This window comes from Stenotrophomonas sp. AG209 (assembly GCF_003550055.1).
In the GTDB taxonomy this organism is placed as follows: Bacteria; Pseudomonadota; Gammaproteobacteria; order Xanthomonadales; family Xanthomonadaceae; genus Stenotrophomonas.
Genome location: NZ_QXDB01000001.1, coordinates 1768823 through 1826493, shown reverse-complemented (window position 1 = coordinate 1826493; position 57671 = coordinate 1768823). Strand labels below are relative to the sequence as shown.

The 57671-nt window shown below is 67.4% G+C and carries 40 protein-coding genes and 1 riboswitch (1 of these 41 cut by a window edge); of the genes, 21 read left to right on the top strand and 19 right to left on the bottom strand.

Going from position 1 to position 57671, the window contains the following annotated elements; all coding sequences use genetic code 11:
* The 3 genes in view from DFO63_RS08480 to DFO63_RS08470 are tightly spaced (at most 28 nt apart) and all read left to right on the top strand, a layout consistent with a single transcriptional unit that may run on beyond the window.
* Positions 1-863, top strand: the 3' portion of a protein-coding gene (locus DFO63_RS08480; RefSeq protein WP_101766049.1) for a sensor histidine kinase. The gene continues 529 nt to the left of window position 1, outside the view; 863 of the gene's 1392 nt are visible here — the last part of the coding sequence; its start codon lies off the left edge, out of view; its stop codon occupies positions 861-863.
* The gene (locus DFO63_RS08475; protein ID WP_049442903.1) at positions 860-1915 is read left to right on the top strand and encodes an ABC transporter substrate-binding protein; all 1056 of its coding nucleotides are present in this window, start codon (positions 860-862) and stop codon (positions 1913-1915) included. The genes DFO63_RS08480 and DFO63_RS08475 overlap by 4 nt, the downstream gene beginning before the upstream one ends.
* A gap of 28 nt (positions 1916-1943) precedes the next feature.
* On the top strand, positions 1944-2594 hold the full coding sequence (locus DFO63_RS08470) for a response regulator transcription factor (RefSeq protein WP_049442935.1): 651 nt from the start codon (positions 1944-1946) through the stop codon (positions 2592-2594).
* A gap of 559 nt (positions 2595-3153) precedes the next feature.
* Here the strand turns inward: DFO63_RS08470 and DFO63_RS08465 are convergent.
* Complete coding sequence (locus tag DFO63_RS08465) at positions 3154-5796, bottom strand: PAS-domain containing protein (protein WP_119006763.1); 2643 nt, start codon at positions 5794-5796, stop codon at positions 3154-3156.
* 66 nt (positions 5797-5862) lie between these two features.
* Positions 5863-7032 (bottom strand): porin, encoded by a 1170-nt coding sequence (locus tag DFO63_RS08460; RefSeq protein ID WP_049442905.1) that lies wholly within the window; start codon positions 7030-7032, stop codon positions 5863-5865.
* Between the two features lie 332 nt (positions 7033-7364).
* On the opposite strand from DFO63_RS08460, the gene DFO63_RS08455 reads away from it, so the two are divergent.
* Positions 7365-8708, top strand: coding sequence for a dicarboxylate/amino acid:cation symporter (locus DFO63_RS08455; protein WP_014038427.1), 1344 nt, complete (start codon positions 7365-7367; stop codon positions 8706-8708).
* Positions 8709-8938: 230 nt separating this feature from the next.
* Positions 8939-11230 carry an NADP-dependent malic enzyme gene (locus DFO63_RS08450; protein WP_087923578.1) on the top strand — a complete coding sequence of 764 codons (2292 nt, stop codon included), beginning with the start codon at positions 8939-8941 and terminating at the stop codon, positions 11228-11230.
* Positions 11231-11655: 425 nt separating this feature from the next.
* Here the strand turns inward: DFO63_RS08450 and DFO63_RS08445 are convergent, their stop codons facing one another.
* Positions 11656-12399: a basic secretory protein-like protein gene (locus tag DFO63_RS08445; protein WP_049442907.1), complete on the bottom strand. Its 744-nt coding sequence runs from the start codon at positions 12397-12399 to the stop codon at positions 11656-11658.
* Positions 12396-15740, bottom strand: a complete 3345-nt coding sequence (locus DFO63_RS08440) for a GH92 family glycosyl hydrolase (protein WP_119006762.1) — start codon at positions 15738-15740, stop codon at positions 12396-12398. Before DFO63_RS08440 ends, DFO63_RS08445 begins: the two co-directional genes overlap by 4 nt.
* A gap of 420 nt (positions 15741-16160) precedes the next feature.
* On the opposite strand from DFO63_RS08440, the gene DFO63_RS08435 reads away from it, so the two are divergent.
* The 4 genes from DFO63_RS08435 (at position 16161) to DFO63_RS08420 (ending at position 19388) form a co-directional block, all read left to right on the top strand.
* The gene (locus tag DFO63_RS08435) at positions 16161-16358 is read left to right on the top strand and encodes a zinc-finger domain-containing protein (RefSeq protein WP_005410967.1); all 198 of its coding nucleotides are present in this window, start codon (positions 16161-16163) and stop codon (positions 16356-16358) included.
* A 15-nt stretch (positions 16359-16373) separates the two neighbouring features.
* Positions 16374-17489, top strand: a complete 1116-nt coding sequence (locus tag DFO63_RS08430) for a glycosyltransferase (protein WP_049442909.1) — start codon at positions 16374-16376, stop codon at positions 17487-17489.
* A complete protein-coding gene (locus DFO63_RS08425) occupies positions 17470-18801 on the top strand; it encodes an O-antigen ligase family protein (RefSeq protein WP_049442910.1) in 1332 nt (443 codons plus the stop codon). The genes DFO63_RS08430 and DFO63_RS08425 overlap by 20 nt, the downstream gene beginning before the upstream one ends.
* Positions 18802-18938: 137 nt before the next feature.
* Entirely contained in the window at positions 18939-19388 is a 450-nt protein-coding gene (locus tag DFO63_RS08420; protein ID WP_049442911.1) for a transposase, read from the top strand.
* A gap of 42 nt (positions 19389-19430) precedes the next feature.
* On the opposite strand, the gene DFO63_RS08415 is transcribed toward DFO63_RS08420, so the two are convergent.
* The gene (locus tag DFO63_RS08415) at positions 19431-20348 is read right to left on the bottom strand and encodes an LpxL/LpxP family Kdo(2)-lipid IV(A) lauroyl/palmitoleoyl acyltransferase (RefSeq protein WP_119006761.1); all 918 of its coding nucleotides are present in this window, start codon (positions 20346-20348) and stop codon (positions 19431-19433) included.
* Between the two features lie 60 nt (positions 20349-20408).
* Between DFO63_RS08415 and waaA the strand changes: the two genes are divergently transcribed.
* Entirely contained in the window at positions 20409-21707 is a 1299-nt protein-coding gene (waaA, locus tag DFO63_RS08410; RefSeq protein ID WP_049442913.1) for a lipid IV(A) 3-deoxy-D-manno-octulosonic acid transferase, read from the top strand.
* A gap of 223 nt (positions 21708-21930) precedes the next feature.
* Positions 21931-23175 (top strand): hypothetical protein, encoded by a 1245-nt coding sequence (locus tag DFO63_RS08405; RefSeq protein ID WP_049442914.1) that lies wholly within the window; start codon positions 21931-21933, stop codon positions 23173-23175.
* A gap of 100 nt (positions 23176-23275) precedes the next feature.
* Here DFO63_RS08405 and DFO63_RS08400 read toward each other — a convergent pair whose 3' ends face one another.
* The 3 genes from DFO63_RS08400 to DFO63_RS08390 all read right to left on the bottom strand — a co-directional run bounded on the left by DFO63_RS08400 (position 23276) and on the right by DFO63_RS08390 (position 26115).
* A complete protein-coding gene (locus DFO63_RS08400; RefSeq protein WP_049442915.1) occupies positions 23276-24634 on the bottom strand; it encodes a TolC family outer membrane protein in 1359 nt (452 codons plus the stop codon).
* A gap of 16 nt (positions 24635-24650) precedes the next feature.
* A complete protein-coding gene (locus tag DFO63_RS08395; RefSeq protein ID WP_014648346.1) occupies positions 24651-25298 on the bottom strand; it encodes a protein-L-isoaspartate O-methyltransferase in 648 nt (215 codons plus the stop codon).
* A 136-nt stretch (positions 25299-25434) separates the two neighbouring features.
* On the bottom strand, positions 25435-26115 hold the full coding sequence (locus DFO63_RS08390) for a TetR/AcrR family transcriptional regulator (RefSeq protein ID WP_014038415.1): 681 nt from the start codon (positions 26113-26115) through the stop codon (positions 25435-25437).
* A gap of 119 nt (positions 26116-26234) precedes the next feature.
* Between DFO63_RS08390 and DFO63_RS08385 the strand changes: the two genes are divergently transcribed.
* Positions 26235-27365 (top strand): efflux RND transporter periplasmic adaptor subunit, encoded by a 1131-nt coding sequence (locus tag DFO63_RS08385; RefSeq protein ID WP_119006760.1) that lies wholly within the window; start codon positions 26235-26237, stop codon positions 27363-27365.
* A 4-nt stretch (positions 27366-27369) separates the two neighbouring features.
* Positions 27370-30531, top strand: a complete 3162-nt coding sequence (locus DFO63_RS08380; RefSeq protein WP_101766042.1) for an efflux RND transporter permease subunit — start codon at positions 27370-27372, stop codon at positions 30529-30531.
* Between the two features lie 204 nt (positions 30532-30735).
* On the opposite strand, the gene DFO63_RS08375 is transcribed toward DFO63_RS08380, so the two are convergent.
* On the bottom strand, positions 30736-31641 hold the full coding sequence (locus DFO63_RS08375) for a LysR family transcriptional regulator (protein WP_049442919.1): 906 nt from the start codon (positions 31639-31641) through the stop codon (positions 30736-30738).
* A 117-nt stretch (positions 31642-31758) separates the two neighbouring features.
* On the opposite strand from DFO63_RS08375, the gene DFO63_RS08370 reads away from it, so the two are divergent.
* Positions 31759-32532, top strand: a complete 774-nt coding sequence (locus DFO63_RS08370; protein ID WP_119006759.1) for an SDR family oxidoreductase — start codon at positions 31759-31761, stop codon at positions 32530-32532.
* A 128-nt stretch (positions 32533-32660) separates the two neighbouring features.
* On the top strand, positions 32661-33773 hold the full coding sequence (locus DFO63_RS08365) for a hypothetical protein (RefSeq protein WP_147416419.1): 1113 nt from the start codon (positions 32661-32663) through the stop codon (positions 33771-33773).
* Between the two features lie 48 nt (positions 33774-33821).
* On the opposite strand, the gene leuB is transcribed toward DFO63_RS08365, so the two are convergent.
* The 9 genes from leuB to ilvC form a co-directional block, all read right to left on the bottom strand.
* Positions 33822-34883, bottom strand: a complete 1062-nt coding sequence (gene leuB / locus DFO63_RS08360) for a 3-isopropylmalate dehydrogenase (protein ID WP_119006757.1) — start codon at positions 34881-34883, stop codon at positions 33822-33824.
* On the bottom strand, positions 34873-35451 hold the full coding sequence (gene leuD / locus DFO63_RS08355; protein WP_049442922.1) for a 3-isopropylmalate dehydratase small subunit: 579 nt from the start codon (positions 35449-35451) through the stop codon (positions 34873-34875). The genes leuB and leuD overlap by 11 nt, the downstream gene beginning before the upstream one ends.
* A complete protein-coding gene (leuC, locus tag DFO63_RS08350; protein ID WP_049442923.1) occupies positions 35451-36869 on the bottom strand; it encodes a 3-isopropylmalate dehydratase large subunit in 1419 nt (472 codons plus the stop codon). The genes leuD and leuC overlap by 1 nt, the downstream gene beginning before the upstream one ends.
* Positions 36870-36929: 60 nt before the next feature.
* Positions 36930-37709 (bottom strand): class I SAM-dependent methyltransferase, encoded by a 780-nt coding sequence (locus DFO63_RS08345; protein WP_049442924.1) that lies wholly within the window; start codon positions 37707-37709, stop codon positions 36930-36932.
* A gap of 10 nt (positions 37710-37719) precedes the next feature.
* Positions 37720-39306: a 2-isopropylmalate synthase gene (locus DFO63_RS08340; protein WP_049442925.1), complete on the bottom strand. Its 1587-nt coding sequence runs from the start codon at positions 39304-39306 to the stop codon at positions 37720-37722.
* On the bottom strand, positions 39303-40394 hold the full coding sequence (locus DFO63_RS08335; protein ID WP_049442926.1) for a threonine dehydratase: 1092 nt from the start codon (positions 40392-40394) through the stop codon (positions 39303-39305). Before DFO63_RS08335 ends, DFO63_RS08340 begins: the two co-directional genes overlap by 4 nt.
* 96 nt (positions 40395-40490) lie before the next feature.
* Positions 40491-40742 (bottom strand): ACT domain-containing protein, encoded by a 252-nt coding sequence (locus tag DFO63_RS08330; RefSeq protein WP_014038403.1) that lies wholly within the window; start codon positions 40740-40742, stop codon positions 40491-40493.
* Positions 40726-42462: an acetolactate synthase 2 catalytic subunit gene (gene ilvG, locus DFO63_RS08325; protein WP_049442927.1), complete on the bottom strand. Its 1737-nt coding sequence runs from the start codon at positions 42460-42462 to the stop codon at positions 40726-40728. The genes DFO63_RS08330 and ilvG overlap by 17 nt, the downstream gene beginning before the upstream one ends.
* 38 nt (positions 42463-42500) lie before the next feature.
* Positions 42501-43475, bottom strand: coding sequence for a ketol-acid reductoisomerase (ilvC, locus tag DFO63_RS08320; protein WP_049442928.1), 975 nt, complete (start codon positions 43473-43475; stop codon positions 42501-42503).
* Positions 43476-44087: 612 nt separating this feature from the next.
* On the opposite strand from ilvC, the gene ggt reads away from it, so the two are divergent.
* Entirely contained in the window at positions 44088-45881 is a 1794-nt protein-coding gene (gene ggt, locus DFO63_RS08315; protein WP_259337411.1) for a gamma-glutamyltransferase, read from the top strand.
* A gap of 580 nt (positions 45882-46461) precedes the next feature.
* On the opposite strand, the gene DFO63_RS08310 is transcribed toward ggt, so the two are convergent.
* Positions 46462-48039 carry a BCCT family transporter gene (locus DFO63_RS08310; RefSeq protein ID WP_014038399.1) on the bottom strand — a complete coding sequence of 526 codons (1578 nt, stop codon included), beginning with the start codon at positions 48037-48039 and terminating at the stop codon, positions 46462-46464.
* A gap of 246 nt (positions 48040-48285) precedes the next feature.
* Positions 48286-48387, top strand: a riboswitch (TPP riboswitch).
* An 82-nt stretch (positions 48388-48469) separates the two neighbouring features.
* Between DFO63_RS08310 and thiC the strand changes: the two genes are divergently transcribed.
* The 5 genes from thiC (at position 48470) to DFO63_RS08285 (ending at position 57575) form a co-directional block, all read left to right on the top strand.
* Positions 48470-50314 carry a phosphomethylpyrimidine synthase ThiC gene (thiC, locus tag DFO63_RS08305; RefSeq protein ID WP_101766040.1) on the top strand — a complete coding sequence of 615 codons (1845 nt, stop codon included), beginning with the start codon at positions 48470-48472 and terminating at the stop codon, positions 50312-50314.
* A gap of 94 nt (positions 50315-50408) precedes the next feature.
* Positions 50409-51080 carry an ion channel gene (locus tag DFO63_RS08300; protein ID WP_119006756.1) on the top strand — a complete coding sequence of 224 codons (672 nt, stop codon included), beginning with the start codon at positions 50409-50411 and terminating at the stop codon, positions 51078-51080.
* 259 nt (positions 51081-51339) lie between these two features.
* A complete protein-coding gene (locus DFO63_RS08295; protein ID WP_119006755.1) occupies positions 51340-53664 on the top strand; it encodes a winged helix-turn-helix domain-containing protein in 2325 nt (774 codons plus the stop codon).
* 115 nt (positions 53665-53779) lie between these two features.
* On the top strand, positions 53780-54679 hold the full coding sequence (locus DFO63_RS08290) for a helix-turn-helix transcriptional regulator (protein WP_049446610.1): 900 nt from the start codon (positions 53780-53782) through the stop codon (positions 54677-54679).
* A 49-nt stretch (positions 54680-54728) separates the two neighbouring features.
* Positions 54729-57575 (top strand): TonB-dependent receptor, encoded by a 2847-nt coding sequence (locus DFO63_RS08285; protein ID WP_049446608.1) that lies wholly within the window; start codon positions 54729-54731, stop codon positions 57573-57575.
* The last annotated feature ends 96 nt before the right edge of the window (positions 57576-57671 follow it).

The window sequence follows — 57671 nt, the reverse complement described above, 5'->3', positions numbered from 1 at the left end:
GCGTGTTGTCCGGCCTGCTGTTGGCGCTGGTGGCCTTCGGCGTGCATCGCGCATTCCGTCCGCTGGTGCGGGTGGAACGCGAGCTGTCGCGACGGGAGCCTTCCGACCTGAAGCCGCTGGATGCCCGCGTGCCGCGTGAGATGGACCAGATGGTGGCCGCGTTGAACCGCTTCATGGAGCGCCTGTCCAGCAGCAACGAGACACTGCGCGCGTTCATGGCCGAGGCCGCACACCAGATGCGTACGCCACTGGCGGCATTGCGTGCACAGGCGCAGTTGGCGCTGGACGACGACGATCCTGAGGACATGCGGCGCAGCCTGCAGGCGATCGAGCGCAACGCCACCCACATGAGCCGGCTGCTCAACCAGCTGCTCAGCGATGCCAGCGTGATCCATCGTTCGCACCTGCAGCGCTTTGCTGCAGTGGACCTGGCCGAGACCGTGCACCAGGCCCTGCATGAAGCGCTGCCGCAGGCCGCCCCTGCGCCGCGTGTGCAACTGGCGATGACCGCCGAACCCGTACAGGTGCACGGCGATGCACTGCTGCTGCGCGAGGCGATCAAGAACCTGGTCGACAACGCATTGAAGTATGGCGGCGAGGGCCCGTTGCAGATCGCGCTGACCGTGGAAGGCGGGCAGGCCGTGCTGACCATCGCCGACCATGGCGCAGGCATCGCGGCCGCCGATGCCGAACGCGTGTTCGAACGCTTCGCGCGTGGCGAAGGCGCGCCGTCCGGCGGTGCCGGGCTAGGCCTGGCCATCGTCAAGCGCGTGGTCGACAGCCATGGCGGCCGCATCGACCTCAGCAACCGCCCGCAGGGCGGGCTGATCGCCACCATCCGCCTGCCCCGGAGCAGTTCATGATCCGCCTGTTCGCCACGGCCGTTGCCCTGCTGCTGGCCCTGCCGGTGCTGGCCGCACCGGGCGATGTGCGCCGTTTCCCTGCGCAGGGAGCCGCCACCGCGCAGCTGCGCATCCACGGCACCACCGACATCGAAGTGTTCGCGGTGGTCATCGCCGACTACCAGCGCCTGCACCCGGGCACCGAGGTGGTGTACGAGGACATCATCACCCAGGACCTGTACGCGCGGTACCTGCATGATCGTGCCGGGCAGGCATCGCCGGACCTGCTGATCTCCAGCGGCATGGACCTGCAGACCAAGCTGGTCAACGATGGCCACGCGCTGCCACATCGCTCGGCGCAGACCGCTGCGCTGCCGGCCTGGGCACAGTGGCGCAACGAGGCGTTCGGCATCAGCTACGAGCCGGTGGTGATGGTCTACAACACCCGTGCACTGCCGTCGGCGAAGGTGCCGCACACGCGCCGCCAGCTGCTGGACCGGCTGCGCGCCGAGGGCGCACCGCTGCGCGGGAAGGTCGGCACCTATGACATCGAGCGCAGCAGTGTCGGCTACCTGCTGGCGACCCAGGATGCGCAGCGTGGCAGCATCGCCGGCGCGTTGCTGGGTGCGCTCGGCGACAACGACGTGGTCCGCGAGGAGCGCACCGGCGTACTGCTGGACAAGGTGGCCAGCGGCCAGCTGTCGCTGGTCTACAACGTGCTCGGCTCCTATGCGCAGGCACGCGTCGATGCCGGCGCGCCGCTGGCCATCGTCGAGCCCGAGGACTACACGCTGGTGGTGCTGCGCACCGCGGTGATTCCGCGTACCGGCCCACACCCGGAAGAAGCCCGGCGCTTCCTCGATTACCTGCTGTCACCGCGTGGCCAGCAGGTGCTGTCGCGCGAGGCGCGGCTGATGCCGATCGTGACCGGCAACGCACGTGGCGACGATGCGCCCGGCCGCAGCCGTCGTCCGATCCAGCTCGGCCCGGGCCTGCTGGTGTACCTGGATGCGCTCAAGCGCCGCCAGTTCCTTGATGCCTGGCGCAGCAGCGTGGAGCCGGCAGGGCGCTGACGCGGCGGCCTGCCCGTACAATGGCGGCATGAGCGAATACACCATCCTGATCGCCGATGACCACCCGCTGCTGCGTTCGGCGGTGGTGCAGTCATTGCGACAGAGCCTGCCGCTGGCGCAGGTACGCGAGGTCGCCAGCGCTGAGGCATTGGCTGAGGCGCTCGACGCGCAGCCGGATGTGGACCTGGTGCTGCTCGACCTGACCATGCCCGGTGCACATGGTTTTTCCGCGCTGCTGCACGTGCGTGGCTCGCATCCGGACATTCCGGTGGTGATCCTCTCGTCCAATGACCATCCGCGGGTGATCCGCCGCGCGCAGCAGTTCGGCGCGGCCGGTTTCATCCCGAAGTCTGCCCCGGCGGAGACCATCGGCGAGGCCGTGCAGACGGTGCTGGATGGTGGCCTGTGGTTCCCGGCGATGGCCGCCGAACGCTCGGAGGCCGACGCACTGCTGGCCAGCCGCCTAGCCCAGCTGACCCCGCAGCAGTTCCGCGTGCTGCTGTGCCTGGCCGATGGCCTGCTCAACAAGCAGATCGCCTACACGCTGGGGCTGGCCGAGAACACGGTGAAGGTGCACGTCACCGCGATCCTGAAGAAGCTCGAGTGCCATAGCCGAACGCAGGCGGCAGTGCTGGTGAAGGCGCTGGAGCCCGAGGGCGACGCCGGCATCGGGTTGTAGTTTCCAGCCAACGGCGAAGCCCCTCGTGGGTGGACACGTAGAGTAGTTCATGAGTGAGGCCGGGCAGGTGGACTGCGCAGGGGCCGCTGCAAGTACGTCCATGTAAGCTCGGTCGCCGCATCCATGCGGCTCACGCCCCTGCGCAGCCCACCTGCCCGGCCACGGACAGGTTCCGTGCGCATCCATCCACGGAAGAGAAAGGAAGATCAAAAGCAAAGGCAGCCTGGCAGGCTGCCTTTTGTAGAGCCGAGCCCACGCTCGGCTGCTTTGCGGCCGGTCCGCGAAGCCGAGCATGGGCTCGGCTTTACACGAGCAAGCGCAGCGCGCGATCCGCTTTTGATCTTCTTTTTCTTCTCCGTGGGTGGCAGGCCACCGAAATCTGTCAGAGGCCGGTCGGGTTGGGTTCGCGGGGGTGTCAGCCGCATGGATGCGGCTGCCAAGCCTCCAGGGATGGATTCACGGCGTCCCCCGCGCACCCAACCCGACCGGCCCACCCACGGCTTTTGCTTTTCACGAGCAACCAGACACCACCCACGAGGGGCTGTGCCGTTGGCTGGAATCACCCGCGATGCCGGACCAGCAACTGACTCATCAGCGCCCGCAGCGCCGGCGGCTTCACTGGCTTGGCCATCATTCCCCAGCCACGCTCGGCGGCCATCTCACGCAATCCCGCATCGCGTTCGGCGGTGACCAGCACCACTGGCGGGCGTGCCTGCCACAGCTCCGCCAACGTCTCGTACAGCACCGGGCCGTGGTGATCGCCCATGCGCACATCCAGCAGCACCAGCTCCGGCACGGTCGTGGTACTGGCCAGCTGCAGCGCGGCCTGCGGGCCATCGGCCAGCATCACCTCGCAGCCCCAGCGCTCCAGCAACGCGCGGCTGGCTGCGCAGACGTGGGGATCGTCGTCGATCACCCACACCCGGCGCCCGCGCAGCGGATTGTCCGCGGCCGGTTCCTGCACCAGTACCGGCGCGGGTGCAGAAGCGGGAATCGCGCTGGCTTCACCGAATGGCACGCCTACGGCGAACACGCTGCCGTGGCCCAGCTGCGAGCGCAGCCGGATCGGATGTCCCAGCAGGCGGCCGATGCGGTCGACAATGGCCAGGCCAAGGCCGGCGCCGCGCTGCTGCCCGTCGTGCAGGCGGCGGAACTCCTCGAAGATCTCGCTCTGCAACGCGTCGGGAATGCCGGGACCCTGATCGTGCACTTCGATCCACAGCATGCCTTCGCGGCGACGGCAGCCGAGCAGCACGCGGCCGCGTTCGCTGTAGCGCAGTGCATTGGACAGGAAATTCTGCAGGATGCGCCGCAGCAGTGCTTCGTCGCTGACCACCACCGCATCGGTATCGATCCAGTCGACCACCAAGCCGCGTGAGTGCGCGGCGATACCGAACTCGCGCGCCAGCGTCTGCAGCAAAGGTCCGAGCCGGAACGCCTGCACACGGGTCGGCAGGCTGCCCGATTCCAGCCGCGCAATGTCGAGCAGGCTGTTGAGAATCGCGTCCTGCGCGGCCAATGCAGCGTCGATGTGATCGCTGGTCTGCTGCTGCGCAGGGTCGCTCAGCTTGCCGCGCAGCACCGAGACGAACATGCGCGCCGCATTGAGCGGTTGCAGCAGGTCGTGCACCGCCGAGGCCACGAAGCGGGTCTTGTAGCGGTTGGCCTGTTCGGCTTCGCGGCGTGCTTCGTCCAGATCGTGGGTGCGTTCGGCAATACGGTGTTCCAGTGCATCGGCCAGCGAGCGCAGTTCGCGCGCAGCGTTCTTGTAGCTGGTGATGTCGGCGTAGCTGGTGACGAAGCCGCCATCGGGCAGGGGATTGCCGCGGATCTCCAGCACCGTGCCGTCGTCCTTCTCGCTTTCGCGCATGTGCGGGCGGCCGCTGCGCAGGTGGTTCAGGCGGCGCTCGATGGCCTCGTCCACCGGGCCGGGACCGAGCAGGCCACGGCGTGCATTGAAGCGGAACAGGTCTTCGATCGGCCGGCCCACGCGTACCAGGTCCAACGGGAAGCGGAACAGTTCCAGATAGCGCGAATTCCACGCGACCAGGCGCAGTTCGCGGTCGATCACCACCACGCCCTGGGGCAGGTGTTCGAGGCTGCGGCTGAGGCCGCTGTCGGCATCGGTGGCGGCCTGCAGCAGGCCATCCTGCGCGGTGCGCAGTTCCTGTGCATGCTGCTTGAGCAGGGTTTCCAGCTCGCGGCGGCTGCGCAGGCGATGCTTGGCCAGGCGCCGGCGCTGCTGCACGAACAGCACCAGGAAGCCCAGCGCCAGCCATGCGGCGCCACCGGTGAGTGCCGCGGCGCGGCCGGCAGCGGTGGCGGCACTGGCGTCGTGCAGCAGGTGCAGGTTCCAGCCTTCGGCGGGCAGCGGCAGGCTTTGCCACAGCATTGGCTGCGGAAGCGCTGGATCCAGCAGGCGCACCATGCGGCCGCCGTCGGCCAGCACGTCTTCGGTGCGTGCGCGCAGCGGCTGCAATGTGCGGTCGGCGTACTGGCGGGCGTCCAGCATCTCGCGGCGTTCATCGGCGCCCAGCGGGCGCAGCAGCCGGTAACGCCAGCTGTCACGGTTGGCCAGGAACACCACGTCGTGGTCGTCGCTGGCCAGCACCACGTCGGGGCTGCTCAACCATTCCTGTTCCAGCGCGGACAGCTCGACCTTGATCACCACCACGCCCAGCCGCTTGCCGTCTTCTTCGATGGCCTGCGAAAGGTAATAGCCGGGCACGCCGGTGGTCATGCCGATGCCGTAGAAGCGGCCACGGCCCTTCGCCAGCGCCTGGCGATAGTAGGGGCGGTAGCTGTAGTTCTCGCCGACATTGGTGGTCGGCTGGTCCCAGTTGCTGGCCGCCACCGCCACGCCGTCATGGCCGACCAGGGTCAGCGTCGAAGCACGGGTGACTTCATTGGCGCGTTGCAGCTTGAGGTTCAGCCGCTGCCGTTCGGTGGGCGAGGGCGGCACGCGCAGTGCGTGCAGAAGATCCGGGTCCAGCGCCAGCACCTGCGGCAAGGTGCCGAAGCGGTCGATGCGCTGCTGCAGGCCCTGGCCGTACAACTGCAGCTGGCGCTGCACCTGGCTGCTTTCCTCGCCGAGCGCGCGCCGCCAGGCGTAGTGGCCAGCGGCGACCGCGCACAGCACGGTGCCACCGACCATCACCAGGATCGTCAGCAACAGCATCCGATGGCGGCTGAGCCAGTACATGGCGGCAGTCTACGCAGGGCCGGCGGGCGTGGCGTGCACGCCCGCCGGGGTCTGACGTGGAAGGGGTCAGAAGTGCATCTGCGCGCGCAGTTCGAAGATCTCCGGCGTGCTGTGCACACCACGACGGCTGGCGTCGACCTTCACGTAGTTGGCCTGGAACTTGAAGTGGCTGGTCAGGTACCAGTTCGCACCCAGGGTGAGGTCATGCTGGCGGCCACCGAGGATGTCGCCGTCATCGAGATCCAGGCGGCTGTAGCGTGCCACCAGTTCGACCGCGCCGTAGTTGTGCGCCGGTTTGATGTTGGCCACCGCGCCGGCGTTGTACGGGCGCGATTCGCCGGTCAGCACCCAGCTGGCCATCGCGTACTGGCCACTGCCGGTGTAGTCGGGCTTGCCGTCATGACGGGTGACCGTGGCGCGCAGCGCTTCGGCCTGCACCGAGAACGGGCCGCGGATCCAGATGCCTTCCAGGCCGGTGCGGCGGATCTGGTCGGCGGTGACCAGCGCACCGGAATCGACGTAGCGGATGTCGGTCAGGCCGGCTTCCGGGCGCGCGCGCAGGCGGGCGCTGGCCTCGTGGTGCACGTCGCGGCCATCGCTGTAGCCACGCGGGTTTTCCTGCGAGTAGGCCAGGCCCAGGTGGATCACATCACCCGGTGCCTTCACCGGCGTCCACACCGCACGCACGGCCTGGGTGGTGCCGGGGTTGTCGCCCTGCAGGTCCTTGCCGCCATAGGCGCCGGCCTGCAGCAGGTACTGCGGGCGCTCCAGCACCCACTCCACACCGGTGCGGCGGCCTTCGTAGAAGGCCTGCACCGGCAGCGAGGTTTCCAGGAAGCTGCCGGCACGCGAAGAGGTGTTCGCATCCAGGCCGACCGGGGTCTTCATGTAGCCGAAGCGGAAGCGGCCGACGTCACGGCCGAAGAAGGCCTTGCTCTCGAAGCGCACGAACACGTCCAGCCAGGTATCGGCCTGGAAGTCGTAGTAGACCATCGCATCGTAGACGCCCTTCTTTTTCAGCGTCGCGCCGAATTCCTTGCGGCGCACGGCATCGTCGTCCTCAAGGCCACTGGCCGAGGAGAAGTCGTTGTAGTCGTAGGCGATGTTGGCGGTGGCCGCCAGCTCGGTGCCATCACCGAAGGTGTACTTGGTCGGCCAGTTGTCGAAATCGGCGGCCGAGGCGAAGGCGGGAAGGGCGGCCAGCGACAGGGCCAGCAAGGTGGGATTCGGGCGCATGTTGGGTGCGGCTCTCTCAGATTGCGTGTGGACAGGACATCAACGGCCGCGAGGGCCGGAACTTTCGCAAAGACTCGCCCAGCCGTTCAGCCCGGGCCACCAGCCTCCCCGGTATCGGGCGGTGCGGCGCCAGTGTAGGCACCTGTGCCACCTGAACCGGGGGGCTAGTACCAATAGGTTATCTGCGCCGGCGTGCCTGGCGCGTACAAAGGCGTCCATTGGTCGCACCCCCTGTGCGTGCTGCACAGGGCCTGCGATCAGTTTCCACGGTAACGGTTCCCGTGCAGTCCCGGGGCCGTACGTGCCTGAAAACGCCCCTTCCGGAGTCCGCCATGCACATCCCGACCGCAGCACCGGTGCCTGCAAAGCCGTTGCCGATCTATCGCCAGCTGTACTTCCAGGTGATCGTGGCGATCGTCCTGGGCGCCATCCTCGGCCACTACGAGCCGCTGATCGGCGAGAAGATGAAGCCGCTCGGCGATGCCTTCATCAACCTGGTGAAGATGATCATCGCGCCGGTGATCTTCCTGACCATCGTCACCGGCATCGCCAGCATGACCCACCTGCGCACGGTGGGCCGGGTGTTCGCCAAGGCGATGGCGTACTTCCTGTTCTTCTCCACGCTGGCGCTGATCGTCGGCATGATCGTGGCGCACGTGGTGCAGCCCGGCGCCGGCATGAACATCAACCCGGCCGAGCTGGACCAGACCGCGGTGCACAGCTACGTCGAGAAGTCGCACGACCTGACCCTGGTCGGCTTCCTGATGGACATCATCCCGAAGACGCTGCTCAGCGCCTTCGTCGATGGCAACATCCTGCAGGTGCTGTTCGTGGCCGTGCTGTTCGGCATCGCGCTGGCGATGGTGGGCGAGAAGGGCAAGCCGGTGCTGAACTTCCTGGAGGCGCTGGTCGCCCCGGTGTTCAAGCTGGTGCACATCCTGATGAAGGCCGCCCCGATCGGTGCCTTCGGTGCGATCGCCTTCACCATCGGCAAGTACGGCGTCGGTTCGCTGATCAACCTGGCCTGGCTGGTGGGCTCGTTCTACCTCACCGCGTTCCTGTTCGTCGCGGTGATCCTGGGCCTGGTCTGCCGCCTGTGCGGTTTCTCGGTGTTCAAGCTGGCGCGCTACCTGAAGGCCGAACTGCTGCTGGTGCTCGGCACCTCCTCGTCGGAGTCGGCGCTGCCGTCGCTGATGGAGAAGATGGAACGCGCCGGCTGCAGCAAGTCGGTGGTGGGCCTGGTGGTCCCGACCGGCTACTCGTTCAACCTGGACGGCACCAACATCTACATGACCCTGGCGGCGCTGTTCATCGCCCAGGCCACCAACACCGAACTGACCCTGGGCCACCAGATCGCCCTGCTGCTGGTCGCCATGCTCAGCTCCAAGGGCGCGGCCGGCGTCACCGGTGCCGGCTTCATCACCCTGGCCGCCACCCTGGCCGTGGTGCCGGAAGTGCCGGTGGCCGGCATGGCGCTGATCCTGGGCGTGGACCGCTTCATGAGCGAGTGCCGCTCGCTGACCAACTTCATCGGCAATGCCGTGGCCACCGTGGTGGTCTCGCGCTGGGAAGGCGCGCTGGACCGCAACCGCCTGAAGCTGGCGCTGGATGGCCGCGAAAGCGAACTGCCGCCGCCGGTCGATGCGCTGCCCGAGGCACTGCCGGCCAAGGGCTGATCCAGGTGTGTGGTACCGCGGGGCCGGTCACGACAGTGGTACGGCCCCGCGGCGTTTCAGGGCGTCCCATGGCTGTCATGGGCAGCGCCGAAGCTGGTGTCGCGGTACCGTCGCATACGGCACGGAATTGTGCGGTCGCAGCATGCCTGCGACAGGATAGCGACAGGTCCAGACGCTCCAACGGGGGTATCATCCCCTGTCCCTTCTGCCCATTCATGTAACCCACATCGATGTCCAACGAAGATTTCAAACAGGCCGCCCTCGATTACCACCGGATGTCCCCGCCGGGAAAGATCAAGGTTTCCGCTACCAAGCCCATGCTGACCCAGCGCGACCTGTCGCTGGCGTATTCGCCGGGCGTGGCGTACGCCTGTGAAGCGATCAAGGCCGACCCGCAGCAGGCCAGCGAGCTGACCGCCCGCGGCAACCTGGTGGCGGTGATCTCCAACGGCACCGCGGTGCTGGGCCTGGGCAACATCGGCGCGCTGGCCGGCAAGCCGGTGATGGAAGGCAAGGGCGTGCTGTTCCAGAAGTTCGCCGGCATCGATGTGTTCGACATCGAAGTCGATGAGACCGACCCGGACAAGCTGGTCGACATCATCGCCTCGCTGGAGCCGACCTTCGGCGGCATCAACCTTGAAGACATCAAGGCGCCGGAATGCTTCGTGGTCGAGCGCAAGCTGCGCGAGCGCATGAAGATCCCGGTGTTCCATGACGACCAGCACGGCACGGCGATCATCGTCGGCGCGGCGGTGCTCAACGCCATGGCGATCACCGGCAAGAAGATCGAGGAAGTGAAGCTGGCGACCACGGGCATGGGCGCGGCCGGCATTTCCTGCGTGAACATGCTGGTGCAGCTGGGCCTGAAGCCGGAGAACATCCTGGCCTTCGACCGCGAGGGCGTGATCCACACCGGTCGTACCGACCTGGACCCGGAAAAGCAGCGCTATGCGCGCGACACCGACAAGCGCACCCTGGCCGAGATCGTCGACGGCGCGGACATCTTCCTGGGCCTGTCGGCGCCGGGCATCCTGACTGCCGACATGGTCAAGACCATGGCGCCGGATCCGGTGATCTTCGCGCTGGCCAACCCGACCCCGGAAATCATGCCGGAACTGGCGCGCGCCGCGCGTCCGGACGCGATCATCGGCACCGGCCGTTCGGACTACCCGAACCAGGTCAACAACGTGCTGTGCTTCCCGTACCTGTTCCGTGGTGCGCTGGACGTGGGCGCCACCGCGATCAACGAGGAAATGAAGATCGCCTGCGTGCGTGCCATCGCTGCACTGGCCCGCCGCGCCGCCACCGACATGGGCTCGGCCTACGGCGGCGACACCCCGAGCTTCGGCCGTGAATACCTGATCCCGCGTCCGTTCGACCGCCGCCTGCTGGTGGAGCTGTCGGCCGCCGTGGCCCAGGCCGCGATGGACTCGGGCGTGGCCTCGCGCCCGATCGAGGACATGGGCGCCTACCGCGACAAGCTGGCCCAGTTCGTCTACCGCACCAGCCTGATGATGAAGCCGGTCTACGACCGCGCGCGCAGCGACAAGCAGCGCGTGGTGTACGCCGAAGGCGAAGAGGAAGTGGTGCTGCAGGCGGTGCAGAACGTGGTCGATGACGGCCTGGCGCACCCGATCCTGATCGGCCGCCCGGAAGTGATCGAATCGCGCATCGAGCGCCTCGGCCTGCGCCTGAAGATCGGCGAGAACGTTGAAGTCACCAACATCAACGACGACCCGCGCTTCAACGAGTACTGGCAGTACTACCACGGCCTGACCGGCCGTCGTGGCGTGACCGTGGCCGCGGCGAAGAACCTGATGCGTTCGCGCCCGACCCTGATCGCGGCGGTGATGGTGGCGCGTGGCGAAGCCGATGCGATGCTGACCGGCATCGTCGGCCGCTTCCACAAGAAGCTGGGCTACGTGCGCAGCGTGCTGCCGCTGGAGCCGAAGGTCACCTCGACCTCGGCGATGACCGGCGTGATCAACCAGCAGGGCGTGTTCTTCTTCGTCGATACCCACGTGCAGGAAGACCCGACCGCCGAGCAGCTGTGCGAAGCAACCCTGCAGGCGGCCTACCGCATGAAGCTGTTCGGCATCGAGCCCAAGGTCGCGCTGCTGTCGCACTCCAACTTCGGCAGCCATGATTCGAAGGACGCGCTGAAGATGCGCCAGGTGCGCGAGCTGCTGCTCAAGCGCAACCCGCGTCTGAACGTGGATGGCGAAATGCAGGGCGACACCGCGTGGGATGAAGCGCTGCGCCAGAAGCTGCTGCCGGGCTCGACCCTGCAGGGCCGCGCCAACCTGTTCGTGCTGCCGAACCTGGAAGCGGCCAACATCGCCTACAACCTGGTGCGCGTGTTCACCGACGGCGTGGCGATCGGCCCGATCCTGATGGGCGTGAACAAGCCGGTGCACATCCTGACCACCAGCGCGACCTCGCGCCGGATCCTGAACATGACCGCGATCGCCGCGGTCGATGCGCAGATCCGCAAGCAGCTGGAAGCGGAAAAGAAGGCGTAAGCCTTCTTTCCGATTCCAGCTGCAGAAGCGCGCCCTCCGGGGCGCGTTTCTGTTTCCGCGCAGCGGAAACGGGTAGTGCCGGCCGCTGGCCGGCAACCCCGATGACGTCCAGGCGCACGACGGCAGCCGGCCAGCGGCCGGCTCTACCACCGGGCTGTGCCACACGCGCTACGCAGCCCGGTCATTTCTCTGCAACGCCATTGCGGCCCAATACGCCCACGCGGCCCGGCCGTGGGAAGGGACCGGACCGGCCTTCCCACCCTGGGCCCGACCACCTCCCCATCGGCGAAAGTGTCATGCGCAATCGAGTGACCCGGCGGTATTTCCAGCAGCTGTTCGCGCTCTACGCAGGTTTCGTGCAGTCGCGCTGAGGCCGCGATGCGGTAGCGCCGGGCAATGCCCGGCGAACGTGTGGTGCGTGGGTGTCAGTGCCGCTTGCCGCGGCGTGCCGGGGCCGGCGGTGGTGCGTCGGAACGCGGCTTGGCGTACTGCGCCCACAACGCCGGCAGTGCCTTGCCGGTGTGCTTCTGCCACAGCGCCGGTGCATAGCGGCCGTCGCGCAGGGCCTTGTCCAGCGCCAGCACCAGGCCCGGGTGTTCGGTGTCGGCCCACTTCAGGAACGCGCCGGTGACACGGTAGCCGCTGTCGAAGTTCTGCCCCTTCTCGACCTTGCCCGGCAGTGCCCAACCGGCCGCGGCATTGTCCATGCCGTAGCGGTCGCGTGCGTAGTCGGCGATGCCTTCCACCAGCCAACCCGGTACCCGCGCGTCGCCATAGCCCGGATAGCCCTGCACGATGTGCATGGCCTCATGGGTGACCAGGTCGATGTCATTCGGGTGCTGCGCCAGCCAACCCGGGTTGATGGTGATCGTCGCCGCCTGGTCCTTGTCGCCGACGAATGCGATCCCGGTGTAGGCCGGATCGATCACGATGCGCACCATCGACGGCGCGGCCGGGTGGAAGTCCGCACGTTCGCGCAGGTAGGCGAAGTAGAACGTATCGATCACCCGCTTGCGCTGCGGCGCGGCCAGGGCGCCACGGGCGTCCTGGTAGTTCAGCGTCACGCCGTCGCGGGTCAGCTGCGCATCAAAGGCCTGGGTCTGGCCGAAGCTGGAGAAGGAAAGGGCAACGAGGGCCAGAGGCAACAGACGGTAGCGCATAGGGCTCATTGTACGGCGCTGGGCGCCAACAGTTCGATCTCCGCCAGCGGCAGCCGGCCCGGTGCGGCCAGGCGCAGCCGGTACTCGCTGTAACGACCGGGTTTGGCGATGCGGAACGGACGGGTCTGGCGGGCGGATTCGAAGGCTTCGCCGCTGCGCTGGTCGAGCACGGCCCAGCGGCCGCTGCCGTTGCGCGCTTCCAGCGCCCACTCACCGCCCTGGATGCGGCCGTCACCGCTGGTCAGCGTGTACATCGTCGGCGTGCCGTCACTCAGGCCGGTCAGCGCGATGGTTGCACCGTCGCCCAGGCCGACGCTGGTGGCCGCGTCGTCATCGACCAGCGCCGGCAGGGCGCGGCCATCGGCCAGCGTTGCCTTCGCGCCGCTGCCGAGCAGGTCGTGCAGCAGTTGCGGGCGCTGGCCACGCGCGGTCAGCGAGCGCGGCACGTCATCCACGCCGCTGCCCCAGCGCGACGGCTGCGGCCCCATCACGAAGTCCAGCGTCGCACCCTTGGCAATCAGCGCGTGCGGCACCCAGGTCTTCGTCCAGGGCTGGCCGTTGATCTTCAGCGACTGCACGTAGACGTTCTGACGCGAGTTGTTGGCCGCGTTCACGGTCAGCACCGCGCCGCCCTGCAGTTCCACCCGTGCGTGCCGGAAGGCGGGCGAACCGATCACGTACTCCGGCGCGCCCATGCGCAGCGGATACAGGCCCAGCGAGGCCAGCACGTACCACGCCGAGGTCTCGCCGTTGTCCTCGTCGCCTGGATAACCCTGACCGATCTCGCTGCCGACGTACAGCCGCGCCAGGATCTCGCGCACATGCTGCTGGGTCTTCCACGGCTGCCCGGCGTACAGGTACATCCACGGGATGTGATGCGCCGGCTGGTTGCTGTGCGCGTACATGCCCATGCGCACGTCGCGCGCTTCGGTCATCTCGTGGATGGTGCCGCCGTAGGAGCCGGCCAGTGCCGGGTCCGCGGTTTCCGGCGTGGCGAAGAACGCATCCAGCTTCGCCGCCAGCTTGTCGCGGCCACCGTACAGTGCGGCCAGGCCTTCGCCATCGTGGGCGGCGGTGAAGGCGAAGGTCCAGCCATTGGATTCGGTGTAGTCGTGGCCCCACACGCGCGGGTCGTAGTCCTTGGCGTCCACGCGCCAATGGCCATCGGCAGTGCGGCCCTGGAAGAAGCCGGCGGCCGGATCGAACATCGTCGCGTAGCTGGCGGCGCGGTAGCGGAAGTAGTCGGCCTCGGTGCTGTAGCGCTCGCGTGCAGCCGGCGTTGCGGCGCGCCTGGCCAGCGCATCGGCCATGTTGGCGATGCCGAAGTCATTGAGTGCGCCTTCCATCGTCCACGACATGCCTTCGTGCACGTCCGCGCTGGCGTAGCCACGGAAGGTCGAACGGTCCATGCCCTTGCGGCCGACATGGCGGTCGGGCGGGACCACGGTCGCGTTCTTCAGCGCGGCGGCATAGGCCTCGGCCGGATCGAAGCCGCCGATGCCCTTCAGCCACGCATCGGCGAAGGCCACGTCCGAGCTGGTGCCGACCATCAGGTCGGCGTAACCCGGCGACGACCAGCGCGCGATCCAGCCACCGGCGCGGTACTGTTCGATGAAGCCCTGCACCATCTGCCCGGCATCGTCGGGCGTGAACAGTGCATAGGCCGGCCAGGTGGTGCGGAAGGTGTCCCAGAAGCCGTTGTTGACGAACACCCTGCCATCGCGCACGCCGGTGAAGCTGCGGCTCGCACTGCCTTCGGTGTTGTCATCGCTGGCGCTGGCCTGGTTGGCGTAGCGCCAGTCCGGTGCGGCCGCGCTGCCCGCGTTCTCGTGGCCGGAATTGGGGTACAGGTACAGCCGGTACAGGCTGGAGTACAGCGTGGTCTTCTGGTCGTCGCTGGCATCGCCGATGTCGAAGCGGGCCAGGCGCGCGTCCCATGCATCCTGCGCGCGGCCGGCCACGCTCTCCAGCGTATCGGTGGCGGCGATCTCCAGTGCCAGGTTGTGCCGCGCCTGCTCCAGCGAGATCAGCGAGGTGGCGATGCGCATCGTCACCCGCCGGTCGCTGCCGGCGTCGAACTTGATGTAGCCGGTCGGGCGCCCGGTGTCGAGACGGCCGCTGCTGCGCCAGGGCTTGTCGAAGCTGGCCACCACGTACATGCGGCTGGCGCCGTTGGACAGGCCGCTGCGCGTATCGGTGTAGCCGGACAGCGTCTGCGTGGCGGCGTCCAGGGTCAGGCCGCCACGCGCATCGACGTTGTCGAACAACAGGTTGGCGTCACCGTCCTCGGGGAAGTCGAAGCGGAACAACGCGGCATGATCGGTCGGCGCGATGGCGGCGGCGATGCCAGTGTCGAAGCGCACGTCGTAGCGGTAGGGGCGCGCGCTTTCATGGCTGCGGTCGAACGACAACGCGCGCTTGCGGCGGTCGGCGTCCGGCGCGCCACGGCTGGACGAGGGCATCACCTGGAAGGTCTGGCGGTCGCCCATCCACGGGCTGGGCTGGTGGCTCAGCGCAAGCGCCTGCAGCTGCGGACGGTTCTGCGCATCGTTCTGCTCGTTCCAGCGGTACAGCCAGTTCAGTGCGCCGGCATCGGTCACCGGGGTCCAGAAGTTGAACCCGTGCGGCACCGCCGTGGCCGGGAAATTGTTGCCGCGCGAGAAGGTGCCGTTGGCCTGGGTGCCGCGGGTGGTCAGCACCCAGTCGGAGACGCGCTGTGGCTGCTGCCTCGGCTGTGCGTCCAGGCGCACATCGTCGATCCAACCAGAGACCGGCGCGCCCTCGGCACTGGCCACCTCCAGTTCGATCGCCACCACGCGGCGACCCTTCAGCGTGGGTACGTCGCCCAGCCGCACCGCCTTGCGTGCCCACTGCTGCGGGTACAGCGTCTTCGACTCGCCCTGCGCGCGTGCGCCGATCGCCACGCCATGCTGGTCCCGCGCCGCACCGGCCGAAACGCGGCTGCCATCGTCCAGCAGCAGGTCCAGCGAGACATAGGTCGAGGCGACGGTGTCCTTGCCGACGATCTCCGGCAGCACGAGCCAGGACAGGGTGGTATCGGCCTCGATGGGCAGGTCGGCCTTGAACAGTTCGCGCCGCGCGCTGCCGCCCTCGCTGCTGTAGTGCAGTGCATGCAGGCCGCTGTAGCCGGCGTTGCGCTTGGCGGTGTAGGGGGCGGCCGGTCCATTGCCGATCGTGACCTGAAGTGCACCCGCGGCCTGCGTCGGGGCAGGTTCGCCCGGTTCGAACGAGGTCTGCAGCCCCTGTGCCAGCACCGGCATCGCAGTGGTCGCACAGGCCAGGGCCAGGGCGAGTGGAAGCAGGGCGCGGCGCGGATCGGACAGGGTCATGCAAGGGTCTCCCGGAAGGGCTGGCGGCGGGCAGAACCCGCATCGGCGGACACCACGGACAGCATCGCTCCGCCCGCCAGGCTGGCAGTGGAAGAGGCGATGCCGGTCCGGTGGGGGCGGGCCATGCGATCGGGTCGGATTGGAGGGGTCGGGGTGCGACCTGGCCCGATCCTGCAACAGCCGCCGCGCGCTGACAAGTGCCATTTAGTTCGATCCAAATGCGGGAAATATCGCTGGAGGCGATTCCGGCGAGCGAACCTGCCGGAACCACCGCGAAATCCCGCTTGGCGCCGCCGCCCGGCGTGCGGCGGGGCGGTGTGCGGCATCGACGGGTGCATGCGAAGACCCGTTGCGGCGCAATGTCGGTGCGGCCCAGATGCTAGAATCACAGGCCTCGCAACCCGTTCACCGACATCCGCCATGAGCCATACCGCCACCGCGCCCGCCAACGCCGAGAAGCGCTACACCGTGCACCGCAGCGATCTGCCGCTGAGCTGCCCGACCCCGGAAATGGCGCTGTGGAACTCGCATCCGCGCGTGTACCTGCCGATCGAAGACGAGCCCAACGGCGAAGCGCAGTGCCCGTACTGCGGTTCCGTGTTCGTGCTGGCCGACTAAACGGCGGCCCCTTCGATGCGCCGATTGACCGTGGTGCAGTTGCTGCCGGCGCTGCACTCCGGCGGTGTCGAGCGCTCGACCCTTGAAATTGCTGCGGCCCTGGTTGCCGCCGGCCATCGCGCGCTGGTCGTATCCGCGGGCGGCCGCCTGGTGCAGCCGCTGCTGGACAGCGGTGCCGAGCACCTCACCCTGGACATTGGCCGCAAGTCGCTGCTGACCCTGCGCCACCTGCCGACCCTGCGCCGGCTGTTTGCCGAGGTTGGCGCGGACATCGTGCATGCCCGTTCGCGGCTGCCGGCCTGGCTGGGCCTGTACGCGATCCGCGCCATGCCCGCCGCACAGCGCCCGCATTGGGTGACCACCGTGCACGGGTTGAATTCGCCCAGCCGCTACAGCGCGGTGATGACCAGCGGCGAACGCGTGATCTGCGTGTCCAATACCGTGCGCGCCTACGTGCAACGCCACTACCCGACGGTGCCGGAAGAGAAACTGCAGGTCATTCCCCGTGGTGTCGATGTCGGCCAGTTCCCACGCGTAGCGCGTGCCGACCGTCGCCCGCGGCTGGCCCTGGCGGCCGATTACCCCTGGCTGGCCCAGGTTGAAGGCCCGCTGCTGCTGCTGCCCGGGCGCGGCACCCGGCTGAAGGGCCACGCCCACGCGCTGCAGCTGCTGGCCGACGTGCGTGCCGCCGGCGTGCCTGCGCAGCTGTGGATGCTGGGCACCGACGAACCCGGGCGCGAGGCCTATGTGGCTGAGCTGCGCCGCCAGGCTGCGGCATTGGGCGTGGCCGAGGCCGTACAGATCAGCACGCCGACCGCACGCATCGCCCAGGCTTACGCCGCCAGCGATCTGGTGCTGCAGCTGTCGGACAAGCCGGAAGCCTTTGGCCGCACCGTGGTCGAGGCGCTGTCGGTCGGCCGCCCGGTGCTGGGCTGGGACCACGGTGGCGTCGGCGAACTGCTGCAGCAGCTGCAGCCCAGCGGCGCGGTACCGCTCGGTGATGCGCGCGCGCTGGGTGAACGTGCGCTGGCCCTGCTGGCGCAGCCGCCGTCCTTGCCGACCCGCATCCCGCTTACCCTGCAGGCCATGCAGCGCGATACCCTCCGCCTCTATGCCGATCTCGCCGGCTGACCCCGCTGCCATCGTGCGCGACGACCGTGCCGGGCGCTGGGCGCCGTGGTGGGTGCTGGCGTACGTGACGATGTGGCCGTTGCCGGGCATCGCCGAAACCGTGCTGGGCCTTGGCGCGCTCTATGCCGCCGCGCGCATGGTCATGCGCCGGCTGCAGCGCCGCCCGCACCTGTTGAGCACGGCAGCCTGGGCGCTGACCTCGATCCTGTTCCTTGGCTACTGGCTGCCGCAGGCGTTCTCGGCCATCGATGCCATCGATCCGTCGGCCTCGTGGACCAAGGCCGCTGCCGGACTGCGCTACCTGCCCTTCATGTGGCTGGTGGCGATCGCGGTGGCCACACCGGAACGGCGGCGGCTGACCTTCGGTGGCCTGGCACTGATCACCGGCGCGTGGACGCTGGACGCACTGGTGCAGGCGCTGGCCGGCACCAGCCCATGGTTCTGGTCGTTGGAACAACTGAAGCTGGCCGTGAGTGGCCACGCGCTGTGCCCGGCCGACGAAGCCGCGCTGGCCGACCGCCTCAGCGGCGCGCTCGGGCCGTGCAACCTGAAATTCGGCCAGGTGCTGGCCAGCCTGTCACCGTTCCTGCTGCTGCCGATGGCGCGGCGGTTCGGCAGCGCGGGGTGGCTGCTGGCCGCTGCCGCACTGGGATGCGTGTTGCTGTTGGCCGGTTCGCGCGCCTCGTGGATCACCTTTGCACTGGTGCTGGCCTACAGCGGCGTGCGCCAGTTCGGCTGGAAGCGGCTGCTCCTGCTTGCCCTGGTGGCAGCGCTGGGCACGGCCGCACTGACAGTGGGCGTGCCGCAGCTGCGCGAGCGTGTTGCGCGCACGGCCCAGGCATGGAACGAAGACGGGCAGGGCGTTGACGAAGCGCTTTCGGGACGCGCGCGGATCTGGACCGCGGCCGTGTGCATGATCGAGGAGCATCCGGTCAACGGTGTCGGTGCGCGCGGCTTCCGCGATGCGTATCCGGCCTGCGTGGCCGACGAAGGCCCCGCCGTGTGGGGCAACCAACCGGCATTGCACGCCCACCAGATCGTGCTGGAAATCCTTGCCGAGACCGGCGTGCTGGGCCTGCTGCTGTGGTTGGCGGCAGTGGCGCAGGCCTGGCGGGCCTGGCGCTATGCTCCGCCGGCCGCGCGTGACCGCGCCCGACCGGCGATGCTGGCGCTGGCGGTCACGGTGTTCCCGCTCAATACACACCTGGCGTTCTATTCCGCGTTCTGGGGTGGCCTGACCGTGCTGCTGGCGGCCCTGTTCGCCGGCAGCCTGCTGGCCCGCGACGCAGATGATTCCCCGCCGCTGAAGTGACCGCGCACCCGCGCATGGCAGGGATCAACCATGGCGCCGATCAGTAGATCCACGCCATGCGTGGATGGGGCTTTCCCGACCCGAACACGGCGACATCTCCACTATCGGTGTCCTCACCGGTCGCGCACGCTGGAGGCATGGCCAGCCCCAGACTCCGCTACGGTCGATTTTCCCGATCCGGGAACGTGTATTCACTGACCACGGCAACCCTTGGACGCGAACCGCTCTTCGCCGACGCCGCCAACGTGGCGATCCTGGTTGACTGCCTGCGCTTCGTTGAGCGCCGCGGTATCAGCCACAGCCTCGCCTGGGTGGTGATGCCCGATCATCTGCACTGGCTGATGGAGCTGCGCAGCGAAACCCTGGCCGAGTGCATGGCCCTGCTGAAGTCGCGCAGCAGTCGGCTGCTGAACCGGCGATTGGAGCGGCGAGGGGCGCTGTGGCAGCACGGGTACCACGATCACGCCGTACGCAGTGATGAATCCCTTCATGAGAAGGCGATGTACATCCTGGCCAATCCGGTCCGTGCGGGCCTGGCCAGCGCGTTGGGTGAGTACCCGCACGCATGGTGCCGTTGGCCGTTGTAGGTGCCGGTGCCCGAATGTAGAGCATCCACGCATGGCGTGGATCTACTTGTAGAAATCGCTCCGGCCGCCGGGCTGGCGCTTGAAACGGCGGTGGATCCACAGGTACTGGTCGGGGGCCTCGCGCACCATCTCCTCGATGGCCTGGTTGACCCGTGTGGTATCGGCTTCCACATCCTCGCTGGGGAAATTCTCCAGCGGCGCACCAATCTTCAGGATGTACTTCCCGCCTTCGCGGCGGTGGAAGTACGGAATCACCGCACAACCGGTCATCCGCGCCAGCTGGTGGGTCGCGGTGATGGTCGACGCGGTGTGGCCGAAGAACGGCACGAACACGGTGTCCTTGCCACGCATGTCCTGGTCCGGCGCGTACCAGAGGAAACCACCCTTCTTCAGATGGCGCACGGTCGCGCGGATGTCCTCGTTGGCGAACATCGCCTTGGCATAGCGCAGGCGGCCGAACTTCACCGCCCACTCGTACACCGGGTTCTTGTGCTTGCGGTACATGCCGGACAGGTCGACGTAGTCGCACAGCAGGCGTCCGCACATTTCCAGGGTCATGAAGTGGCCGGAGACCAGCAGCACGCCGCGGCCTTCGGCCTGCATCTGCCGCAGGTGTTCCAGGCCTTCGATCCGTACCTGCGGGCGGATGCTGTCAATGCTGCCCCACCAGGCACGGATGCACTCGAACACGCCGACGCCCAGCGCATCGAAACTGTCGCGCACCAGGCGCTGGCGCCAGGCTTCGTCCTTCTCGGGGAAGCACAGCTGCAGGTTGACCTCGGCGGCGCGGCGGCGGCTGCCGAGCAGGCACCAGGTGATCCAGCCGACGCCCCGGCCCAGCGCGCGCTGCAGCATCCACGGCAGGCGGGCGATGGCGAAGGCGCCGAACATGGCGGCGAACATCGGCCAGTTGCGCGGATCGCGCAGCGATGGGCGGACGGCGGTGGAGGCATCTGACATGGGTCCATTCTACCAAGGCGGCCGCGTGTCTTTCCCCGGGGGCTCCCGTATCCTTGCCGCATGCGTAAAGACCCTGTCGAATGGATCCTGCGCGGCCTGTATTCGGTCGTGCTCTACATCCTGCTGCCGATCACCGTGTACCACCTGGTCTGGCGCGGCTTCCGGGTCCGTGAATACTTCCGGCGCTGGGATGAACGCTACGCCTCCTATCCGCAGCCGACCGGCCAGCCGCGGGTCTGGCTGCATGCGGTCTCGGTAGGCGAGGTCAATGCCGCCGCACCGCTGGTCAATGCCCTGCGCCAGCAGCGCCCGGACATCCGCTGGGTGATCACCACCATCACCCCGACCGGCTCCGAGCGCGTACGCGCGCTGTGGGGCGACGCCCTGGACCACGTCTACCTGCCGTACGACGTGCCGGGCAGCGTCAACCGCTTCCTCGGCCATTTCCAGCCCAGCCTGGCGCTGATCCTGGAAACCGAGCTGTGGCCGAACATGCTGTTCGGCTGCCGTGACCGCGGTATTCCGGTCTACATCCTCAATGCCCGGTTGTCGGCGCGTTCGCTGCGCGGCTACCGGTTGCTGGCCGCACTGATCCGCCGCGCGCTGCGCACCGTCACCTGCGTGGCCGCGCAGTCGCAGGACGATGCCGAGCGCTTCGTGCAGCTGGGGGCGGAGCCTGGCCAGGTGCAGGCGCTGGGCAACCTGAAGTTCGACATCGCCACGCCGGATGTGCAGGGCTTCGTCGAACAGTTCCATGCGCGGGTACCGGCCGCTCGCCCGGTATGGATCGCCGCCAGTACCCATGACGGCGAGGAGCAGGCGGTGATCGACCTGCACCGGCGCCTGCGCCAGCAGCATCCGGACCTGCTGCTGCTGTGGGCACCGCGACATCCCGAGCGTTTCCCGAAGGTGGAAGCGTTGGCGCGCGAACAGGGCTGGAGCGTGGCGACCCGCCGCGTGGACCAGTGGCCGCACGCGGCCACCGATGTGTTCGTCATCGATACCCTCGGCGAGCTGATGCCGTTCTATGCCTGCGCCCAGGTCGCCTTCGTCGGCGGCAGCCTGCAGGCCATCGGCGGCCACAACCTGCTGGAGCCGGCCGCGATGGGAACGGCGGCGGTGACCGGTCCGCACCTGCACAACTTTGCGGAAATCTCCCGGCGCATGCGCGAGGCCGGTGCGCTGCTGATCGGCGAGGATGCGCAGGCGGTGGGCGATCTGCTGCAGCACCTGCTCGACGATGCCCAGGCCCGCGAGGACATGGCACGCGCCGGTTGTACGCTGGTCAGCAATGGCCGCGGCGCGCTGCAGCGCACGCTTGCCCTGGTCGCGCCGCACCTGCCACCGCCGCGCGAGTGATCGCGGCAGCGCGGCGTCAGCGGCGCTGTCGAGCATTGTCGTGATCAACTTCATCAATTCTGCTTAGCGACGATTTTTCTGTCGTTGCTGGACCGACCCTGCCACTGGCAGCGTGCCTGCCATCACATCGTGGCGCACACGGCACCGATTCTGATTCCGCAGGGCGACGCAGGCTGCCAGCCTGCTGTCGACCGCGCTTGGGCGGATATCAAGGGAACTTGCGATGGACGGCGACAGGGGCAGGGACGGCACCGGTGGGGCCCGGCTGGGCATGGACCATCTGGCGGTGGTGGCGCTGACGCTGCTGGTGGGCGGCAGCGTGATCGCGCTGGTGGGCCAGCAAACGGCGGCGCAGGCCGGCCCGGCCATCGTGCTGAGCCTGCTGCTGGCCGCACTGGGGGCTGGCCTGGTGCTGTGCTGCCTGCAGGATCTGGTGCTGCAGCTGCCTGCGGCCGAGGGCCTGCATGGGCTGCTGGCCACCAGCTGGGGGCCGCGGGTGGCTGGCGTGTTGGGCGTGGCCCTACTGCTGGAGCTGGTGGCGACCACGGCGGGCGTGGCGCAGTCCATGGCCCACCATGTACACGCGGTGCTGGCCGCGGGAGGCCTCCAGGCCAGCGACTGGCTGCCGGAACAGGTGACGGCGGTGGTGGGTCTGCTGGTGCTGGGCGCGCTGGCGTTGCTGCCGCCTCGGCGTGCGGTGCTGGTGGCCTGTGCCCTGCTGACGGTGAAGATCGGTGTCGGGGTATTGCTGCTGGCGCTGGCGGCACGTCATGTGCACTACGCGCACTGGATTCCCTGGCTGCCACCGGCGACCGCGCCGTATCGCTTCGGGCTGGGCGGTGTGCTGGCGGCTGCGGTGCCGCTGCTGGGGGTATTTGCCAGCGTCGGCTTGGCACTGGGCTTTCCTGCGCCGCGCCGCCAGGGCGCGATGTGGCAGCCGGCTGTGCTGGCGCTGGTCTCGTTGCTGGCGATGTTGCTGCTGATCGTGCTGGCGGCACTGCAGGCCGGGCTGGTCGAGTTTTCCGCGCTGGCCAGTACCCGGCCCCTGTCCGTGGCGCTGCAGATGCATCCGCAGTTGCAGTGGATGCTGCCGTTGTTGCCCCTGGCTGGGGCAGCGGGCCTGGCCGCCCTGCAGCTGGTGCTGCTGATGCTGGCCGTGCGGCTGGCAACGTCGCTATGGCCGGGGGAGAGGGAAGCAGTGGGACGTTCCCGCGGCCTGATCGCGGCGGGGGTCGGGCTGCCGGCGGTGATGCTGGTGCTGTGGCTGCCGTTGGGCAGCCTGCCGGCGCTGCCGGGTCCGGCAACCCTGTTGGTGATGGCGGCGCTGTGCCTGGCGGTGCTGCGGCGGCGGAGTGGCACGGGGCAGGGTGCAATCGGTCGCGAACTGGTGCTGCCGATGCTGGCGCCCGTGGCGGCCGCGCTATGCCTGCTTGCGGCGCTGGAGCGACTGCGGGCATGGCCGGGCTGACGGTTCGCGGGGCCACCCAACGGGTCGGTGCGTGTGGATGCACCGCCTGCAAAAAAGCCACCCTTGCGGGTGGCTTCTTCGTTGCCGGCAGGGCGACGGATCAGTGCGTGGTCGTTGCCGGGTTGCCCGCGTCCTGGGTCAGCAGGCGGTTGACGTCCTGCAGTTCGGCCACGTCCAGCGCACCCAGCGACTGGCTCAGCAGCAGGCGGTTCTGCAGGAAGGTGTAGCGGGCCTGGGCGTAGTCCAGCTGCGCCGAGAACAGGATGCGCTGGTTCTGGATCACGTCCAGCACGGTACGGGTACCGACTTCCAGGCCGACCTGCGAGGCGTCGTATGCGCTCTGCGCCGAGACTACCGCCAGGCGGCGTGCCTCCACTTCGCTGATGCCCTGAACCAGGGTCTGGTAGGCATTGCGGGTGTTGCGGTCCAGGGCGCGCTTCTGCTGCTCGTAGCCGTCCTGGGCGATGTCACGCTGGGCCAGCGCCTGGCGCACGCCGGACTGGGTGGCACCACCGGAGAAGATCGGCACGCTCAGGGTCAGGCCGATGCTGTTGGTGCGTGCATCCGGCGACAACGATCCGGCGCCGGTACTGTCACCCCAGGTCGCGCTCTTGCCCCAGCTGCCGCCCAGCGACAGGGTCGGGTAATGGCCGCCACGGGCAGCCTGCACGCCGGCTTCGGCGGCGCTGACCTTCAGTTCCTGCGCCTTCAGCGCCGGATTCTGGTTGGTGGCCTGGTGCACCAGCTCATCGATGTTGCCGCGGTTGGCCGGCACTTCCGGACGGAAGTCGGCCGGCAGGCCGCGCAGGTTGACCACCGGCTGGCCGGTCAGTTCGGTCAGGGCCTGGTAGTTATCGGCCAGGGTGTTCTGCGCAACGATGGTGTTGGCGCGCGCCTGGTCGTACTGGGCGCGTGCTTCGTGCACGTCGGTGATCGGCGCCAGGCCCACTTCCAGGCGCTTGTCGGCGAAGTCGAACTGCTTCTTCGCGGCCGCTTCATTGGTCTGTGCGGCGTTCAGCGATTCGATCGCCACCAGCACGTTGAAGTAGGCCGCCGAGGTGCGCACGATCAGGCTGTCGTTGGCCGAATCGAGGGTGAAGTCCGCCGCCTTGCTCAGCTCACGCTGCGAGCGCAGGTTGTTGATCTGGGTCCAGTTGAACAGCGTCTGGCTGCCGTCGATCGTGTAGGTGCGGCGCTTGCTGGTGAACGAGCCGGAGTTGGCGTCGGCATTGGGCTCGCTGCGCGTGCGGTTCAGCTGGGCCTGGCCGTTGATCTGCGGCAGCAGGGCAGCGCGGGCCTGCACGGCGCCTTCCTTGTCGTACAGCCGGGTCGATTCGGCGGCGGACAGCTGCGGATCGCCATTGCGCGCCATTTCGTAGACCTGCAGCAGGTCGGCGGCATGGGCGGACAACGGCAGCAGGGCAGTGGCCAGCGCAACAGCGAGGGATCGGCGGATCATTGCGGCTTCCTTGGACTCAGAGGTGGAACTGGGGGGCCGGGGCGGCACCACGCAGGTAATCGATATCGGTCTCGAACAGGGACTCGCTGCTTCCGTCGGCCTTGACCAGCAGGGCCTCCATCGCCGGCGAACGGCCATGGATCACGAACAGGCGACCACCCGGACGCAGCCACGAAGCGAACTGTGACGGCACCACGTCGACCGCACCAGTGACACAGATCACGTCAAAGCGGCGTTCGGTCTGCCAGGACAGGGCGTCGGCCACTTCTACGCGGACGTTGGTGCCCAGGCCGGAGGCGTCCAGGCGGGCGCGCGCGGCGGCGGCCAGTTCCGGGTCGATTTCCAGGCTCAGCACGTCGCGTGCCAGCGCGCCGATGCAGGCCGACAGGAAGCCGCTGCCGGTGCCGATTTCCAGCACTTCGTCACCCGGCTGCAGGTCCAGCGCCTGCAGGGTACGGCCCTCGATGACCGGCTTCATCATCTTCTGGCCATGGCCGATCGGCAGTTCGACATCGGCGTAGGCCAGTGCCCGGTGTGCATCGGCGACAAAGGCCTCGCGCGGCAGGCGGGCCAGGACGTCGAGCACCTTGATGTCCAGCACGTCCCAGGGACGGATCTGCTGTTCCACCATCAGTTCGCGGGCGTGGGCGTAATCAATCGTCATGAGGTTCAAATCCAGCGCAGTGGGCCGGCCATTTTACCGGTGCCGGAGGCCGGCGGCGCGCCCAGAGCATCAGCTGCCGGGGGGCCGGGGTCGCAGTGCCGGAAGTCATCGCGACCTCCGGTTCGTTCAGTTTTGGTTATTCAGCCGTCCCGGCCCCTCGCGGCGCATAGGCGCGCAGGAAGAAGTCGATGCTGGCGGTCACGTGGGTGAGAGGGTCGCACTCCACCGGTGACAGTGGCATGCCGCACATCATATGCATGTGCACTTCGCCCTTGACCAGGGTCAGGAACTGCTGGCCAGCCAGGTAATAGTCGGGGATCTCCAGCTCGCCGCGTTCGCCGCGGGCGCGCAGGAAGTCGGCCAGGGCCTCGCAGGTACGCTCCGGGCCGGCCTGCCAGAACAGCTCGCGCAGGCGTTCGTCGGTCTCCGGCGCCATCATCATGCGCTGGATCGAGATCGCCGCGTCGGAGGTGATCAGCTCGAAGAAGGCCAGGCCGATGCCGATCAGCTGGTCGCGCAGCGGACCGTCCGCGTCGGCCACGAACAGCGCGTCGGGCAGCATTTCGATGCACTTTGACTGCACGGCCTCGGAGAACAGGGTCTCCTTGTCGCCGAAGTGGCTGTACACAGTCAGCTTCGAGACGCCGGCCTGAGCGGCGATGGTGTCCATGCTCACGCCGGTATAGCCCTGTTCGATGAACAGTGCCTTGGCTGCTTCAAGGATCGCCGCGCGCTTGCCGAGGTCCTTGGGGCGCCCGGGTCCGGCGGCCTTGGCAGCGGGCTTGGCCGACGGCTTGCGGGAAGTGTGAGAACTCATCACGACAATACTAGACCAAGCGGTTCGATATTTATACTATACCGGCCGGTTTATTAAATTGGGCCGGCAGTCGCGGCTCCTCCCTTAGTTGCAACCCTGCGTTTTCAGGACGTTGACCGATGAAGATCGTGCGCTGGATGGGCGGTATGGTGTGGATGGCTGCGCTGGCAGCCTGTTCGGGACAGGAACAGGCGCCCCAGGCGGCCGTGCCGGTGCTGGTGGTTCACCCCGGCGAGCAGGCCGGGCAGGCGCCGGCGGCGTTCCCGGGGACGGTGCGTGCGCGGCAGGAAAGTCCGCTGTCGTTCCGCGTCGGCGGCAACCTGGTCAAGCGCCACGTCGATGCCGGGCAACGGGTGAAGAAGGGCGACGTGCTGGCCGAACTGGACGTGGCCGACTTCGCGCTGCAGGCGCGCGCCTCGCAGGCGCAGCTGGCGGCGGCCGAAGCCGATCTGGTGCGTGCCCGCGATGACCTCAAGCGCTACCAGGTGCTGGCCGACCAGCAACTGGTCAGCCGCTCGCAGCTGGACCAGCAGTCCGCCGCGTTCAAGGCCGCGCAGGGGCAGGCCAACGCGGCCCGCGCCAACCTCGATGTGCTGCGCAACCAGGCCGAATACGCACAGCTGCGCGCGCCGGCCGACGGCGTGATCGCCAGCCGCGAGGCCGAAGCCGGGCAGGTGGTGTCCGCCGGCCAGACCATCTTCAACCTGGCCGCCGACGGTGCGCGCGAAGTGCTGATCGACCTGCCCGAGGCCACCATCCGCGACTATGCGGTGGGCCAGCCGGTCGAGGTGGAGCTGTGGAACCGCCCCGGCCAGCGCCTGCCGGGCACGATCCGCGAGATCGCTGCCGCCGCCGATCCGCAGGCACGTACCTATGCAACCCGGGTCAGCCTGCCCGCCGATGCGCTGGCCGATGTCGAACTGGGCCAGAGCGCGCGCGTCTACAGCAGCGCCGGCCGCCGCGGCACCCTGCAGCTGCCGCTCGGCGCGCTGCAGCGCGGTGCCAACGGTGCCGCCAGCGTATGGGTGGTCGATCCGGCCAACAGCACGCTGAAGGCCGCAGCAGTCACCACCGGTGCCTACGGCAGTGAGACGGTGCCGGTGCTGTCCGGCGTGGGTGCCGCTGACTGGGTGGTCGCTGCCGGCGGACACCTGTTGCGCGCCGGCCAGCCGGTGATCGCCGTGGACCGCCAGAACCGCCCGGTGCTGAAGCCGGCCACGCCGGCCGCTGCCGCCAAGGCCAAGGAGTAAGCCGGTGCGCCGCTTCAATCTTTCCGAGTGGGCGTTGTCCAACCGTCCGCTGGTGCTGTTCGCGATGCTTGCCTTCGCGCTGATCGGCGCATGGTCGTACAAGCATCTGGGCCAGTCCGAGGATCCGCCATTCACCTTCAAGGCGATGGTGGTGCGCACGCTGTGGCCGGGCGCCACCGCCGAACAGGTCTCGCGGCAGGTGACCGAGCCGATCGAGAAGGCGCTGATGAACACCGGCGAGTACGAGTTCATCCGCTCGTATTCGCGCCCCGGCGAATCGCAGGTCATCTTCATGGCGCGCGACAGCCTGCGTTCCAGGCAGATCCCGGACCTGTGGTACCAGGTACGCAAGCGCGTGGGCGACATCCGTGCGACGCTGCCGCGCGAGATTGTCGGCCCGTTCTTCAACGATGAGTTCGGCGACACCTACGGCAACATCTATGCGTTGACCGGCAAGGGCTTCGACTACGCGGTGATGCGCGACTACGCCGATCGCATCCAGCTGGAACTGCAGCGCGTGCCCGACGTCGGCAAGATCGACCTGGTCGGCCTGCAGGACGAGAAGGTGTGGATCGAGCTGTCCAACACCCGGCTGGCGACGCTGGGTGTGTCGATGCAGCAGGTACAGCAGGCGCTGGCCGACCAGAATGCGATCACCGGCACCAGTTTCTTCGAGACCGCCACCGATCGCGTGCAGCTGCGCGTGACCGGCCAGTTCAACGACATCGACGCCATCCGCCAGTTCCCGATCCGTGCTGGCGACCGCACCGTGCACCTGGGCGACATCGCCGAGGTCAAGCGTGGCTTCGCCGACCCGGCGTCGCCGAAGATGCGCTTCATGGGCGAGGAGGCGATCGGCCTGGCGGTGGCGATGAAGGACGGCGGTGACATCCTCAAGCTGGGCGCCAACCTCGATGCCGAGTTCGAGCGGCTGCAGAAGACCCTGCCGGCCGGCATGCAGCTGCGCAAGGTGTCCGACCAGCCGCAGTCGGTGGAGGAGTCGGTCGGCGAGTTCGTGCAGGTGCTGACCGAAGCGGTGGTGATCGTGCTGCTGGTCAGTTTCTTCTCGCTGGGCCTGCGTACCGGCCTGGTGGTGGGCGTGACCATTCCGCTGGTGCTGGCGATGACCTTCTTCGTCATGCACTACTTCGACATCGGCCTGCACAAGATCTCGCTGGGCGCGCTGGTGCTGGCGCTGGGCCTGCTGGTGGACGATGCGATCATCGCGGTGGAGATGATGGCCACCAAGATGGAGCAGGGCTTCGATCGCCTGCGCGCGGCCAGTTTCGCTTGGGAATCGACCGCATTCCCGATGCTGACCGGCACATTGATCACGGCGGCCGGCTTCCTGCCGATCGCCACGGCGGCATCGAGCACCGGTGAATACACCCGTTCGCTGTTCCAGGTGGTGACCATCGCGCTGGTGGTGTCGTGGATCGCAGCGGTGCTGTTCATCCCGTACCTGGGCGACAAGATGCTGCCGGACCTGTTCAATCCGCAGCCGCCGAAGCCGGGCAGCCTGTCCGCGCGCTGGCTGGCCAGGCGCCAGCAGTGGGCCGACCGCTATCCGGCGCTGGCCAACCTGATCGCACCGCCGCAGCACGGGCACGACCACGATCCCTACCAGCGCCCGTTCTACCGCAGCTTCCGGCGCTTCCTCGACGCCTGCCTGCGCCGCCGCTGGTGGGTGATCGCCGCGACCATCGCGCTGTTCGTGTTCTCGCTGATGATGTTCCGCTTCGTGCCGCAGCAGTTCTTCCCGGACTCGACCCGGCCGGAACTGATGGTGGACATCGAGCTGGCCGAGGGGGCGTCGCTGCGCTCGACCCAGGCCCAGGCCGAGAAGCTGGAGAAGCTGCTGTCCAGCCGCGAGGGCATCGCCAACTACGTGTCCTACGTGGGCACCGGTTCGCCGCGCTTCTACCTGCCGCTGGACCAGCAGCTGCCGGCGACCAACTTCGCCCAGTTCGTGGTGTTGGCCAAGGACATCAAATCGCGCGAAAGCACCCGTGACTGGCTGCTGCACGAGGTGATCCCGAAGTTCCCGGACGTGCAGATGCGCGTGACCCGCCTGGAGAACGGCCCGCCTGTCGGTTATCCGGTGCAGATGCGCATCTCCGGCGAGCACATCGAGAAGGTGCAGGCGATCGCGCGCCAGGTCGAGGCCAAGGTGCGTGAGAACCCGCACGTGATGAACGTCAACCTGGACTGGAGTGAGCCGAGCAAGGTGGTGCGGCTGGTGATCGACCAGGAGCGTGCCCGCGCGCTGGGCGTGAGCAGCGCCCAGGTCAGCCAGTTCCTGGCCAGTTCGCTGGCCGGCCAGTCGGTGAGCGTGTATCGCGAAGGCAACCGCCAGATCGAGATGCTGCTGCGTGGACCGGCCGATGAACGCAACCAGCTGGAGCTGCTGTCCAGCCTGTCGATGCCGACCGCCAACGGCGGCAGCATCACGCTGTCGCAGGTGGCGACGATGGAGTACGGCTTCGAGGACGGCATCATCTGGCACCGCAACCGGTTGCCGACCGTGACCGTGCGCGCCGACATCAGCGATGGCATGCAGGCGCTGGACGTGGTGCACCAGATCGTGCCCACGCTGGATGACATCCGTGCCGAGCTGCCCAGCGGCTATCTGCTGGAGACCGGCGGCACCGTGGAGGATTCGGCGCGTGGGCAGAACTCGATCAAGGCCGGCATGCCGCTGTTCCTGGTGGTGGTGGCCACGCTGCTGATGCTGCAGCTGCGCAGCTTCTCGCGTGCGGCGATGGTGCTGGTGACCGCGCCGCTGGGCATCATCGGTGCGACCCTGTTCCTGCTGCTGTTCCGCGCGCCGTTCGGCTTCGTCGCGCTGCTGGGCACGATCGCACTGGCCGGCATGATCATGCGCAACTCGGTGATCCTGATCGACCAGATCCAGCAGGACATCGATGCCGGGCATGACCGCTGGCATTCGATCATCGATGCCACCGTGCGCCGTTTCCGCCCGATCGTGCTGACCGCGCTGGCGGCCGTGCTGGCGATGATTCCGCTGTCGCGCAGTGCGTTCTACGGCTCGATGGCGATCTCGATCATGGGTGGCCTGATCGTGGGCACGGTACTGACCCTGGTGTTCCTGCCGGCGCTGTACGCGGCGTGGTTCCGGGTCAAGCCGGATGAATCCGGGGCTTGATGCCCCGGGTTTTCAGGCCCGGGTCAGAGCCCTTTCCCGCTGGGAAAGGGCTCTGACCCCATCCACGTTGTGCACATCCACGCATGGCGTGGATCTACCGCGGTGGGCCTGGTAGGTGCCAACCTTGGTTGGCACTGATGCGTGCATCCATGCATGGCGTGGATCTACTGATCTGCGCGGCGTGCATCCACGCATGGTGTGGATCTACTGCAGCTGCAGGCCGCTCCGCAGCACTGGCAGCAACCATTCGATGAACACCTGCACGCGTTGCGCGCGGTGCTGCCGATGCGGTTGCAACAGGGTCACCGGCAGCGGTTGCGCCACGTGCTGTGGCATCACTTCAACCAGCGCACCGGATTGCAGTTCGGCCTGCACGTCGTAGCGCGGAATCTGCAGCAGGCCGAGCCCCGCCACGCAGCACGCGATCGAGGCCTCGGCGCTGTTCACCCGTACCCAGCCAGGCATCGGCAGCGTGCGCAGCTGGCCACTGTCCTGCCATTCCCACGGTTCCACCCGCGCCGTGGTCGGCGATGCGTAGTTCACCGCGCGGTGCTGCTGCAGGTCGGCAGGATGCTGCGGTACGCCGTGCTCGCGAAGGTAGGCCGGCGCGGCGACGTTGACGAAGTCGAGCTGTCCCAGCATGCGCGCGACCAGGCTGGAATCACCCAGCTGGCCGACCCGCAGCACCGCGTCACAGCCGTCTTCGATCAGGTTCACCGCGCGGTCGGTCATGCCCAGGTCCACTTCCACCTGCGGATGGCGCGCGAAGAAGTCGGGCAGCGCCGGGGCGAGGATGCGGCGGCCGATGCGGCTGGGCACATCGATCTTCAGCAGGCCCACCGGCTGCGCGTCGTCCTGCCGGAACAGCGATTCGGCGTCTTCAACTTCGGCGATCAGGCGCAGGCAGCGGGCATGGAACACGTCGCCGTCGTGGGTGGTGGAGACCCGCCGGGTCGAGCGCTGCAGCAGGCGGGTGCCGAGGCGCTGCTCCAGCTCGGCTACTGCCGCGGAAACGGTGGAGCGGGGCAGGCCGAGCTGGTCGGCGGCGCGGGTGAAGCTGGCGCATTCCACGACCCGGGTGAAGATGCGGAAGCGATCGATCCGGTCCATTGTTCGCTTGCTCTGGAAAGTTAAGTCAATGTGGCGGGCTTTATCCGCATTTTCTGCACGATATCGTCGGCAGGGCAGGGTTGCCACCCCGGGCAGCCCCCTCCCGAGACAGACGCCATGACCGACCATTCCCTCAAGGGCAAGACCGTGCTGATCGCCGGTGGCGCCAAGAACCTGGGCGGCCTGCTGGCCCGCGACTTCGCCAGCCAGGGCGCCAAAGCCATCGTCATCCACTACAACAGCGCCGCCACCCAGGCCGATGCAGAGGCGACCGTTGCCGCCGTGCAGGCCGCCGGCAGCACGGCCGTTGCCTTTCAGGGTGACCTGACGTCGGCCGCAGCGATGGAGCGCCTGTTCGCCGATGCCGTGGCAGCGGTCGGTCGCCCTGACATCGCCATCAACACGGTCGGCAAGGTACTGAAGAAGCCGCTGCTGGAGATCAGCGAAGCGGAGTACGACGAAATGAGCGCGGTCAACGCCAAGGCTGCCTTCTTCTTCCTGAAGGAGGCCGGCCGCCACGTCAACGACGGTGGCCGCATCTGCACCCTGGTCACCTCACTGCTGGGCGCATTCACGCCGTTCTATTCCAGCTACGCCGGCACCAAGGCACCGGTCGAGCACTTCACCCGCGCGGCGTCGAAGGAGTTCGGCGAACGCGGCATCTCGGTGACCGCGATCGGCCCGGGTCCGATGGACACGCCTTTCTTCTATCCGGCCGAGAGCGCCGATGCGCAGGCGTATCACAAGACCGCGGCGGCGCTTTCGGCGTTCACCCGTACCGGCCTGACCGACATCGCCGACATCGTGCCGTGGATCCGCTTCCTGGTCACCGATGGCTGGTGGATGACCGGGCAGACCATCCTCGTCAATGGTGGCTACACCACCAAGTAGAGACGCGTCGCGCGAGCGCAAGGGTCCAGTAGATCCACGCCATGCGTGGATGAGCGTAACCGGAGCCAGGAACATCCACCCATGGCGTGGATCTACGGCCAACCATCGGCAGATTTGCAGCAGTCTGAGTGGACAATAGAAAGTGCCGCGATCCTGGCTGGGATCGCGGCACAATAGGCGGCTGTCCTGGGGCCCGGAGTGCCAGCATGTTCCCTCGCACGTTCCACGCTTTCACGTTGATGTTGATTGCCTCCAGCGGCATTGCCGATGCAAGGCCGGCAGACACCGATGCCCTGCGGTTCCAGCAGAACCTGATCGCCGTGCTGGAATGCCGCGCGACACCGACGGAGCGGCAGGCACTGGGCAGCCAGCTGCGTGCCGCACGCTATGGTGTAGCAACGGAACGACCGGCGCACCTGCGTGGCTGGCGCTTCATCGCAGCCGATCACCCCGAGATCGAGAGCGCGGCGACGCGCATCGAACTGCCTGCGCCCATCACCGCCAATGGCATCACCACCGGCGAGCTGCTGGCCGACGACCTTGGCCTGGGCATGTCCATCAACGCGGTCCAGCGTGACCGCATCGTGGCCGAGGACGGCCTGCAGATGCGGACCAGCACGCTGCACGAGCCGTTCCGGGTCTGGTGGCGACCATCGTCGGATGATGCTGCGGCGGCACAGGCCTGGCGGGTGATACGAAGCGAGGGCGCAGGCAACCGCCTGTCGTGTGATTACCGGGAGCGATATCAGAAACTGGACGACCAGCAGGCGGCCGACCGCCTGCGCGAGGACCTGGTAGCGGTTCTGGAGTGCCGCGCGGACACGGCGGCCTGGCAGCGCTTTGGCGAATTCTGGACGCGCGTCAGCGCGCACAGCCCGCTTGGGTGGCCGGCGCAGGTACGCGCGCTGGACGCACCTGCATGCATGGCTCGCGAAGGCGGCTCCCGTTGCGAGCGGATAACGCTAGATGCGCCGATCAGCGTGCATGGCCTGGCCGTGTCGTCGGTGATGATCGAGCCCAGTTACGCATCAGGCCATGTTGCAGCGGACCTGGGCATGGTGCCCGTCGACGATGCACTTCAGGCGGCGATTCCAGGTGCTACGGCGGCCGGGGAAATCATCTGGACCTTGCCGGCAGCACCTCTGCAGGAGCGGCCGCGCGAGCGCTTCGTGGTGCGCACCGCCGATGGGCGCACACTGATGGGGTGTGCGACGTCCAAGGCGATCCACAGCGGACGGTAGCCCTATGCGGGCGCGCCGGTGCCGGGCAGTGCCCGACACCGTCATGCATCAGCCCAGCTTCGCCAGCACCGCATCCGTGGCGGCGGCGGTACTCACCGCCTGGCCCTTCGCGGCCAGATCGGCAGTGAACACGCCATCATCCAGCACGGCGTGCACCGCCGCTTCCACCGCGGCGGCTTCCGCTTCCAGCCCCAGCGAATGGCGCAGCAGCATCGCCGCGCTGAAGATCGTCGCGTACGGATTGGCGATGCCCTTGCCGGCGATGTCCGGGGCCGAACCATGGATCGGCTCGTAGATGCCGACCGCACCGGGTTCGCCCAGCGAGGCCGACGGCAGCAGGCCCAGCGAGCCGGCCAGCATCGACGCCTCATCGGTGAGGATGTCGCCGAACATGTTCTCGGTGACGATCACGTCGTACTCGCGCGGCTTGGCCAGCAGGTGCATCGCCATCGAATCGACCAGCTGGTGTTCCAGTGCCACGTCCGGGAACTCCTCGCGGCCGATGCGTGCCGCCACGTCACGCCACAGGCGCGAGGTTTCCAGCACGTTGGCCTTGTCCACCGAGGTGACCTTGCCGCGACGCTGTTGCGCCAGACGGAACGCACTGCGCAGCACGCGCTCGATCTCGGCCACGGTGTAGCGGCACAGGTCGCTGGCGCTGTCGGCATCGCGGGTCTTGTCGCCGAAGTAGATGCCGCCGGTCAGTTCACGCACCACCACGAAGTCCACCCCCTGCAGCAGCTCCGCCTTGATCGGCGAAGCGTGCAGGGCGGCTTCATGGGTACGCACCGGACGCAGGTTGGCATACAGGCCCAGCGCCTTGCGGATCGCCAGCAGGCCCTGCTCCGGGCGCACCTTGGCGTTCGGGTCGGACCACTTCGGGCCGCCGACCGCGCCCAGCAGCACCGCATTCGCGGCCTGGCAAGCCGCCAGGGTCGACGCCGGCAGCGGCTCGCCGTGGCGGTCGATGGCGATGCCACCGATGTCGTGCTCGCTGAAGGTGAAGGTGCGGTTGAAGCGTTCGGCGACCGCCTTCAGGACGGCCACTGCCGCGGCGGCCACTTCCGGGCCGATGCCATCACCGGGCAGGACAACAATTTCAGCGTGCATGCTCACTCTCGTAGCGTTCGATTTCAGGGACACGGCCCAACAGATACCCCAACTGGTCGACGCCTTCCAGCAGGCAGGTCTGCGAGAAGCCATCCAGCGGGAAGGAATAGACGCGGCCATCCGGGGTGCGCAGTTCGCGCGAGGCCACGTCGATGGTCAGCTCATCATCCGGGCGCTGCATCAGCGCCTGCACGTCGGCCTCGTCCAGCACGATCGGCAGCAGGCCGTTCTTCAGCGAGTTGCCGCGGAAGATGTCGGCGATCTCGCTGCTGACGATGGCGCGCAGGCCCAGGTCGGTCAGTGCCCACGGCGCATGCTCGCGCGAGGAGCCGCAGCCGAAGTTGCGGCCGGCCAGCAGGATACTGCGGCCGGCGTTGTGCGGCTGGTTGAAGGCGAAGTCGGCCACCGGTGCGCCGTCGGCCTGCCAGCGCCAGTCATTGAACGCATTGCGGCCCAGGCCGGCGCGCTCGGTGGTGGACAGGAACCGCGCCGGAATGATCTGGTCGGTGTCGATGTTGGTCTGGCGCAGCACCACGCTGGCCGAGGTCAGGGTACGGAAGCCGGCCATCACGCCACCTCCTGTGCGAACAGTTCGCGGGTATCGGCAACGTGCCCGTTCACCGCGGCCCATGCCGCGCTCATCGGCGAGGCCAGCAGCGTGCGCGAACCGGGGCCCTGGCGGCCTTCGAAATTGCGGTTGCTGGTGCTCACGGCCAGCTGGCCGGGCGCAACCAGATCGCCGTTCATGGCGATGCACATCGAACAGCCCGGCTCGCGCCACTCGGCACCGGCCGCGCGCACGATCTCGTGGATGCCTTCGGCCTCGGCCTCGCGCTTGACGATCTCCGAGCCCGGTACCACCAGCATGCGTACCCGCTCGGCGACGCGACGGCCGCGCAGCACCTGAGCCACTTCGCGCATGTCGCTCAGGCGGCCATTGGTGCACGAGCCGACGAATACCACGTCCACCGGCGTGCCCGCCAACGCCCTGCCGGCCTGGAAGTGCATGTAGTCCAGGCCCTTCTGTGCGGCGGCATCGTTGGCCGCCGGAATCGGCGCATCCACTGCGATGGCGGTGCCCGGATGGGTGCCCCAGGTCAGGGTCGGACGGATATCAGCGGCGTCGATGTGCACTTCGCTGTCGAAGCGTGCGCCCTCATCGCTGCGCAGCTGCTGCCAGCGCGCCACTGCGGCGTCGAAGTCGGCGCCCTTGGGACCACGCGGGGTCGCGGCGACGAAGTCGAAGGTGACCTGGTCCGGCGCCACCATGCCGGCGCGTGCGCCGGCCTCGATCGACATGTTGCACAGGGTCATGCGCTGTTCCATGTCCATCGCTTCGATGGTGCTGCCTCGGAACTCGATCACGTGGCCGGTGCCACCGTTGACGCCGATCACGCCGATGATGTGCAGGACCACGTCCTTGGCGCCGACGCCTGGCGCCAGTGGGCCATCGACGGTGATGGCGAACGTCTTGGCCTTGCGCTGCAGCAGGCACTGCGTGGCCAGCACGTGGCCGACTTCACTGGTGCCGATGCCGAACGCCAGCGAGCCGAACGCACCATGGGTGGAGGTGTGGCTGTCGCCACAGACGATGGTCATGCCGGGTTGGGTAAAGCCCTGTTCCGGCGCGATCACGTGGACGATGCCGCGGTTGTCCGAGGCCATGTCGAACAGTTCGATGCCGTGCTCGGCGCAATTGCGCGCCAGCGTGGCGACCTGCGCCTCGGAGGCGGCGCTGGCGTAGGGCAGCGTGCCGTCCGCGGCGGCCGGCAGGGTCGGCGTGGAGTGGTCCATCGTCGCCTTGGTGCGGTCCGGCCTGCGCGGTGACAGGCCGCGTTCGCGCAGCTCGGTGAACGCCTGCGGCGAGGTCACCTCGTGGATCAGGTGCAGGTCGATGTACAGCACGGCGGGCGCGCTGTCGGATTCAGGGACAACCACGTGGGCGTCCCACAGTTTGTCGTACAGGGTGCGGGGTGCGGAGGTCATGCGTGTGCCTGGCAGAAGTACGAAGGTGCGGACATCGGGAAAGATAACGAATGGATCATGTCAGCGGCGACGGGCGAGTACCCGCAGCCGCACGTAGTCGGCCAGCGGCTGGCCAGCAGCATTGCGCGGCAGATCGGCCAGCAGTGCGGTGGCGGCCTCGCGCACGGTGGCGCGTGCCTCGGCCGGCAGGTCGTCCAGCAGCGGTGCGGCGAACACGCGCAGCCAGCCGGCCACGCCGGTCGGCAGTGCGGTCGGGCGCGGCGTGCACTCGATCAGCTGCACCTGGAAGCCATGCTGGCGCAGGCGATCGGCGTAGGCATCGGCAGTGGGGAAGTACCACTGGAAGGCGCTGGCACCATGGCCGTGGGCCACTCGCGCGGCCTGCACCGCCGCGATGATCGTGGCCACGTTGCCATGGCCACCGAACTCGGCGACGAAGCGGCCGCCGGTGCGCAGCGCGCGGCGCACACCTTCCAGCACGCGGTCCGGGGTGCCCATCCAGTGCAGTGCCGCATTGCTGAACACCGCATCGAACTCAGCGTTGAAGGTCAGTGCGTGGCCATCCATCACCTGCGCATCGACGCCGCGCGCACGCGCGGCGATCACCAGTTCCGGTGAGGCATCCACACCGTGGATGTGCGCGCCGCTGAGCGCCAGCTCGGTGCTGAGCACGCCATCGCCACAGCCCAGGTCGAGGATGCGTTCACCGGCGCGCGGGTCGAGCAGGCGCGATACCGCGCCGCCGAGCAGCGGCACGAAGCCGGCGTCGATCGCATAATCCTGGGCGTTCCACTGCTGGCCAGCGGCGCTGGTCGGGGTGGGGGTGTCGAAGGCGCTCATGTCGGGTTCCTCAGGCGGTGGCGGGGGTGGGAACGTCGGTGCTGCTGTGGGTGGTGGCCTGGCGCTGGCGCAGCAGGCGGTTGGCCACATCCAGCCAGGCCAGCGCGGAGGCTTCGATGATGTCCTTGCTGGTGCCGGTGCCGTCGTACTCCACGCCCTCGTGGCGCACGCTCAGGTTGGCTTCGCCGCGCGCATCGGCGCCGATGCCGACGCTGTGCACGTGGTAGCTGTCCAGCATCAGCTGCACGCCGGTGGCAGCCGACAGCGCGCCGAACAGCGCATCGACCGGGCCGTCGCCCTGCGCGGTCTCGGCCACGCGGTTGCCGTCCGGGTCGGACAGTTCGACCAGTGCATTGGCGCGGCTGCCGACGTCGCTGATGGTCATCGACGCCAGGCGATAGCCCTGCGCGTTGGAGCCGCCCTGCATCAAGGTTTGCAGGTCGGCATCGGTGACCACGCGCTGCTGTTCGCACAGGCCCTTGAACTGCTCGAACACCAGCTTCAGTTCGTCTTCGTCCAGCCAGAAGCCCAGCGCACGCAGGCGCGCTTCGACGGCGGCGCGGCCACTGTGGCGGCCCAGCACCATCTGCGAATCTTCCCAGCCCACGTCTTCCGGACGCATGATTTCGTAGGTGCCGCGATGACGCAGCATGCCGTGCTGGTGGATGCCCGATTCGTGGGCGAACGCGTTGGCACCGACGATGGCCTTGTTGCGCTGTACCGGCATGCCGACCAGGCGCTGCAGCAGCTGCGAGGTGCCGACGATGCGCGGGGTGTTGATCGAGCTGTCCTGCTCGTAGAAGGCCTGGCGTACCTTCAGCACCATCGCGATCTCTTCCAGCGAGCAGTTGCCGGCGCGCTCGCCGATGCCGTTGACGGTGCACTCGACCTGGCGTGCACCGCCTTCGATGGCGGCCAGCGAGTTGGCCACCGCCAGGCCCAGGTCGTTGTGGCAGTGCGCGCTGAAGATCACATTGGCGGCATTGGGCACGTCGGCGACGCCGGCGATGACCTGCTGGAACATCGCGCGGATCTCTTCCGGCGTGGTGAAGCCGACGGTGTCGGGCAGGTTGATGGTGGTGGCGCCGGCGGCAATGGCCACGCGCGAAACCTCGATCAGGTAGTCCAGCTCGGTACGGGTGGCATCCTCGGCAGAGAACTCGACGTCGTCGATGTAGGAGCGGGCCAGCGAGACGTGCTTGCGTACCGACTCCAGTACCTGCTCGCGGGTCATCCGCAGCTTGTGCTCGCGGTGCAGCGGGCTGGTCGACAGGAACACGTGCAGGCGCGGGTTGGCTGCGGCCTCCAGCGCACGTGCGGAGGTCTCGATGTCGGCCTGCAGGCAGCGCGACAGCACCGCCAGGCTCAGGCTCGGGCGGCGCAGTTCGCGGCCGATCAGTGCCATCGCCTCACGGTCGGACTGCGAGCTGGCCGGGAAGCCGGTCTCGATGATGTCCACGCCCAGTTCGTCCAGCGCACGCGCCATCACCAGCTTCTGCGGCGGGCTCATGCTGCAGCCGGGGGACTGCTCGCCGTCACGCAGGGTGGTGTCGAAGATGCGGATGCGCGGGGTGGTAATTCGTTCGATGGTGGTCACAGGGAAATCTCCTCGACAGCGGGTGCGACGGCTTGCAGGGGGGAAGGGGAAGACGTGGGGGATGCGGGAGCGCTGGCCTTGGCCGGCGAGCGCGGGGTTTCACTGCGCCGTCGCCGCGGTTTGCGTGGCGGGCGCGGACGGATGTCGGTGAGCAGGCCGGCCAGGACACCGGCATCGATGTTGCCGCCGGAGACCACCGCGCACTTGCGGCGACCGGCGACGCGGCGGCCGGCCGCCAGCGCCAACGCACCCGCGCCCTCGGCGATGATGTGTTCCTCCAGCGCCAGCCGGACCAGGGTTTCGCGCAGTTCGGCCTCGCGCACGATCACCACATCGTCCAGCAGCGAGGTGCACAGGCGGCGGGTCAGGAAGCCGGGAATCTTCACCCGCACGCCATCGGCCAGCGAGGCGACGGGGGCGATCTCGCGCACGTCGCCACGGATCGCACGCGCCATCGAATCCACGCCCTCCACCTGCGCGCCGACCACGCGCACGCCCTGTGACTTCAACGCCAGAGCAACGCCGGAGGCCAGGCCGCCGCCGCCGATCGGCACGATCACCACATCCGGCGCGTGCGCGGCCAGCTCGATGCCGACCGTGCCCTGGCCGGCGATCACGTCGGCATCGTCGAACGCGGACAGGAAGCGGTAGCCGTGGCGTTGTGCCAGTTCAACCGCGAAGGCGTAGGCCTCGTCATAGCTGGTGCCGTGCTGGCGCACGGTCGCGCCCCAGTGGGCGACGCCGGCGATCTTGGTGGCGGGCGCGCCGTGCGGCATCACGGTGATGGCCGGCACGTCCAGGCGGTAGGCCGCCCACGCCACGCCCTGGGCATGGTTGCCGGCCGAGGCGCAGATCACCGGCCGGGTATCGCCGCGCTCGCGGCCGGCCAGCAGCGCATTCAATGCGCCGCGTACCTTGTAGGAACCGGTGCGCTGCAGGTTCTCCAGCTTCAGCCAGGTGCCGAAGCGCTCGGCATGGTGCAGCGGGGTGGGTGGCAGGAAGCGGCGCAGCCGGGCCTGCGCCGCCAGTACGTCGGCGACGCTTACGTCGCCGACATCGCTTTCCTGGCTGGCATCAGCGGCCGGCATGGGCCACCAGCGGGGTGCAGGCGACCGCCGCATGCGGGCACGGGCGGCGAAGAAGACGCCTCCGTACCGGCACCGTGGTCACTACGGTACGGGTGTTCATACGGATGCTCCTTCCACGGCGGTGACCTGCACGGACACGCAGTCGTAGATCTTCTCGATCTGCCGGCACAGCGTTTCCGCCGGGCGCTGGCCATCCACCACCAGCTGCAGGTGCCAGCGGCCATCGTCGGCGGCCACCGGCGCACCGCTGATCGCACGCGGTGCGAAGCCACGGCGTTCGGCCATGCCGATCACGCGCAGCAGCGCGCCTTCGGCCGGGTGCAGCACCAGGTCAAGCCGGTATTGCATTGGGGGTCTCCTGGCGGGCATGGGCAGGGTTGCTTTCCAGCATCGTGCTGTTGGCGGTGTTCGGCGGCACCAGCGGCCACACGTTGGCGCGTGCATCGATGGCCACGTGCAGCAGCGCGGGGCCGGGCTCGGCCAGCAGCGCGGCCAGCCCACCCTCGACGTCATCGCGTGCATCGATGCGGGTCGCGGCAATGCCGAACACCTGCGCCAGCGCCACGAAGTCCGGGTTGTCGGACAGGTCGATCTCGCTGTAACGCTCGGCGAAGAACAGCTCCTGCCACTGCCGCACCATGCCCAGCGAACTGTTGTCCAGCAGCACGATCTTCACCGGCAGGCGGCAACGCGCGATGGTCGCCAGCTCCTGCACGTTCATCATGAAGCTGCCGTCGCCGGACACCAGCACCACGGTGCGATCGGGGCAGGCGAACTGCGCACCCATCGCTGCCGGCAGGCCGAAGCCCATGGTGCCCAGCGCGCCACTGGTCAGGTGGTTGCGCGGGTGGTTGAAGCGGCAGTGCTGCGCCACCCACATCTGGTGCTGGCCGACATCGCAGGCGATCACCGCATCGGCCGGTGCCAGCTCGCTCAGGCGCTTCAGCAGCGCCGGGGCGTAGATGTGCTGGCCCGGTGCGTCGTAGCGCGCTGCGAAACGATCGCGATGCTGTGCACAGCGCCTGCGCCATGCGTCCTGGTGGGCCTTGGGGGAGGGGAAGGCCGCACGCAGGGCGCGGATGGCATGGCCGACATTGCCGGGCACGGCGACATCGGCGCTGCGCAGCTTGGAGATCTCGTAGGCGTCGGCATCGATGTGGACGACACGGGCGAACGGTGCGAACTCCGCCAGCTTGCCGGTGGCGCGGTCATCGAAACGCGCCCCCAGCACCAGCAGCAGGTCGCTTTCCTGCACCGCCATGTTAGCTGCGCGGGTGCCGTGCATGCCCAGCATCCCCAGCGACTGCGGGTGGTTGGCCGGCAGCGCGCCCAGCCCGCGCAGGGTCATCACGGTGGGGATGGCGCTGGCTTCGACGAAAGCGCGCAGGTCCTGCACCGCATCGCCCAGCGCGATGCCGCCACCGGCGTAGACCACCGGCTTTTCGGCGGCCGCCAGTGCGGCGATGGCTTCGGCGATGGCCGCTTCGGCCGGCGCAGGCGGCGGCTCGACGCTGCTCGGCACGTGCGCCGGCAGATGGCTGGCATCGGCCAGCTGCACGTCCTTGGGCAGGTCGATCAGCACTGGGCCGGGCCGGCCCTCGCGGGCGATGCGGAACGCATCGGCGACCACGCGCGGCAGGTCGTCGACGCTGCGCACCAGCCAGCTGTGCTTGACGATCGGCAGGGTCAGGCCGAACACATCCAGTTCCTGGAAGGCGTCAGTGCCCAGCAGCGGCGTGGCGACCTGGCCGGTGATGCAGACCATCGGCACCGAGTCCAGCATCGCGTCGGCGATGCCGGTGACCAGGTTGGAGGCGCCCGGGCCGGAGGTGGCCACGCAGACGCCGACCTGGTTGCTGGCGCGGGCAAAGCCATTGGCGGCCAGTGCCGCGCCCTGCTCATGGCGCACCAGGACGTGCTTCAGCGACGAATCCACCAGCGCGTCGTAGAACGGCATGATGGTGCCGCCGGGATAGCCGAACAGCGTGTGGACGCCCTCGGCCTCCAGCGCCTGGGTCAGCCAGCGCGCGCCGTTGGGCGGCGCGCTGCGATGTGTGGAAGAGTTCATGGGGGAACCTTGCAAAGCGGGTGGGGGAGGCCGCGCGGTTACGCGGCCTGTCCTTGCAACCAGACCATCTTGGCGCGCAGTTCCTTGCCCACCTTTTCGATCGGGTGCTCCAGGTCGGCCTGCTTGAACTTGTTGTAGTTCGGCAGGCCCGCTTCGTACTCGGCCACCCAGTTCTTGGTGAAGGTGCCGTCCTGGATGTCCTTCAAGACCTCCTTCATGCGCGCCTTGGTGCCGGCGTCGATCACCCGCGGGCCACTGACGTAGTCGCCGTACTGCGCGGTCTCGGAGATGAACTCCAGCATGCGCGAGATACCGCCTTCATAGAACAGGTCGACGATCAGCTTCAGCTCGTGCAGTACTTCGTAATAGGCGATCTCCGGCTGATAGCCGGCTTCGACCAGGGTTTCGAAACCGGCCTGCACCAGTGCCGAGGCACCGCCGCACAGCACCGCCTGCTCGCCGAACAGATCGGTCTCTGTCTCTTCCTTGAAGGTGGTCTGGATCAGGTTGGCGCGGGCGCCACCCAGTCCGGCCGCATAGGCCAGGGCGTACTCGGCCGCCTTGCCGCTCTTGTCCTGATAGACCGCCCAGATGCACGGCACGCCACGGCCGATTTCATACTCGCGGCGCACCAGCGCACCCGGGCCCTTCGGCGCGACCAGTACGACATCCAGGTCCTCGCGCGGCTTGATCATGTCGAAGTGCACGTTCAGGCCGTGCGCGAACAACAGCACCGCACCCTGTTTCATGTTCGCGGCCAACACATCGTCGTAGAGCTTCTTCTGCACCATGTCCGGGGTCAGCACGGCAACCAGATCGGCATCCTTCACCGCGTCGGCCGGTGCTTTCACGGTGAAGCCATCGGCCTGTGCCTTGACCTCGGTCGGGCCACCCGGACGCAGGCCTACCACCACGTCGAAGCCGGATTCGCGCAGGTTCAGTGCGTGGGCGCGGCCCTGGCTGCCGTAGCCGATGACGGCGATCTTGGTCTGGGGCAGGTCGTTGGTGCTCATGGGGGAGGTTCCTTGCGGTGGGAAGAAAAAAGAACGGCCGGTCGTCGGGGTGACGTGCCGGCCGGTCAGGGGAAAGCGGCGGAGGAGGCGCCGTGCATCGCACAGGCACAGCCACCACGAGGCGTCGTGGTGGTGTGGGTCCGGGTTTTGCGTTGGGCGTTGTGCATGGTGGTTGCGTCTGAAACCAGGTCCTGAAATGAAAAAACCCGCACCGGGGCGGGTGCGGGTTTTTGAAGAGTTCCGGTGTGTTTGTTGCTTACACGCTGGCTCGTCCCGCACCTGTTGGTTGGGTAATAAGTACGAGCACAAGAATCGAACGCAGCGAGGCGGCGCCGGTGTCGGCGGCTTCGATGTGGGTTCGCGGTGGCGTGTTGTGATGCAACATGTGATCGAGAGAAACACAGCCGTTTCGGCGATGTCAACCCTCGCGACGGAATTCTTGTCGGTTTCCGTTGTATCCAGCGGAATTGCTTGTGGCGCAAGGATGGTTGCCGCTGAAAGTGTTTCGGTGAACCCGAATTCACTCTTTTCAACGCGGTTTTTGCGCGGAATCCGGCGGGTTTTCGCCTTGGCGGGTGCGGACCTTCCGCACCCACCCCAGGATCAACGTCCATGACCTCTGCCCGATACCGCATGAAGGCCGCAGCGGCGAAGATCGAGGGACCACCCTTCCATCGGAACCCGACCGTGTCCCGACGCCTTGCCCGTTCCCTGCTGGCCGCTGCTCTGCTGGCCGCTCTGCCCGCACTGTCTTCCGCCGCCGACCGCATCACCGGCCACACCTTTGCCACGCGTTCGGAGGTGATCGCCCCGCATGCGATGGCTGCCACCTCACAGCCGCTGGCGACCCAGATCGCGCTGGACGTGATGAAGGGCGGTGGCTCGGCGGTGGACGCGGCGATCGCCGCCAATGCCGCGCTTGGCCTGATGGAGCCCACCGGCAACGGCATCGGCGGCGACCTGTTCGCCATCGTCTGGGATCCGAAGACGCAGAAGCTCTATGGCTACAACGGCTCGGGCCGTTCGCCGAAGTCGCTCACCCTGGCCGAGTTCCAGCGCCGTGGCCTGAAGGACATCCCGGCGACCGGCCCGCTGCCGGTCTCCGTGCCCGGCGCAGTCGACGGCTGGTTCGCGCTGCACGACCGCTTCGGCCGCAAGCCGATGGCCGACAACCTGGCGCCGGCGATCCGTTACGCCCGCGAGGGCCATCCGGTGGCCGAGGTGATCGCCTACTACTGGGACCGCTCGGTGCCCAAGCTGTCGCAGTACCCGGGCTTCAAGGAACAGTTCACGATCAACGGCCACGCCCCGCGCAAGGGCGAGATGTGGAAGAACCCGAACCTGGCCAGCACCCTGCAGAAGATCGCCGACGGCGGCCGCGATGCCTTCTACAAGGGCGATATCGCCCGCACCATCGGCGACTACTTCAAGGCCAACGGTGGCTACCTGAGCTACCAGGACATGGCCGACCACCACGGTGAGTGGGTCGAACCGGTCAGCAGCAATTACCGTGGCTACGACGTGTGGGAGTTGCCGCCGAACAGCCAGGGCATCGCTGCGCTGCAGATCCTCAACGTGCTGGAAGGCTACGACTTCTCGAAGATCCCGTTCGGATCACCGGAACACGTGCACCTGTTCGTCGAAGCGAAGAAGCTTGCCTTCGCCGACCGTGCGCGCTTCTACGCCGACATGGCGTTCCAGCCGGCGCCGGTGCAGAAGCTGATCTCCAAGGAGTACGCCGCACAGCGCCGCGCGCTGATCTCGATGGACAAGGCGCTGAAGGAAGTGCAGCCGGGCACGCCGAAGCAGCTGGAAGAGGGCGACACCATCTACATGACCGTGGCCGACGCCGACGGCATGATGGTGTCGCTGATCCAGTCCAATTACCGCGGCATGGGCAGCGGCATGGCGCCGCCGGGGCTGGGCTTCATCCTGCAGGACCGTGGCGAGATGTTCGTGCTGCAGAAGAATCATCCCAACGGCTATGCACCGGGCAAGCGGCCGTTCCAGACGATCATCCCGGCGTTCATCACCAAGAGCGGCAAGCCGTACGCCAGCTTCGGCGTGATGGGCGGCGCGATGCAGCCGCAGGGCCACGCGCAGATCGTGATGAACCTGGTGGACTTCGGCATGAACCTGCAGGAGGCCGGTGATGCACCGCGCATCCAGCATGAGGGCTCGACCGAACCGACCGGGCAGGCCACGGCGATGACCGACGGTGGTGAGGTGAATCTGGAAACCGGCTTCCCGTATGAAACGGTGCGTGCGTTGATGCGCAAGGGACATCGCATCGTGTTCGCCGATGGTCCTTATGGCGGATACCAGGCGATCATGCGTGATCCCGAGACCGGGGTTTACTACGGTGCTTCGGAGAGCCGCAAGGATGGGCAGGCGGCGGGGTATTGAGGTTTTCCGGCCAACGGGCGCAGCCCCCTCTGCGGTGGTGATTCAGCGATGCTTGGCTTGGCCGGGCGGGTGGGCTGGTCGGGGGACGCCGTGAATCCGTCCCTGGAGGCTTGGCCGCGGCATCCATGCCGCGGACACCCCCGCCCAGCCCACCCGCCCGGCCCCTGACCGTTTCCGTGGCCATCACCGCAGGAAGAGAAAGAAGAAGATCAACAGCAACAGCAAGAGCAACAGCAAGAGCAACAGCAAGAGCAACAGCAACAGCCGCGTGCTGTGAATTGGGGTCGGATCCGTTTTCCAAAGGAAAACGGATCCGACCCCTTCCTGTTTTCCGATACACCTCATCCACGCATGGCGTGGAAAACCCACCGTCACACGGAAACTGTCGGGGGTGGGTCGGTGTGGGCTGGCAGGACCGTTGGCGCCATGGATGGCGCCATCGAGCCCCCAGGGACGGGTTTACGGCGTGTCCTGCCAACCCACACCGCCCCGCCCAACCAGCAGAAACCCAGAGCCGCTTTGGCTCCTGCACTTGCACTTGCCTGAAAGAAGCGGTGCAGCCGCAGGCTGCAAAACACTCTCAATCCGAATCCTGCGCGCGTGCGGCCTCCGCCTGCGTCTCTTCCTGCGCCGCCATCTCGCGTGCGATCCACGCATCGATCATGTGCCGCTGGCGCTGCGCCTGCCGCCGCTCACGCGTGTACTCCTGGTCCAGCACCCGGTACAGCGACACCATCACCAGCACCATCAGCAGCGCGAATGGCAACGCCGCAATCGTGATCATGCCCTGCAGTGCATCCAGGCCACCGGCCAGCAGCAACGCCGCTGCGATCAACGCCACCGCGATGCCCCAGGCCAGCTTGCGCTTCAACGGAGGATCGCCTGCTTCGTCAGTGGACATGCTGGCCAGCACCAGCACCGCCGAGTCGGCCGAGGTCACGAAGAAGATCATCAGCAGTACCAGCGCAATGCACGACAGCAGCAGCGGCAGCGGCATGCTGTCGAACAGCGTGAACAGCACTGTCTCGTAGCCATTGCCCAGCGCCTGCACCAGGTCGGCATGGCCGAAGATCTGCGCCCACAGCGCGGTGCCACCGAATACCGCGAACCAGAAGAAGCCCAGCAGAGTCGGCGCGAGCACTACGCCGATAACGAACTCGCGCACGCTGCGGCCGCGCGAGATGCGTGCGATGAACGACCCCACGAACGGTGCCCACGAGATCCACCAGGCCCAGTAGAAGATCGTCCAGTCCGCCACCCAGGTGCTGCCGGAGAACGGTGACATGCGCAGGCTCATCGTCACCAGCTGGTTGAGGTAGGAGCCCAGCGTGGTGGTGAACGTATCGAAGATGAAGCCGGTCGGCCCCAGCACCAGCAGGATGGCTGCCAGCAGGGCAGCCAATGCCAGGTTGAAGTTGGACAGCCACTTCACACCTCGCTCCACGCCACTGGCGGTGGATGCCATGTACAGCACGAAGGCGACCGCAATGATGGTCATCTGCACTGCGACGGTCGCCTGCACGCCGAACACGCGCTCGATGCCGGCGGCGATCTGGATGGTGCCGAAGCCCAGCGTAGTGGCGACACCGATCGCCGTGGCGACCACTGCAGCGATGTTGACCACGCGCCCGATCCATCCACGATGGTGGCGGCCGATGATCGGCTGCAGCATGTCGCTGACCAGGCCGCGGCCGTTGCGGTTGAACTGGAACCAGGCCATCGCCAGGCCGATCAGCGCGTAGATGGCCCACGGATGCAGGCCCCAGTGGAAGAATGCATAGCGCATCGAGGCGCGTGCCGCATCCAGGCTCTGCGGAGCAAGCCCTTCCGGTGGCTTGCTGAAGTGCGAGATGGGCTCGGCGGCGCCCCAGAACACCAGGCCGATGCCCATGCCGGCGGCGAACAGCATCGACATCCAGCTGGCCCGCGAGAACTCGGGCTCGGCGTCTTCGCCACCGATGCGCAGGTTGCCGAAGCGGCCGAAGGCCAGGTACATCAGGAACACCAGGGCCAGGAACACCACCAGCAGGTACAGCCAGCCGACGCTGCGGATGACTTCTGCCAGCATCGACTGCACCACGGCATTGAAGGGGCCCGGTGCAATACCGGCAAGCAGCACCAGCAGCAGAACCAGTGCGATGGAAACGCGAAACACCATGAAGGAGCTTCTCCGATCAAGGGATTGAGGGGAGCGAGCAGAGCTTGCAGCGAAGGGCCGGTGGCATGCATCGCGAACCGGGCAGGGGCCGCGAAGGCGGCGAAGGACGCATCGGTCGCTGGAACGCGACGGACGTGCACGTTACTGAACGCGATGTCACGGTTCTGTTAATACAGAAACTGCGGATCCACGCGATGCGCGGCTGCAACCGCCATGAGCTGCAGTGCTTTCTATGCTCTAATGCACGCCAAGAAGCGGGGGTACCGCGGCCAGGTGGCCACGGTTGAGACAGTCCCTTGGAACCTGATCCGGCTCATACCGGCGTAGGGAAGCTTTGCAGTGCAGCCGTGCCCGGACTCCGCCCAAGGACCGTCCGCGCGCGGGCGCAGTGCGCCGCCGCTTCGTCCCTGACCTTCCTGGACGATGCCCGATGAACGCACAGCTCTCCGCCCTGCAGCAACAGGCCCAGCAACTCTCCGAATCCGTGACCCGGCCGATTCCCGGTTCGCGCAAGATCCACGTACCCGGTTCGCGTCCGGATCTGCAGGTGCCGATGCGCGAGATCGCGTTGACCCGCACGCCGACGTTGTTCGGCGGCGAAGAGAATGCACCGGTCACGGTCTACGATACGTCGGGCCCCTACACCGATCCGGATGTGCGTATCGATCTGTCGGCGGGCCTGCCGGCGCTGCGTCGTGGCTGGGTGGAGGAGCGCGGCGATACCGAACAGCTCGACGGCCTGAGTTCGTCGTTCGGCCGCGACCGCGAGCATGATCCGAAGCTCGATGCCGTGCGTTTCCCTGCGCGCAGCCTGCCGCGGCGTGCACGCGCAGGCGCGAACGTCACTCAGATGCACTACGCGCGCCGCGGCATCATCACGCCGGAAATGGAATTCGTCGCCATCCGCGAGAACCAGCGGATGGAAGCGATCCGTGATGCCGGCCTGTTGCAGCAGCACCCGGGCGAGGCATTTGGGGCTTCGATCCAGAAGATCATCACACCGGAGTTCGTGCGCGATGAAATCGCGCGCGGCCGCGCGGTGCTGCCCAACAACATCAACCATCCGGAAAGCGAGCCGATGATCATCGGCCGAAATTTCCTGACCAAGATCAATGCCAACATCGGCAACAGCGCCGTGTCCTCGGGCATTGCCGAGGAAGTGGAGAAACTGGTGTGGGCGATCCGCTGGGGCGGTGACACGGTGATGGACCTGTCCACCGGCAAGCACATCCACGAAACCCGCGAGTGGATCATCCGCAATTCGCCGGTGGCGATCGGTACCGTGCCGATCTACCAGGCGCTGGAGAAGGTCGATGGCCGTGCCGAAGCACTCACCTGGGAGATCTTCCGCGACACGCTGATCGAGCAGGCCGAACAGGGCGTGGACTACTTCACCATCCACGCCGGCGTGCTGCTGCGCTATGTGCCGCTCACCGCCAAGCGGGTCACCGGCATCGTCAGCCGCGGTGGCTCGATCATGGCCAAGTGGTGCCTGGCGCACCACAAGGAGAATTTCCTCTACACGCACTTCGAAGAGATCTGCGAGATCATGAAGGCCTACGACGTGACCTTCTCGCTGGGTGACGGCCTGCGCCCGGGCTGCATCGCCGATGCCAACGACGCGGCGCAGTTCGGTGAGCTGGAGACGCTGGGTGAGCTGACGAAGATCGCCTGGAAGCATGATGTGCAGACCATGATCGAAGGCCCCGGCCACGTGCCGATGCAGCTGATCAAGGAGAACATGGAAAAGCAGTTGCGCGAGTGTGGCGAAGCACCGTTCTATACGCTGGGGCCGCTGACCACCGATATCGCACCGGGCTACGACCACATCACCAGCGCGATCGGTGCGGCGATGATCGGCTGGTTCGGCACGGCGATGCTCTGCTACGTGACGCCGAAGGAGCACCTCGGCCTGCCCAATCGCCAAGACGTGCGTGACGGCATCATGGCCTACCGCATCGCCGCGCACGCCGCTGATCTGGCCAAGGGCCATCCAGGTGCGCAGGTGCGCGACAACGCGCTGAGCAAGGCGCGCTTCGAGTTCCGCTGGGAGGACCAGTTCCACCTTGGCCTGGATCCGGAGAAGGCCAAGGAGTTCCACGACGAGACGCTGCCGAAGGATGCGCACAAGCTGGCGCACTTCTGCTCGATGTGCGGCCCGCACTTCTGTTCGATGAAGATCACCCAGGACGTGCGTGACTACGCCGAGGCCGGCATGAAGGAGAAGTCGGAGGAGTTCCGCGCCGCCGGCGCGGAGGTCTACCACCAGGGCTGATGCGGAAACGGGAGTGCCGGCCAACGGCCGGCACTCCCGTTCATCACGCCGTGCCCGGCTATGCTGGGTCCATCGCCCAGGGGGAAAGGACGCCATGCCCGTTGCCATGACCACCCGTTGGTTGGCCATCGCCCGCCGTCATCCTTCGGCCTGGTTGCTGGGCGCGCAGCTGCTGGCGGTGCTGCTGTATCCCGCGCTGGATGACACCGCTGCGGGCCGCGCCGCACTGGGCATGTTCGGCATGGCGGTACTCGGCCTGGCGCTGTGGGTGGTCCAGCGCAGCCCGCTGGGCACCTGGCTGGCGCTGGTGCTGGCCATTCCCTCGGTGGTGTTCTCGTTGGCAGGCGCATTGCTCGACCGCACCGCATTGCTGACCACCGCGCAGCTGCTGGAGAGCCTGCTGTACTTCTATACGGCCGGCGCCCTGATCGCCTACATGCTCCAGGACCACAAGGTCACCCGCGACGAACTGTTCGCCGCAGGCGCAACCTTCACCCTGCTGGCGTGGGCTTTCGCCTTCACGTTCGCGGTGTGCCAGCAGTGGTATCCGGGCAGCTTCCAGGGTACTGGCGGGGGTGCGCAGCGCAGCTGGATGGAGTTGCTTTATCTCAGCTTCAGCTTGCTGTCTGGAGTGGGCTTGAGTGACGTCGTACCCGTGCATCCACAGGCACGCGCATTGGTCATGCTGGAGCAGTTTTCCGGCGTGATGTACGTGGCTTTGGTGGTTTCGCGTCTCGTCGGATTGACCATGTTGCGGCGCATGTGAAAATGAACGCCAGATAAAAATTTCGCGCCCAAGAGGGCGCGAATGGTGTCGCGAATTATGTGAATGCGTCGGCGAGAGAGAGCCTGATGTCGACCACGCGATAGGCGAGGTAACTTGCATAGGCTAGTATTCGCGCGCTCGATTGTTTTTGCGGTATGCGCCGATGCTTTGTGCGGAGTCTGGCTTTTCGCTGTTCCCAGGACGGGACCGTAACGAAGGCAAACACTGCCCGGGACCTGTCTCTACTGTGTAGCAGAAAATGAACAGCAGCGAAATACAGCCACCCGTATCCGATCGGATACGGATAGGAGAGTGCATCGTCACTCTGTCCTCGCGCGAAGTCGAGGTCGTCGGTGCGCGTCGCCCGCGCCGGCTGACGCCGAAGGCGTTGGGCGTGCTGCGCGTGCTGCTGCGGCAGCCGGGCCGCGTTGTCACCCGAGACGAGTTGTTCGCCGAGGTGTGGCCGGACACGCTGCCGACCAACGATGTGCTGACCCAGGCCGTCACCCAGCTGCGCAAGGCGTTCAGCAACGACGACGACAACGGCCAGGCCTACATCGAAACCATCGCCAAGACTGGTTATCGGCTTCTGGTACCGGTACAGGCGCTGGACGATGCGGAGCCAACGGCTGCGGGCTTGCCTGACGATGAAGGTGTGGAAGTGCAGCCGGCACCCGCCGACGCCGCGGTGCTGCCCGCGCGCGCGCAGGAATCGCGCCGCCGCTGGCGCCATGTCCGCCGCCGCGTGCTGCTGGCGCTGGGCGTATTGATGCTGGCCACGCTGCTGGTGATGACCGCGCTGCTGCTGCGCCGTGCACCGGCCAGCAGTTCACCGGTGGAGGCCGCCGTGGAGAACGGCACGCGGGTGATCGGCAGCCCGCAGCGTCCTTATCGGTTGATCACCGCGACCAGCGGCTTTGAAACCTATCCCACGCTGTCACCGGATGGTTCACTGGTCGCCTATGAAGGCGCCAACGAAGATGGCACCGGCGGTGGTGCGATCAAGGTGCAGACCTCCGGCAACGCGCCGGCGCGCCAGTTGCTGGTGCCACCGGCCGGCGCGGTCGATCGATTCCCGAACTGGTCGCCGGATGGTCGCGAGATCGCCTTCGCACGGTTTTCCGCCGACGGTGGCTGCCAGGTGCTGATCGCCAGCGCCACCGGCGGCGCACTGCGCCAGGCCACGCGCTGCGATGGCACCGAACTGCTCAGTTTTGACTGGACACCCGATGGTCGCGGCCTGGTGTTCGGCAGCATGGTCGGGCGTTACGCCCACCGTGGCATCCGCGTGCTGGACCTGGCCAGCGGCGAGTGGCGCGCGCTGGCCTACAGCGTCGACCAGGATGACTTCGACTACGCACCGCGTTATTCGCCCGACGGGCAATGGCTGGTGTTCGTGCGCAACCCGCAGCTGGGCGATCTGTGGCGGGTGCCGGCCGCGGGGGGTACGCCCGAGCAGTTGACCAACGAGGCGGCAGAGCTGCGCGGCTGGGCCTGGCTGGACGATGGCCGCACCATCGTGTTCGGCCGCCGCGTCGACAGCGAGGCGCGGCTCTATTACCTGGACGTTGAGCGGCACACGCTGCGCGATGCTGGCCTGGATGATGCGCAGTGGCCCGCCGTGTCGCGACGCGGTGGCATGCTGGCCTTCGTCCGCCGACGCGCACAGTTCGGCGTGTTCAAGGTGCCGATGCAGGGCAACGGTGCGCCCGAGCGACTGTTTGCCTCCAGTGGCCGCGATGGGCAGCCGATGGCAGCGCCGGATGGCCGCCAGCTGGTCTTCACCTCGGATCGCTCCGGCAGCTTCGCCCTGTGGTGGGCGGACATGCAGCGGCCGGATTCGCTGCGCCCCATTGAAGGGCTGCGGCCGGAAGCGCGGCAGGCACCGGACTGGTCGGCCGACAGCCGTCAGCTGCTCGTGGTCGGCCGCGACGCGCATGGGCGCACGGTGGTCTACGAGATCGCGCCACGCGATGAACGACTGCAACCTTTGCCGATCCCGGCCGAACAGCCGCTGCAGGCGCTGTATGGCGCGTCGCCGGAGCAGTTGTTTGTGGTCGAACGCGATGCCGACCAGCGCACCCGGTTGAGCCTGTTCGACCGCAGCACCCAGCCCTGGCGCCGGTTGGCCAGCATCGATGGGGTGTCGCAGGCGCGCTTCGACCGCAGCAGTGGCCGCGTGTTGTTCACCCGCCTGGCCGCCGGTGGCCTGTGGTCGGCCGATGCCACGTTGTCGTCGGGCAGCGTGCAGCAGATCAGCGATGACCGGCCCAGCCGCTGGCGATACCGGGCCTGGACCGTGGCCGGCAACAGCGGCATCGGTTACCTCGGCACCTCGACCACGTGTGGCACCACCTTCGTGCGCATCCTGCCCGGCCGCGAGGAGCCGGAACGCTGCCTGGACGCAGAACGGCTCAGCGCCGGCAACGGACTCAGCGCCAGCGCTGACGGACATGACCTGTTCGTGGCGATGGCGGTCAGCGATGGTGCCGACATCGGCGTGATGCGGTTGCCCGAACGCCCGCCCGCGCTGTTCCCGGCGTTCTCCAAGTTGTTGTTGTTCAAGGGAAATGGCCCTTCGTAATTTCTTCGTCGGGATCTCGTCGCGAATTCGTGGCGATCTCGTCGGACTTTCCTGACGCGGTGCCACCTGATTAGGCAAAACGGAGTCCTGTACTAGGCAAATCCGTGGTGCCCCCATGCGTCAACTCTCGCTGGCCGATCGCGGCCAAACCGTCTCCCTGGACCGGTCGCTCGACGATGTCGCGCCGACCTGCCTGGGCGTGGCCCGGCTGGGCAGCCTGCAGACCGCCGGCTCCAGCTTCACCGTCTGGATGCAGGTGCGTGGCAGTTCGTGGGTGGAGGCCAAGGAAGGGCGCTTCCGCCTGCGCCAGGGCGAGTGGATCGCCTTCGAGAAGGAATCGCGGCCGTTGGTGCAGGCTGGTCGCAACGGGTTGTGCGTCGGCCTGAACCTGAACGTCGAAGCGCTTCGTGTGCTGACCGAGATGGCCGACTGCGGCCTGTATGCCGGTCGTGGCCGCATGAACCGCAGTGACGCCCGCGTGGCGCTGCGCTTGTGGCGCGATGCGCTGGCCAGCGGCCAGCCGGCCCAGGCCCTGCGTCCGCTGTTGCTGCACCTGGCTGGCCTGCAGCGTGGCCTGGCCGACAACGTACAGCGCTGCCCGGGCCGCTCGCGCAGCCGCAAGCGCCAGGTGTTCGGCCGCATGCAGCGCGCGCGCCTCTATCTGGAAGGCAACAGCCACCGGGTGGTGCGCATCGGCGAACTGGCCGAGCTGACCAACTTCTCCAGCTGGTACCTCTCCAAGACCTTCCAGAGCCTGTACGAGGAAAGCCCGCAGTCGCTTTCAGCACGACTGCGCCTCGAACGCGCTGCTGACCTGCTGCGCGACACCGACATGATGGTGGGCGAGGTCGCCGCCGCCAGTGGCTTCGACAACTGCTGCAGCTTCGCGCGTGCGTTCCGCGCCCGCTACGGCCAGTCCGCATCGCGCTTCAGGGAGAACGGTGGCTTGCTCCCGCCACAATCCGCAAAGTCTCCGGTTGGTTCGCGCAAATACAGCGCTGCAACGCAATCGTAACGTGCTGGGGTGTTTTAACACGCTGCTAACACGTACCTTGGAGAGATAGATGAACGTTCGTAATCCCGCAGTGCGGTTCGGCTTGCTGCCGGCCGGCATTGCGCTGGCGCTGGCGCCGGCCTTTGCTTCGGCTCAGGAAGCAAAGGGCACCACCGACCTGGACCGCATTTCGGTCACCGGCTCGCGCATCCGCGGCGCCTCGGTGGAGACCCAGCAGCCGATCCTGACGATGACCCGCGAATCCCTGGAAAAGCAGGGCTTCTCGAGCGTCGCCGACGTGCTGAACAACCTGACCTCGGCCGGCTCCCCGGCCATCTCGCGCTCGGAATCGCTGGCTTCGGGCGAGAACGTGGGCGGCTACTACGTCGACATCCGTAACCTGGGCGCCCAGCGCACCCTGGTGCTGATGAACGGCAAGCGCCTGGGCGCAACCACCGCCGGTTACCAGGATCTCAGCCAGATCCCGATGTCGGCCGTTGAGCGCATCGAAATCCTGAAGGACGGCGCGTCCTCGATCTACGGTTCCGACGCCATCGCCGGCGTGGTCAACGTGATCACCCGCAAGAACTTCGACGGCGGCGAAGCCAATGTCTACGTCGGCCAGTACGGCAAGGGCGACGGCGACACCGAAACCTATTCGATGACCCTCGGTGCCCGCGGCGAGCGTGGCAGCCTGACCCTGTCGGCCGAGTACTCGAAGCAGGATCCGGTGTGGGCCAAGGACCGCTGGTACAGCCGTGATGGCTCGCTGGGTCCGAACTCGACCTCGGCCACCTGGAGCCCGATCAGCCAGAACGGCAGCTGGTGCAACCCGACCCAGGTCGATTGCAGCGACTCCAAGAAGGCAGTCTGGAAGACCCTGAACGCCGGCGGCAACCCGAAGAACCCGAATGACTACCACGTCATTACGGCGGACGAATTCGCCAACTCCAACGAGCAGATGACCCTGCTCACCGGTGTGAAGCGCAAGTCGGTCTACATCAACGGCACCTACGACTTCACCGACTCGATCAGCCTGAACACCGACGTGCTCTACAACGAGCGCCAGACGTTCCAGCAGATCGCCGGCTACCCGTTCCAGTCGAACTCCTTCGGCACCCCGCTGGAGGGCTCGAGCGCCTTCAACCCGGTCGGCCAGGACGTCAGCTTCCGCCGTCGCCTGTGGGAAGTGCCGCGTACCACTGACAGCCAGCTGAAGACCCTGCGCTTCGCTCCGACCCTGACCGGCTTCTTCGAGCTGGGCGGCAAGACCTTCGACTGGGATGTCGGCGCGCTGTGGAACCGCAACGAGTCGATCAAGACCAACCGTGGTGACATGAGCCTGATCGCTGCAGGCCAGGCCCTGGGCCCGTCGTTCATCGATGCCGGCGGCGTTGCCCGCTGCGGCACCTCGGCCAAGCCGATCCTGGGCGACTGCCGCCCGTGGAACCCGCTGCTGCCGTACGGCGTTGATGGCCAGGGTTCGCTGGCGAACCAGGAGCTGCAGGACTTCCTGTTCCCGACCTTCACCACCCGTGGCGTGACCAAGACCACCAGCTTCACCGCCAACCTGTCGGGTTCCATCGTGACCCTGCCGGCCGGCGACCTGGGCTTCGCCCTGGGTGTCGAGCACCGCAAGGAAGAAGGCAACTACGTGCCGGACGCCTTCGCGCAGTCGGGCCAGTCCACCGGCCTGGGCCAGAAGCCGACCCGCGGCCAGTACGATCTGAACGAGGTCTACCTCGAACTGAACGTGCCGCTGCTGGCCGACATGGCCTTCGCCAAGGAACTGACCCTGAACGTTGCCAGCCGTTACTCGGACTACAGCAACTTCGGTGGCACCACCAACAGCAAGTTCGGCCTGACCTGGCGTCCGCTGGATGAACTGCTGGTCCGCGGCACCTACGCCCAGGGCTTCCGTGCTCCGACCATCAGCGACCTGTACGGTGGCCTGAGCTCGAGCTTCGAGTCGTACATCGATCCGTGCGGCGTGAAGGCTCCGGGCAGCGTTGCCGGCAATGCCGCGTGCACCGCCGCTGGCGCTCCGGCCAACTACGTGCAGCTGGGCCAGGGCAACCTGCCGTGCTCGACCCTGCCGTGCCAGTCGGGTGACCAGTTCGTCTCGGGTGCCAACCCGAACCTGAAGCCGGAAACCTCCAAGAGCACCACCTTCGGCCTGGTGTGGAGCCCGCGTTGGGTGCAGGGCCTGGACCTGTCGCTGGATTGGTACAAGTACGAAATCAGCGACATGATCATCGCTGACAGCGTCGACCGCATCCTGCGTGACTGCTACGTGCTGGGCAACTCCGAGCGTTGCTCGAGCGTGACCCGTGCGGCTGACGGCCACGTCAGTGCGATCACCTACGGCACCGCCAACCTCGGCAAGATGAAGACCGAAGGTTACGACCTGGGCGTCAAGTACCGCCTGCCGGAACTGGCCATCGGTCAGTTCAGCATCGACTGGCAGACCAGCTACACCGCCAAGTACGACGAGCAGGGCCAGAACAGCGCAGGCGACAACATCATGATCGGCCGCGTTGGCGAGCCGGGCCTGTTCCGCGTGCGTTCGAACCTGGGCGTCAACTGGCAGTACGGCGATTTCGGTGTGAACTACACCGCGCGCTACTACTCGGGCATGAAGGAAAGCTGCATCTCGCTGGCTGACGGCTGGTGCGATGCTCCGAACCACATGGCCAACGGTGAGACCGATCCGCTGCGTCACACCGGTTCCAACACCTTCCACGACCTGCAGGTCAGCTGGAAGGCACCGTGGGATGCGACGATCGCCCTGGGCGCGAACAACGTGTTCGACCACAAGGGTCCGCTGCAGTACTCGGCTCCGAACTCGGCGTTCGCCTACTACGGCGGCTTCGACGTGGGTCGCTTCCTGTACATGAAGTACACCCAGCGCTTCTGATCCATCGAAGTGCGGTAGCAACAGAAGGAGGGCGGACCGCAAGGTCCGCCCTTTTTTTTGTAGGGGAATTCCGGAAACTGTTGGAAGGTGAGCGCA

Excerpts from the sequence above, each read along its gene's own strand:
- DFO63_RS08420 (WP_049442911.1), top strand. The coding sequence starts at position 18,939 with ATGGCCAGCCCCAGACTCCGCTACGGTCGATTTTCCCGATCCGGGAAC.
- DFO63_RS08470 (WP_049442935.1), top strand. The coding sequence starts at position 1,944 with ATGAGCGAATACACCATCCTGATCGCCGATGACCACCCGCTGCTGCGT.
- DFO63_RS08375 (WP_049442919.1), bottom strand. The coding sequence starts at position 31,641 with ATGGACCGGATCGATCGCTTCCGCATCTTCACCCGGGTCGTGGAATGC.
- DFO63_RS08300 (WP_119006756.1), top strand. The coding sequence starts at position 50,409 with ATGCCCGTTGCCATGACCACCCGTTGGTTGGCCATCGCCCGCCGTCAT.
- ilvG (WP_049442927.1), bottom strand. The coding sequence starts at position 42,462 with ATGAACTCTTCCACACATCGCAGCGCGCCGCCCAACGGCGCGCGCTGG.
- DFO63_RS08285 (WP_049446608.1), top strand. The coding sequence starts at position 54,729 with ATGAACGTTCGTAATCCCGCAGTGCGGTTCGGCTTGCTGCCGGCCGGC.
- DFO63_RS08455 (WP_014038427.1), top strand. The coding sequence starts at position 7,365 with ATGCACATCCCGACCGCAGCACCGGTGCCTGCAAAGCCGTTGCCGATC.
- leuB (WP_119006757.1), bottom strand. The coding sequence starts at position 34,883 with ATGCACGCTGAAATTGTTGTCCTGCCCGGTGATGGCATCGGCCCGGAA.
- DFO63_RS08425 (WP_049442910.1), top strand. The coding sequence starts at position 17,470 with ATGCCGATCTCGCCGGCTGACCCCGCTGCCATCGTGCGCGACGACCGT.
- DFO63_RS08345 (WP_049442924.1), bottom strand. The coding sequence starts at position 37,709 with ATGAGCGCCTTCGACACCCCCACCCCGACCAGCGCCGCTGGCCAGCAG.
- DFO63_RS08450 (WP_087923578.1), top strand. The coding sequence starts at position 8,939 with ATGTCCAACGAAGATTTCAAACAGGCCGCCCTCGATTACCACCGGATG.
- thiC (WP_101766040.1), top strand. The coding sequence starts at position 48,470 with ATGAACGCACAGCTCTCCGCCCTGCAGCAACAGGCCCAGCAACTCTCC.
- DFO63_RS08430 (WP_049442909.1), top strand. The coding sequence starts at position 16,374 with ATGCGCCGATTGACCGTGGTGCAGTTGCTGCCGGCGCTGCACTCCGGC.
- ilvC (WP_049442928.1), bottom strand. The coding sequence starts at position 43,475 with ATGAGCACCAACGACCTGCCCCAGACCAAGATCGCCGTCATCGGCTAC.
- waaA (WP_049442913.1), top strand. The coding sequence starts at position 20,409 with ATGCGTAAAGACCCTGTCGAATGGATCCTGCGCGGCCTGTATTCGGTC.
- DFO63_RS08405 (WP_049442914.1), top strand. The coding sequence starts at position 21,931 with ATGGACGGCGACAGGGGCAGGGACGGCACCGGTGGGGCCCGGCTGGGC.
- DFO63_RS08475 (WP_049442903.1), top strand. The coding sequence starts at position 860 with ATGATCCGCCTGTTCGCCACGGCCGTTGCCCTGCTGCTGGCCCTGCCG.
- DFO63_RS08460 (WP_049442905.1), bottom strand. The coding sequence starts at position 7,032 with ATGCGCCCGAATCCCACCTTGCTGGCCCTGTCGCTGGCCGCCCTTCCC.
- DFO63_RS08310 (WP_014038399.1), bottom strand. The coding sequence starts at position 48,039 with ATGGTGTTTCGCGTTTCCATCGCACTGGTTCTGCTGCTGGTGCTGCTT.
- ggt (WP_259337411.1), top strand. The coding sequence starts at position 44,088 with ATGACCTCTGCCCGATACCGCATGAAGGCCGCAGCGGCGAAGATCGAG.
- DFO63_RS08395 (WP_014648346.1), bottom strand. The coding sequence starts at position 25,298 with ATGACGATTGATTACGCCCACGCCCGCGAACTGATGGTGGAACAGCAG.
- DFO63_RS08290 (WP_049446610.1), top strand. The coding sequence starts at position 53,780 with ATGCGTCAACTCTCGCTGGCCGATCGCGGCCAAACCGTCTCCCTGGAC.
- DFO63_RS08440 (WP_119006762.1), bottom strand. The coding sequence starts at position 15,740 with ATGACCCTGTCCGATCCGCGCCGCGCCCTGCTTCCACTCGCCCTGGCC.
- DFO63_RS08335 (WP_049442926.1), bottom strand. The coding sequence starts at position 40,394 with ATGCCGGCCGCTGATGCCAGCCAGGAAAGCGATGTCGGCGACGTAAGC.
- leuD (WP_049442922.1), bottom strand. The coding sequence starts at position 35,451 with ATGGCCGGCTTCCGTACCCTGACCTCGGCCAGCGTGGTGCTGCGCCAG.
- DFO63_RS08400 (WP_049442915.1), bottom strand. The coding sequence starts at position 24,634 with ATGATCCGCCGATCCCTCGCTGTTGCGCTGGCCACTGCCCTGCTGCCG.
- DFO63_RS08390 (WP_014038415.1), bottom strand. The coding sequence starts at position 26,115 with ATGAGTTCTCACACTTCCCGCAAGCCGTCGGCCAAGCCCGCTGCCAAG.
- DFO63_RS08370 (WP_119006759.1), top strand. The coding sequence starts at position 31,759 with ATGACCGACCATTCCCTCAAGGGCAAGACCGTGCTGATCGCCGGTGGC.
- DFO63_RS08445 (WP_049442907.1), bottom strand. The coding sequence starts at position 12,399 with ATGAGCCCTATGCGCTACCGTCTGTTGCCTCTGGCCCTCGTTGCCCTT.
- leuC (WP_049442923.1), bottom strand. The coding sequence starts at position 36,869 with ATGACCTCCGCACCCCGCACCCTGTACGACAAACTGTGGGACGCCCAC.
- DFO63_RS08295 (WP_119006755.1), top strand. The coding sequence starts at position 51,340 with ATGAACAGCAGCGAAATACAGCCACCCGTATCCGATCGGATACGGATA.
- DFO63_RS08465 (WP_119006763.1), bottom strand. The coding sequence starts at position 5,796 with ATGTACTGGCTCAGCCGCCATCGGATGCTGTTGCTGACGATCCTGGTG.
- DFO63_RS08385 (WP_119006760.1), top strand. The coding sequence starts at position 26,235 with ATGAAGATCGTGCGCTGGATGGGCGGTATGGTGTGGATGGCTGCGCTG.
- DFO63_RS08330 (WP_014038403.1), bottom strand. The coding sequence starts at position 40,742 with ATGCAATACCGGCTTGACCTGGTGCTGCACCCGGCCGAAGGCGCGCTG.
- DFO63_RS08415 (WP_119006761.1), bottom strand. The coding sequence starts at position 20,348 with ATGTCAGATGCCTCCACCGCCGTCCGCCCATCGCTGCGCGATCCGCGC.
- DFO63_RS08435 (WP_005410967.1), top strand. The coding sequence starts at position 16,161 with ATGAGCCATACCGCCACCGCGCCCGCCAACGCCGAGAAGCGCTACACC.